The organism is Roseateles sp. 22389, from assembly GCF_052044995.1.
GTDB lineage: Bacteria > Pseudomonadota > Gammaproteobacteria > Burkholderiales > Burkholderiaceae_C > Roseateles.
In genome coordinates, this window is the sequence record NZ_JBQEOF010000030.1 from 1 (window position 1) to 49,968 (window position 49,968).

Sequence of the window (49,968 nt, forward strand, 5' to 3'; positions counted from 1 at the left end):
CAGCATGCCCAGCGCCATGATGACGATGTAGCTGTTCTGCAGGACCAGGTTGGTGAGGTTCAGCGGCTCCAGCAGCGTGCCGTCGGTCAGCACCTCGAAGAGCGCCATGATCGCCACCAGCGACAGCAACATGCCGTAGTCGCGCAGATGGCGCTTGAGGAAGTGGCCGAGGCCCGCGGACGCGGCGGCCGGCGGCGTCACGGACGCCGCGATCGGTTCAGACATGAGCGACTTCTCCGGCGCCGACGATGGCGCCCATGATCATTTCCTGGGTCGTGCCGGCGGCCGGGAACTCCGCCACCATGCGCCCCTCGTTCATCACATACAGCCGGTCGCACAGGCCCAGCAGCTCCGGCATCTCCGAGGAGATCAGCAGGATGCCGCAGCCGCGCGCCGCCAGGCCGGCGATCAGGCTGTAGATCTCGTACTTCGCGCCGACATCGATGCCGCGCGTCGGCTCATCCAGGATCAGCAGCCGCGGCCCGGCGAACAGCCACTTGGCCAGCACCACCTTCTGCTGGTTGCCGCCGGACAGGTGCACGACGCGCTGGTCCACGCCCGCGCAGCGGGTGCCGAGCTGGCGCCGGAAGTCCTGCGCGACCTGGTGCTCGCGCGCCCGGTCCATCACGCCGCCGCGCGACACGCCGCCCAGGTGCGCCAGCGAGGTGTTGACCGCGACCGACTCCTCCAGCAGCAGGCCCAGCGACTTGCGGTCCTCGGTCACGTAGGCCAGGCCCGCGTGGATGGCCTTGGGCACCGTCGACAGGTCGACCTCGCGCCCGTCCATGCGCGCCGTGCCGCTGATGCGCCGGCCGTAGCTGCGGCCGAACACGCTCATCGCGAGTTCGGTCCGGCCCGCGCCCATCAGCCCGGCGATGCCGACGATCTCGCCGCGGCGCACCGTCAGGTCGACGCCCTTGACCACCTCGCGCCCGGCCTGCACCGGGTGGAACGCGCGCCAGTCGCGCAGCTCGAAGAGCAGCTCGCCGATCGCCGGCGTGCGCGGTGGATAGCGCTCGGACAGGTCGCGGCCGACCATCGCCTGGATGATCCGCGCCTCGGAGATCGGATCGGTGGCGCAGTCCAGGCTGAGGATGGAGCGCCCGTCGCGCAGCACCGTCAGGCCATCGGCGACGCGCGTCACTTCCTTGAGCTTGTGCGAGATCAGGATGGACGCGATGCCCTGGCGCTTGAGCTCGAGCAGCAGGTCCAGGAGCGCGTCGCTGTCGGTGTCGTTGAGGCTGGCGGTGGGCTCGTCCAGGATGAGCAGCCGCACTTCCTTGGCCAGCGCCTTGGCGATCTCCACCAGCTGCTGCTGGCCGACGCCGAGCTCGCCGACCGGCGTCTGTGGCGAGGCCCGCAGGCCCACCCGCGCCAGCAGCTCGACCGCGCGCTGGTGCATCGCCATGCGGTCGATGACACCCAGCCGCGCCGGCTCATGACCGAGGAACAGGTTCTCCGCGATCGAGAGCTGCGGCACCAGCGCCAGCTCCTGGTGAATGATGATGATGCCCAGCCGCTCGCTGTCGGCGATGCCGGCGAAGCGGCGCACCTCGCCGTCGAAGCAGAGCTCGCCGCCGTAGTCGCCGCCGTGGTCGGGGTGCGGGTAGACGCCCGACACCACCTTCATCAGCGTCGACTTGCCGGCGCCGTTCTCGCCGCAGAGCGCATGGATCTCGCCGGCGCGCACGGACAACCGCACGTCCTCCAGCGCCGCGACGCCGGGGAACCGCTTGGTGATGCCGCGCAGCGCCAGCAGCGGGGCCGGGGCCGCGCTGTCGTGGGTTGTCGCGTTCATGGACCGATGACCGCGCCTCAGCGCAGTTGCGTGTCCTTGTAGTAGCCGCTGTCGACCAGCACCGGCTTCACGTTGGCCGCGTCGACCGAGACCGGCTTGAGCAGCACGCTGGGCACGACTTTCACGCCGTTGTTGTAGGTCTTGGTGTCGTTGACCGCGGCGGGCGTCTTGCCGGCCAGCATCTCGTCGCTGACGGTAGCCGCCGCCTGCGCCAGCTGGCGTGTGTCCTTGAACACGGTGCTGGCCTGCTCGTGCTTGAGGATGGACTTGACCGACGGCAGCTCCGCGTCCTGGCCCGAAACGACCGGGCACGGCTGCTTGGCAGTGCAGTAGCCGGCGCCCTTCAGCGAGGACAGGATGCCGATGCTGATGCCGTCGTACGGCGACAGCACCGCATGCAGCTTGTCCTTGCCATAGAAGGCCGACAGCAGGTTGTCCATGCGGGCCTGCGCGGTGGCGGCGTCCCAGCGCAGCGTGCCGACCTTGGCCATGCCCAGCTGCTTGCTGCGCACGACCAGCTTGCCGCTGTCGATATACGGCTTGAGCACCGACATCGCGCCGTCGTAGAAGAAGGCCGCGTTGTTGTCGTCCGGCGAGCCGCCGAAGAGCTCGATGTTGAACGGGCCCTTGCCCTGCGCCAGGCCGAGCTTGTCGACCAGGCTCTGGCCCTGCATCACGCCGACCTGGAAGTTGTCGAAGGTGACGTAGTAGTCGACGTTCTTCGTGCCCTTGATGAGCCGGTCGTAGGCGACGACCTTGATGCCGCGGTCGGCGGCCTTCTGCAGCACCGGCGACAGCGCCGAGCCGTCGATCGGCGCGATCACCAGCACCTTCACCTTGCGGGTGATGAGGTTCTCGATCTGCGCGAGCTGGTTGGGGATGTCGTCCTCGGCGTACTGCAGGTCGGTCTTGTAGCCCTTGGCCTGGAAGGCCTTGACCATGTTGTCGCCATCGGCGATCCAGCGGGCCGAGCTCTTGGTCGGCATCGCGATGCCGACCAGGCCCTTGTCCTCGGCACGAGCGCCGCCGGCCAGCAAGCCCAGCGTCGCACCGCCGACGATCAGCACCGCGCGAACGAGCGCGGCACGCCGGCTCCAACCTGTATGAAACATTTTTGTCTCCTGAATGTTTTATGAACGCCGGTTTTTACTGCCACGCGCCGGCTTTGTCGATCCCAGTTTGGATATCGAGCGAGGCGCGCCGGTTATCGGTCTCCCGCGATGGCGGCTTGTGTGCGGCAGCGCACAGCGGTCGCGCGTGCGCTTGGCCGAGAGTCATTTGCCGCGGCGTCCGCGAGCGGGCAACATCGTCGGATCGCCGGGAACGCCACCGGCATCCCTCGCTGAAAGGCTCCCATGGCACGTGCCCTTGTTCCGGGCCCGATTGGGCTGGACGTCCGCCAGATGCTGTCCGACCCCGGCACACGGTGCCTCGGCCCCTCGCCGCGCCCCGGGCCGATCGGCCTGGACGCCGGTATCGGCACGAGTCTCGACACTTCCTGGACGATGCTGGCCGGGGAGGTCATCCCTCCAGCACGGGCCGTCAATGTCCCGGCGCCGCTGCGGCCGTTGGCCACGCCAGAAGGCGGGGTCCGCCCTCTCACCAGCGGCGAGATCGCAATGGCGCGGCTGCTCTTCAAGGACGCGATCGACTACAGCCGGGTGAAGGTCCACAACGACGAGTACCTTCCCTTCGGCTTGCAGCCCGACGACACGGCGATGACGCCCAACGGGGAGATCTATTTCAACAAGAAGCACTTCAAGGAAGACTTCTCATCAACCGACGTCTACACCAAGCAGTGGTTCATCCACGAGATGGTGCATGTCTGGCAGTACCAACTCGGTTACCCGGTGCGGCTGCGTGGTGCCATCCGCATCGGGTTGGGCTACGACTACGAGCTCAAGGCTGGCGCCAAGCTGGGCGACTACAACATGGAGTCACAGGGCGACCTGCTGGCCGACTACTTCGCGCTCAAGCACCTGAACGCGCCGCAGGCGATGCGGCAGGCGCAGTTCGCGCAACAACTGGCCCTTTTCGAAGAGGTGCTGAATGCCTTCCTCACCAACCCGTCCGACACCGCGAACCTGCCTTGACGCGACGCTGGCGCTGGCCTTGTGCGCCGCGCTCGGCACGGCCTGCGCGACCTCGCGGGTAGGCGACGCCGAAGTGCGGCTCCAGGAGGGCCAGCCCTGCTTCACGATCAGCGCCAAGGAGGCTGCGCGCGGGCCCACGATCCGCTTGCAGGCGGTGATGGTCAGTGATGTGTCGGTCAGCCCGGTCGCCGAGGTCTGGTCGGTGCTGCTGGATGCGCAGCGCCTGGAGACGATGTCGTCGGCCAGCTGCTTCGCCTATGGCCAGGCACCGGACGGCGCAAGCGCGCGGCCCGCGACTGCACCGATGCTGCAGCCCGGCCGGGTCTACCAGGTCTACCTGAACATCCGCTCATCGGACCGGTCCGATCCCACCCGGGGTTACATGGCCAAGTTCTGCCTGGCGGCCGATCCAGCCGATCCCTCCGGGCCTCGCCGCCTGATGCCTGTGCTCTACGGCACGCGCGCCTGGGACGAGGGCTTCTGCCGCTGACCCGCCTCACGTTGGCCTCACCCCGACATCAAGTCGGCCTCACGCCGGAGCGTGGCAGACCATCTCGATGTTGTGCCCGTCCGGATCGATGACGAAGGCCGCGTAGTAGTTCGGGTGGTACGTCGGACGCAGTCCGGGCGGTCCGTTGTCGCGGCCACCGGCGGCCAGGGCGGCGCGATGGAAGGCATCGACCTGCTCGCGCCGCGGCGCCACGAATGCGATGTGCAGGTGGGCCGGCGTCTCGGTGGTCTCGAACAGGCACAGCGAGGACTCGCCCCCGGCGCTCAGTTCCGCGCCGTAGGAAGGCTCGCCCTCCCCGACCACCGACACGCCGATCGGCGCCAGCGCCTGCAGGTAGAAGGCCTTGCTGGCGGCGTAGTCGCGGACGCCGAACTTGACGTGGTCGAACATGAAAGCTCCTGTGCTTGGAATGACGCGACGCGGCGGGGAAGCGATGGCGCCGGCCCGGCGCTCAGCCCCAGTGCTCCGCGTCCGGCGGCGGCACGACCCAGGCGTGCATGCGGTCCTCGTAGACCGACACGGTGGGCGCGGGGAAGGTCGGATCGGCGAAGGCGCCGACGGGAATCGCGATGAAGTCCGGCAGCGCCTCGGGCTCGTAGAAGACCGTCGAGCCGCATTCCGGACAGAAATGGAAGCGCGCCCGCGTGCCCTCGTCGCCGACGCGCACGTATTCGGTCGAGCGGCCGGCCACCGTCACCTCCTCGCGGCGGAAGCGCGCCTGCTGGCCAAAGACGCTGCCGGTGCGGCGCTGGCAGGCCAGGCAGTGGCAGATGGACACCCGCACCGGATGGCCCACGACGCGCGCGCTGAGCTGGCCGCAACAGCAGGCCGCGAGGCGCTCGGGCCCGCGATCGGAAGGGGATGAGGTCATGGGGCTCGACGATAACGGCCTGCCGCCGCAATGCAAGACGCGCCGCGATCTCCCGACACGCGGCGCGTCCATTCAGGTCGACGTCGAGGCCGAAGGCCAGGCGCCAAGGCCCCGGCCTCCGGCTCGGTCCGGGCTCAGCGCGACAGCTCGACGCGCTGCGCGTTCAGGCCGTCCGACACGATGAACTCGAAGCGGCCGCCAGTCGGCAGCTCCTGCGTGTCCAGCGTCACCTCGCCGCCCTGCAGGTCCTGCGCCAGGTTCAGGCGGCGGGTGCCGTCGGTCCAGGTCACGCTCAGGAAGGGCGTCGCCTCGGCGTCCCAGCGCAGCGTGGCCTTGCCGCCGGCTTCCTTCACCTGCACCTGCGCGCGGCTGGTGCCGGCCGCCAGCGCCTTCTGGCGGGCGTTGGTCACGCGCGCCTGGGCCTGCGCCAGCGTCGCGCCATCGCGCAGCACGCTGATGCCGACGATGTTGTCGGCCTTGGGCACCAGCACGCTGAAGTGCAACTGGTCGCCATCATGGTCCAGCGACTGGGCCGAGAAGGCGTAGTCCTTCACCTCGCCGCCCGCGGTCTGCACGCGCAGCACGTACGGGCCGCCGGCCGCGTCCGGCTTGGCGACCAGCGTCTTGACCGGATTGATCTCGACCTGGCGGCCGCGGATGCTGCCGCTGACCAGCAGCACGTCCTGCGCCGCCGCCTTGCTGTCGCCGTCCGCGGAGGCTGCGGCGCTCTTGGCCGTCGCGCCGGCCGCCACCGCGTCCGACGGCGTCAGGAAGGTCTGCATGCGGCGGTAGTTGTAGTCCGAGAACACCGTGCCGCCGCAGTAGCTCATGATGTCGTGGCGGTCGGTCGGGCGCGGGTCGTAGAACGCGTTCACGTCCGACAGGTAGCTCCAGATGTAGCGGCCCGGCTTGCCCAGGTTGGCGTCCGGGTACGGATAGTTGGGGTCCGGCGAACCCGCGCCGCCGCAGGCCGCGTGCGGCAGCGAGAAGTTGTGGCCCAGCTCGTGCGCCACCACGTCGCGCACGGTGTCCGGCGCGCTCGGCATGTCGAAGCCGACGGCCGAGCTGCCGGGCATGTAGCCCAGGCCCGCCAGGCCCCAGGTGCGCTTGGGGATGAAGCCGAAGTAGTAGTCCTGGCGCGCGGCGCCTTCGATGCGGTGCAGGTCGTTGAGCTCGCCCAGGATCTTGCCGAAGGCATCGCTCCAGCCCGAGTCCGTGGTCGGCAGCGTCGTCACCTTGGACGACACGAAGGTCGGATGCGAACGCAGCGTCACCGACGACACCGGGAACAGCGCGCGCAGGTGCGCGGTCTGGTCGGCCGGCAGCTGGCCGGTGGTGCCGGCGATGCGCACCGGGATCGGGATGAAGCGCATCGGCGTGCCGCCGCCCACCCGCGGCGTGAAGCTCTGCGCCGCGGCGCCGGCGACGGTCACCGTGACCTTCAGGCCGCTCTTCACCAGCTCGGCCGGCACGGTGACGCTGTAGGCGTCGTCGAAGGACTGCGTCTCCGACACGGTCGTCGGCAGGCCGCGCCGCGGCGGCGCCAGCGGCAGGTCGCGGCTGGTGCCGTCGACGGTGTTGTCGACGCGCACGACGCCGGTCGGCGCGGCGGTGCCGGCCGGCGCGGTCACGTTGACCTTCAGCAGCGTGGGCTTGTTGGCGACCAGCACCAGCTGGCTGTCGCCGCTGGCGTAGAGCATCGACTGCGCGAACTGCACCGAGGCCAGGGTCACGTTGGACGGCGCCGCGGGCGGCGTGACGCGCATCGAGGACACCGCGTCGTTCAGGGCCACGCCCACCAGGTTGGCGTTGTCCGCCGTCAGGGTGACGGTGGCGCCGCGGAAGTTCTGGTCCGCGAAGAGCTCGACCTTGTAGCCGGCCGGCACGCGGATCGACGAGATGCGGTCGTTCCAGGTCGGGCCGATCCAGCTGGTGGTGGTGCTGCGGCACAGGCTGGCGCCGGCATAGTTCGCGTGCTCGTAGAAGCACACCTGCGCGGCCGTCGCCGTCGCGGTGGCGCCGGCCGAGGCGGCGCCGCCGGGCACGCTGGCCTCCTGGACCGCCGCCTCGTCGGAGGATCCACCGCCGCCGCAACCGGCGAGCACGCCGGCCAGCGCCAGCGACAGGGCCAGCGGATGCAGGCGGGGAGCGCCACCGGGGCGCGTCGAAGTGATCGTCATGGAATCCGTCCTCCGGGGATGTGGGGTGCCTCAAGGGCGGCGGATTATTCGGAGCGCCCCTCGCACGCCCTGCAACCGAAGGCGCCGATTCGTAAGCGGCCGCAAGCGGCGCCCAGGCCGCGCGCTTTACAGGACAGACACGAAGGGCCCCGCGCGCGCAACGCCCGGTTGCATCCGATACGACGCGCGCGTCGCCGATTCAGGGGAGCGGGGCAGCGTCAGAGCGGCTCGCCCGGCTCACCCATCCCACCGGGCTCACTCGGCGCTGAAACCCTTGCCGGTGGCGGCCCAGTAGATGCCGCCGAACAGGTGGTGCTGGAACCGCTCGTCGCCGTAGGTGGCGGGCAGGTGGCCGAGGGCGGTGTAGAAGCTGCGCCCACCGTCGACCCGCTGGTACCAGCTGATCGGGTGGCTGGCGCCCATGGGCGCGACCGGCTTGCCGCCCCATTCGGTGGCGGGCTGGTAGGTCCGCTCGTCCACCGTCAGCAGCACCTTCAGGCCCTCCGACCGGGGCGGCCCGAACTGATACCACTCCTCGGTGAAGAGGAAGCGCCGCGGGAAGCGGTCCATGCCGGGGAAGTTGCCGTCCTGCACCACCAGCGTCGCCGTCTGGTTGGCCGGATGCGCCTGGAACATCCGCCCCACCAGGCGCCCGTACCAGGGCCAGCCGTGTTCCGTGTCCGCGGCGCTGTGCACGCCCACGAAGCCGCCGCCGGCGCGGATGTAGCGCTCGAAGGCCGCCTGCTGCGCCGCGTCCAGGACGTCGCCGGTCGTGAGGAGGAAGACGACGGCCTGGTACTTCGCCAGTTCCTGGTCGTTCATCACGCGGTTCGCGTCCTCGGTCCAGAACACGCCGAAGTCGTGCAGCTGCCCGAGCCGCTGGATCGCCGCCACGCCGGCCGGGATGGACTCGTGATGCCAGCCCGCGGTCTTGCTGAAGACCAGCACCTTGAACTGCTCGGCCAGTGCCAGCGGCGTCACGGCCAGCAGGCCCAGCGCCATTGCGAAGAAGCGGAGACGCTGGCCCATGGAACTTCCTGGTCGAGAGGACGAAGGCGCGATGATGCCAGGACCGCGTGCCGGTGACCGCCGCGGGCGGCGCAGAATCCGCCGCATGAGCACCGACACCGCCCGCCCCCTCACCCTCATCACCGGCGCCAGCCGCGGCATCGGAGCCGCCACCGCCCGGCTGCTGGCCCGCCAGGGGCACGACCTGGCGCTCAACTACCGGCACGACGCCGCCGCGGCGGAGGCGGTCGCGCAGGACGTCCGCCGCCTGGGCCGGCGCGCGCTGACCGTGCAGGCGGACGTCGCCGATCCGGCGCAGGTCGAGGCGATGTTCCGGCAGGTCGACGAGGCGCTCGGCCGCGTCACCGGGCTGGTCAACAACGCCGGCATCGTGGCGCCCGCCACCTCGCTGGACGGCATCACGCCCGAGCGGCTGCGTCGCATGTTCGAGGTCAACGTCTTCAGCGTCGTCTTCTGCACGCAGCAGGCGGCGCTGCGCATGAGCACCGCCCGCGGCGGCGCCGGCGGCGCGATCGTCAACCTGTCGTCGCGCGCGGCGCAGCGGGGCTCGGCGGATCTCTACAGCGACTACGCCGCCAGCAAGGGGGCGGTCGACACGTTGACGCTGAGCCTGGGCCAGGAGCTGATCGGCCAGGGCATCCGGGTGAACGGCGTGCGGCCCGGGATCATCGAGACCGAGATCCATGCCGACAGCCGGCCCGCCGCCGAGTTGCCGGCGTTGCTCGCGGCGGCCGCCGCCACCGTCCCGATCGGGCGGCTGGGCCGGGCGGAGGAGATCGCGGAGGCGATCGCCTGGCTGCTGTCCCCGGCGGCGAGCTACACGGTGGGCGCGACCCTGGACGTGGCGGGCGGCCGCTGACGCGGTCTTCCTGGAGCGCCAGCGCTGCTTCGACGGAACCGATGGGCGCCGGCTGCCGACGGTCTGTCCGGCGCCGATGCAGTTCGCGCCGTCGCGATGCGGCTTCGTCGCCCGCCGCTCGAAAGGCGCGTCGGCGATGACGACACTGACTCCATCGACACCGCACACCGCTTCAGGAGATCGACATGAGCACCACCCGCCGCCTCGCCCTCGCTTCCGCCACTCACACCACGGTCAAGGCCGTCGCCTTCGGCGCCGTCGCCGCCCTGACGCTGGCGCTGGGCATGGCCCACGCCCAGGGCCAGCGCGAGTTGCGCGCCTCGATCATCACGCTCGATCCGGTGGTGATCTCGGTCAAGCGCGAGCAACTGCCCACCGTCGTCATCACCGGCCGGCGCGACGCGTCCGCCGACACGCAGGTCGCCTCGATCCAGTGAGCCCGCGGGCCGCTGTGTCGGCGGCGCGATCCGCGCCCGGACGCCGTCGGATCGCTCCATGCAGAACGCCCGGCATGCCGGGCGTTCTGTCGTTCCGGGCGGGCGATTTCCGGTCGTCCGCTCGTCCGCGGATTTGCGCGTTCGATCAGGCGATCACGCCGGGCCGGATGGCAGCGGGCAAGGTCCGGGGTCGGACACCCCGCTCGCGGGCGTCCATCCGATGACGCCCTGGGCATTGCGGACCTTCACGGCGGTCGAGGAGCATGAGCTTCGCCCCAGCACGACCAGGTCGGCGCTGCGTTCCAACGCGAGCGGCACCGGCCCGAACCGGCCCGCCACGACGTCGAGGGCGTCCGCTTCCGTCCGATAGATCGAGACGGCCTGCGTGGTCCAGGACGGATCGTCCGATGGCGCGGGCGACTGGCAGGCCGTGAGGCCGAGGGTGGCCAGGCCGGCCGCCGCGATCCGAAAACGCTGCATGTCGAGGTCTTTCATGTCCAGGCACCAGAGGTCGCGGGCAGCCGCCGTGGACAGCGCCGCCCGAGCGACGCGCATTCTCCCCTGCCGGCGTCGGGCCCTCACCGTGACCGACGGCCGGCCTCCCTGCCTTGCGGCATCATCGCGGGCCATCGGTCCAACCCTCTTCCGGAAGCCAGCATGAGCACAGCGCGCTTTTATCCCATCGGCACTCCCGGCGTCCCCTGGGGCGACGCGGAACGGATCGCCTGGCGCGAGCGCCAGGTCCGGCATCGCCGCCACGACCAGGACGTGGTCCCGCGCGTCGAGGCGCTCGCCGACGATTTCGAGATCGTCCGCTATGGCGAGCTCGCCTACGGCGACGACCGCTACTCCCTGCTGGCGCTCAAGAGCCGCGACTGGCGGCCGGAGCTGCCCGTCGCGCTGGTCACCGGCGGCGTCCATGGCTACGAGACCAGCGGCGTGCTGGGCGCGCTGGGTTTCGCCGAGGACCACGCGGCGCGCTACGCCGGCCGCGTCAACCTGCTGGTCGTGCCCTGCGTCAGCCCCTGGGCCTATGAGCGGATCTGCCGCTGGAACTACCACGCGGTCGATCCCAACCGCAACTTCGGCGCGCGCCGCGAGGCCGCGGAGTCGAGCGCGCTGATCGCGCTGGTCGAGCCGCTGGCGGGCCGGTTCCTGCTGCACATCGACCTGCACGAAACCACCGACACCGACGCCACCGAATTTCAGCCGGCGCTGGCGGCCCGCGACGGCAAGGAGCCCGACCGCGACGGCGTGCCGGACGGCTTCTATCTGGTCGGCGACAGCGAGACCACGCGGTTCGATTTCCAGCAGGCCGTGATCGAGGCGGTGCGGCGCGTGACCCACATCGCGCCGCCCGACGCGCAGGGCCGGATCATCGGCTTCCCGGTGATCGCGGACGGCGTGATCGAGTTCCCGGTGCGCCAGTCCGGCCTGTGCGCGAGCCTCACCGGCGCGCCCTTCACCACCACCACCGAGGTCTATCCCGACAGCCCGCGCACCACGCCGGACGAATGCGTCGCGGCGCAGGTGACGGCCGTGTGCGCGGCGCTGGATTTCGCGCTCGCGCACGCGCATTGAAGCGGGGCTCGCCCCCGCTCAGTTCACAACACCGGCCGCCGGCGCGAACAGCCGACATTGGCGGGCGAGTGTGCCGGATTCGACGCGGCCTTCACTGGCCGAAGAACACGCGCCGCACGAAGCGTGTCGCGTCCTCGCGCGAGGCCTGGAAGGCGGCCTCGTTGCGGCCGACGTGCGCGCCGCGCGTCATGCACGCGTTGATGAACGCCGTCAGCTGGTCCGACGGGATCACCTGCCCGGTGCGCTCGGAGGTCACCACCCAGGTCGGGATGTCGGTGCGGATGACGCCGCAGGCGTAGCCGCTGGTCGCATCGGCCCGGTAGCGCACCGGCAGCAGGCTGTCCCACGCATGATGCGCATCGGCGTAGCGATGCGTCTCCACCGGCGTGCCCAGCGTGGCGTACTCGAGGCCCAGCGCCTCGCAAGGCTCCGGATGCGTGTAGTCGTCGGCGGCGCCCACCAGGTTGAGCAGCGGCGCGCGCGTGACGTTCGGCGAGGTATAGATCTGCGAGCAGCCGGCATAGGTCGCGATGTGCAGCGCGAAGGCCTGGCCGGTCTTCACCACGGCCCGCAGAAACGGCAACTGGGCCGTCTGCAGCGCCACGGTGCCGCCGCGCGAGAAACCCATGATGCCGATGCGCCTGGCGTCGATGCGGGGGTCGGCCGACAGCAACCGCAGCGCCTGGAAGGCGTCCATCACGTTGGCCGCGGCCGGCACGCTGGTCTGGTCCGCCGCGGTCGACGACACGCCTCGCGGCGCGAAGCTGTCGACAATGAAGGTCGCCACGCCGATGCCGTTGAAGGCCTGGACCCACTGCTGCAGACCCGGCCCCACGCCATCGCTGCCGTGCGCGAGCACGATCGCGGGCACCGGTCCGGCAACACCGGCCGGCAGGCTCAGATCGCCCCATACCGGCGTCGGCACCCATTGCGCGCGGCGCTCGCGTGCGAGGTCGAAGAGCGACTTGGGCGTGAAGCTGTCGAACGCGATGCGGGTGCTGTCGTCGGCGCGCGCGGCCGTGACGGACAGGCCGAGCACGCACACGGAGACCAGGACTCGGAACAGTCGATGCATGAAGCCCTCGGGCAGTGAAGGAACGCGGCGGGGCGCCCGGCCGGCGCTCCTCGTGAGCGAGGCCGCCACACGGGACGTGAGCGGCCGCCGGAGGTTAACCGCGTGCCGCCGCGCGGCCGGCTCGTCGGTTGTCCCACCCTTCGGGCACACGAGATCCCGCCACGGCGCTGCCGCCCTTCGAAGCAGCCGCTCTCCCTGCCCTCCCGCTCCTCGCGGGGCGAGGGCGTTCATGCCGATACAGACATTCCCCGCCGAAGGCACCGACACTCGCCTCCCATGAACAAGTTGAACCGGCTCCTGCACGATGTCCTGCCCGCCTGGGCCGCCGAGTGGCTCGACCTCCTGGTCCCGCTGATCGAGGTCATCCTGATCGGTCTGGGCGCCTGGCTCGTGATGCGCATCGCGCGTCACCTCACCCGCAAGCTCACCAGCGCCTACGCCTTGCCCGTGACCGTCGCCACGGTCTTCCTGCGCTCGGTCGCGGTGCTGATCTATGGCGGCGCCGTGCTCTGGTCGCTGGAGCGGCTGGGCGTCTCCGGCGCCGTCCTCTGGACCGCCTTCACCGGCTTCGCGACCGTGGGCGCGGTCGCGTTCTTCGCCGCGTGGAGCGTGCTGTCCAACCTCTTCTGCGCGCTGCTGATCTACGTCACCCGCGCCTTCCGCGTCGGCGACGTCGTGGAACTGCTGGAATCCGGCGACAAGCCCGGCGTGAAGGGCCGCGTGGTCGACATCAACCTGGTCTACACGACGCTGCTCGAAAGCGGCGACCCGGCCAGTGGCACCAGCCTGCAACTGCCCAACAGCCTGTTCTTCCAGCGCGCGCTGCGGCGCTGGCACGGCTCCGCGGCCGACGGGGCGATCCTGCCGGCGCAACAGATCAGGCTTGAATGACTTTCGGGTGTGAGCCCGGACATGGCTGCAAGTTCAGGGTTTCTTCAGGAACGACTGCGTAACCTGCCGCTCGTCGCGTCGCACTGGCGGCCCGGCCTGTCCGCTTGCCCGTCCAGTCCCCAAGGAGCCGCCATGGATCCCGACCCCAGTTGTCAACGCCACGCGGCACCCGCCGCTGCCCCTCGCCGATTCCCTTCGCCGCGAGCGACGACCGTCCGGATCCCTCCAGCCCACGCTTGAGGGGCGTTCTGCGGCCGTCGCCCGCAGGAGCCCCTCATGCTGCCTCTCCGCTTCTTCCGCATTGCCGACCGCGGCACGCCACGGTCGTTCACGACCCCGGCCTGCCTGCTCCTGCTCGCCAGCGCGCCGCTCTGGCTCGCCGGCTGTGACGACTCCCCGGCCCACGCCGCCTCCGCCCCGCCCGCCGCGACCGCCGCGACGGCGTCCCCGCACCGCGAGGGCGCGGACATCGTGGTGCCGGCGGACTCGCCGCTGCGCGAGCGCCTCGTGGTCGCCGCGGTGCGGAGCCAGGCCGTCGAGCAGCCCATCGCCGCGCCCGGCACGATCGAGGCGCTGCCCGACCACCTCGCCCGCATCGCGCCGCCGGTCACGGGTCGCGTGGTGGGACTGCACCGCGCGCTGGGCGATCCGGTGCGCGCCGGCGACGTGCTCTTCACGCTGGACTCGTCCGACCTGAGCGCGGCCCGCGGCGATGCGGCCAGGGCGCGCGACGCGGCCGCCCAGGCAGGCCGCGACCTCGACCGCCAGCAACTCCTCTTCGACGCCGACATCGCCGCGCGCAAGGACCTGGAGGCCGCGCAGCTCGCCCGCGCGCAGGCGGCCAACGACCTGCGTACCGCGCAGGCCCGGCTCGCACAGCTGGGCGCGAGCGCGGACGACAACGCCGGGCGTCGCCTGTCGGTCCGCGCGCCGCTGGCCGGCCGCGTCATCGAGATGAACGCCGCGCCGGGCGGCTACTGGAACGACGTCAATGCGCCGCTGATGACGATCGCGGACCTGAGCCGGGTCTCGGTGACCGCCGCCGTGCCGGAGAAGGACCTGGCCAGGATCTTCGTCGGGCAGTCGGCCCAGGTCGTGCTGAACGCCTATCCCGACGATCCGCGCGCCGGCACGGTGCGCTACATCGGCGAGGTGCTGGATCCCGACACCCGCACCGTCAAGGTCCGCCTGATCCTGGACAACGCCGACGGCCGCCTGCGGCCCGGCATGTTCGTGAAGCTGCGCTTCGCCGGTCCCTCGCACCCCGCGCCGGTGGTGCCCGCCTCGGCGCTGCTGCAGGAGGGCCTGTTCACCCGCGTCTTCGTCGAACGCGCGCCGGGTCGGTATGTCGCCCGCGAGGTGAGCGTCGGCGCCGCGCTGGGCGACCAGGTGGAGATCGTCTCGGGCCTGCGGCCCGGCGAGCGCGTGGTCGTGCGCGACGGAGTGCTCCTCCATGATTGAGCGCCTCGTCACCCTGTGCTTCGACCGCCGCGGCATCGTCTGGCTGGTCTTCGCCTTCGCCGCGCTCTACGGCGTCCACAGCTTCCGGCAGTTGCCCATCGAGGCCTATCCGGACATCGCCGACGTGACCTCGCAGATCGTCACGCAGGTCAACGGCCTGGCCGCCGAGGAGGTCGAGCAGCAGATCACGATCCCGATCGAGCGCGCCCTACTCGGCACGCCCGGCATGCAGGTGCTGCGCACGCGCAGCCTGTTCGGCCTGTCGCTGGTGACCGTGGTGTTCCAGGACGGCGTCGAGGGCTACTGGTCGCGCGAGCGGCTGCAGGAGCGCCTGGCCGAGCTCTCGCTGCCCTATGGCGCGCGGCCGGGGCTGGATCCCTACACCTCGCCCACCGGCGAGATCTACCGCTACACGTTGGAGAGCCCCACGCGCAGCCTGCGCGAACTCTCCGAGCTGCAGGCCTGGACCGTCATCCCGCGGCTGAAGAAGGTGGCGGGCGTCGTGGACGTCACCAACTTCGGCGGGCTGACCACGCAGTTCATGCTCTCGCTCGATCCCGCGCGGCTGACGCAGTACGGCCTGACGCTGAGCCAGGTCGTGGACGCGCTGAACGCCAACAACAGCAGCGGCGGCGGCAGCGTGATCGACCGCGGCGAGCAGTCCTATGTCGTGCGTGGCGTCGGCCTGCTGCGCTCGCTGCAGGACATGGGCAACGTGGTGGTGAAGACGGCCGCCGGCGTGCCGGTGCTGGTCCAGGACCTGGGCGAGCTGCGCCTGGGCGAGGTCGAACGCCGCGGCATCCTGGGCAAGGACACCGACGGCGACACGATCGAGGGCATCGTGCTGCTGCTCAAGGACACCAACCCGTCGCGCACGCTCGATGGCCTGCACGCGGCCGTCGACGAGCTCAACACGGCGCTGCTGCCCGGCGACGTCAAGGTGGTGCCCTACCTCGACCGCGCCACGCTGATCGAGGCGACGTCGCACACCGTCGGCCACACCCTGGTGGAAGGCATGGTCGTCGTCACGCTGGTGCTGCTGCTCTTCCTCGGCAGTCCACGCGCGGCGCTGGTCGTGGCCGTCACCATCCCGCTGGCGCTGCTGGCGGCCTTCATCTTCATGCACCACGCCCATGTGCCGGCCAACCTGCTGTCGCTGGGTGCGATCGACTTCGGCATCCTCGTGGACGGCGCCGTCGTGGTCGTCGAGCACCTGCTGCGCCGGCGCGAGCAGGCGGCCGACCGGCCGCTGACCCCGCGCGACGCGATCGTCGCGACGCTGCAGGTGGCGCGGCCGATCTTCTTCGGCATGGCGGTGATCGCCGCGGCCTACCTGCCGCTGTTCGCGTTCGAGCGCATCGAGTACAAGCTCTTCAGCCCAATGGCCTACGCGGTCGGCGCGGCGCTGGTGGGCGCGCTGCTGGTGGCGCTGACGCTCACGCCGGCGCTGGCCTGGCTGGCCTTCCGGCGGCCGCGCCCGCCCTTCCGCAACCGGCCGCTGGAGGCGCTGCAGGCGCGGTATGCCGACTTCCTCGCGCGCGCCGTCGGACGCGGCCGCTGGCTGGCGGCGGCGCTGATCGCGTCGGCGCTGGCCCTGGCCGCGCTGGCCGGCACGATCGGGCGGGACTTCCTGCCCTACCTCGACGAGGGCTCGATCTGGCTGCAGGTCCAGATGCCGCCCGGCATCACGCTGGAGAAGGCCGCCGGCATGGCCGATGCGCTGCGCCGCGCGACGCTGGAGTTCCCCGAGGTCGCCCACGTGGTCACGCAGACCGGTCGCAACGACGACGGTACCGACTACTGGACGCCCTCCCACATCGAGGCCAGCATCAGCCTCACGCCCTACGAGCGCTGGACCGCGCCGGGCGGCAAGCAGGGACTGATCCGGCGCCTGGCCGAGCGTTATGCCCGCATGCCGGGCTACAGCGTGTCGTTCATGCAGCCGATGATCGACGGCGTGCAGGACAAGCTGTCGGGCGCGCACAGCGACCTGGTGGTCAAGGTCTTCGGCGACGACCTCGACGAAGGACGCCGCATCGCGGCCCGGGTGGCCGAGGTGCTGCGGACGGTGCCGGGCGCCGCCGACGTGGCGGTGGACGTCGAGCCGCCGCTGCCCAACCTGCGTATCGACCTGGACCGCGCCGCCGCGGCGCGGCTGGGCATCAACGCCGCCGACGTCGCCACGCTGGTGTCCACCGGCATCGGCGGCGCGGCCATCGGGCAGGTCTACGTCGGCGAGAAGAGCTACGACATGACGGTCCGCTTCACGCCCGAGTCGCGCGCCAGCCCGCAGGCGATCGGTGATCTGCGCCTGACGGGGGCCAATGGCGCGCAGGTGCCGCTGTCGGACGTCGCGCGCATCCGCACGACGGTGGGCGAGAGCGTCATCGTGCGCGAGATGGGCCAGCGCCATCTCATCGTGCGGCTCAACACGCGGGGCCGCGACCTGTCGAGCTTCCTCGCCGAGGCCCAGCCCGCGCTCGAGCGGCAGGTCCGTTTCGACCGCCAGCGCTGGCGCCTCGAGTGGGGCGGGCAGTTCGAGAACCTGCAGCGCGCGCAGCAGCGCCTGGCGGTGATCCTGCCGCTGACGCTGGGGGTGATGCTGCTGTTGCTCTTCGCCGAGTTCCGCAACCTGCGCCAGCCGCTGCTGGTGCTGGGGGTGGTGCCGCTGGCGATGATCGGCGGCTTCGCGGCGCTGCACCTGCGCGGCATGACGCTGAATGTCTCCAGCGCCGTGGGCTTCATCGCGCTGTTCGGCGTGGCCGTGCTCGGCGGCGTGCTGATGGTGGCGCAGATCAACCGGCTGCGGCGCGACGACGGCCGGCCGCTGCGCGAGGCGGTGCTCGAAGGCGCCGCCGGCCGCATGCGCCCGGTGCTGATGACGGCGGCGGTCGCGGCCTTCGGCTTGACGCCCGCGATGCTGGCCACGGGCCTGGGCAGCGACGTCCAAAGACCGCTGGCCACGGTCGTCGTCGGCGGGCTGGTGACGGCGACGCTGCTCACGCTGCTGCTCCTCCCGGCCCTCTACCACGCGATCGAAGCGCGCGTGGAGCGCGCCGCCGCCCGGCGTGCCGCGCAGGCGACGCTCGATCACGACCACGACCACGACCACGACCACGACCCAGCATCGGAACCCCTGGCATGAAGCGCCTCTTCTTCCTCACCCCTCGCCGCGAAGGCGCCGGCATCACCGCTGAGACCACGGGTCAGCGCCGGCGTCCGACCAGCCGCCGTGACGCCCTGGTCCTGGCAGTCGCGCTTATGACCGGTTACCCGATGACATATGCGTCGACGCCGGACGCCAATACCGACGCCGCCGGCGTTCCCTTCGCCGCCTACCTGGACGCGGTGGAGCGCTTCAGCAATGCGATCGCCGCGCAGCGCGAGGCGGTGGCGGCCGCACGCGCGGGCGTGCCGATGGCGGGACTGCGGCCCGATCCGTCGCTGTCGCTCGGTGTCGGGCCGGCGGAGCTCAGCCGGGAGGTGCGCCCCAAGCCGCGTCTGGCGCAGAGCATCGGGCTGAGCTACACGATCGAGACCGGCGACAAGCGCGAGCGCCGCGTCGCGGCCGCGCGCAGCCAGGTGAGCGCCGGCGAAGCCGCGTTGGCCGGCGCCGGTCGCCAGGCCGCCGCGGACGCGGCCGCCGCCTTCATCGAGGCCTGCCGCACGCGCGAGGCGCTGCAGCGGCAGGAGGCCTCGCTGGCCGCGCTGGGCGACATCGTCCGGATGAACGAGCGACGCCATGGCGCCGGCGATCTCGGCGGCCTGGAGCTGCTGCAATCGCGCAACGAGCGCGATCAGTTCCTCGCCACCGTCGTGCGCGCGAGGGCCGACGCCCGGACCGCCATGGAAGCGCTGGCCGCGCCGCTGGGTCGCCGCTGGCGCGAGGCCTTCGGCGACGCGTCGCCGCTGTGCACCTTCCGCGACGGACTGGCGCCCGAGGGACTCGACGGCATCGAGGGCATCGAGGCCATCGGCGGCTCGGGCGGCATCGAGGGGAGCCACGAGGGCGAGGCGCTCGATGCCCTCGTGGCGCGAGCGCTCGATCAGCGCGACGACGTGCGCATCGCCCGCGCGGCGGTGGACAGCGCCCGTGCCGCCGCGGACCTGGTCCGCGCCAACCGCTGGGTCGATCCGAGCGTCAGCCTCAACTACGGCTACACGCCGCAGGGACACCGCGGCGTGGCGGCGGACGGCTCGGCGGTCGCCCCCTCGCCGCGGTCCAACACCGTGTCGGTCTCGGTCTCGGTGCCGATCCCGCTGTCGCGGTTGGACCGCGGCGACCTGGTGCAGGCCGAGTCGGCCGTCACCCAGGCCCTGCTCGCGCTGCGCCAGACCGAGCTCCAGGCGCAGGCCGACGTCCGCGCGACCCACGCCCAGTACCGCGCCGCGCTCGAGAACCTGACCCGCTACCGCGACGCGACCCTGGGCGACGCGCGGCGCGTGGTGGAAGGCCTGCGCCTCTCGTACCGGCAGGGCGCCGCCTCGCTGCTGGAGCTGCTGTCGGCCCAGCGCGCGGCGGACGACACCGAGCTCGCCTACCTGCAGGCACGCAGCGAGCTCGCCGCCGCCACCGTGCGGCTGCAGCTCAGCCTCGGCCGCGCGCCGGCGCCTTGAGCCAGCGGGGAAGCCGACGGGGAATCGCGCCGGCATGCGAGACTGCCGCCCATTCGGAGAGAGGCGATGAGGATTCTTCTGGTCGAGGATGACCGCAAGGCCGCGGGGCTGCTGGTGCGCGGGCTGCGCGAGGAAGGCTTCGTGGTGGACCACGCGGCCAGCCTGGCCGAGGCCGACGAGGCGGCCTTCGTGACCACCCACGACCTGATCGTGCTGGACGGCATGCTGCCCGACGGCGACGGCGTCACCCTGTGCCGCACGCTGCGCGCGCGCGGCCAGCAGGTGCCGGTGCTGATGCTCACCGCCCGCGACGCGCTGTCCGATCGCGTCGACGGCCTGAACGCCGGCGCCGACGACTACCTGACCAAGCCCTTCGAATTCGAGGAACTGCTGGCGCGGCTGCGCGCGCTGCTGCGGCGCTCGGACATGACGCGGCCGCCGGTGCTGGTCGCGGACGACCTGCGCCTGGACCCGGCCTCGCTGCAGGTCACCCGCGCGGGGCGGCCCATCGAGCTGACGCCCAAGGAATTCGCCCTGCTGCAGGCGCTGATGCGGCAGCCCGGCGCCGTGGTCCCGCGCCAGCGCCTGGCCGAGCAGATCTGGCACGGCGACCCGCTGGCGATCGACAACCTGATCGACGCCCACATGAGCAAGCTGCGCCGCAAGATCGACGCGGCCGGCGCCCGGCCGCTGATCGAGACGGTGCGCGGTCGCGGCTTCCGGCTGCGGGGACCGGACGATGCTTAGCTTCCGCCGCCGGCTGGCGCTGCTGCACGTGGTCGTGGTCACCACGGTGCTGGCGGTGGCGGCGACGCTCACCTACCTGAGCCTGGTCACCGCCCTGCGCGCCCAGCTGGACGGCGCGCTGCTGGCCCTGGCGGAGCAGGAAGCCAGCATCCTCGCCGCCAGCCCCGGCCTGCCGGTCGCCGTGCACGAGCCCGGCACCACCGCCGCGCCACCGCCCTACGCGCGGCTGGACCGGCTGGTGCAGATCATCGGCCCGCGCGGCGAGGTGCTCGCGCGCAGCGCCAACCTCGGCGCCGCGTCGCTGCCGAACGAGGCCGCGCTGCTGGCGCGCCTGGCCCGCGGCGAGACCGTCTTCGAGCACCTGGCCTTCGGCGACGAGCCGACACGCCGCGTGTCGGTGCCGGTGCATGGCGGCCGCGCGCTGGCGGTGCAGGTGGCCGGCTCGCTCGACGACGTCGACCACGCCGTCGCCTCGGCGGGCTGGGTGTTCCTCGTCATGAGCCTGGTGCTCGTGGTGGTGCTCACCACCGCGGGCGCGCAGCTGACCGGGCGCGTCTTCGGCGCGGTCGACGACATCGTCCGGCAGGCCCGCCGCATCGGCGGCCGCACCCTCGCCGAGCGGCTGCCGCATCCCGGCACGCGCGACGAGATCGGCCGGCTGATCGACACGCTCAACGACATGCTGGACCGGCTCGAGCACGCCTTCGAGGCGCAGCGCCGCTTCACCGCCGACGCCTCGCATGAGCTGCGCTCGCCGCTCTCCCGGCTGCGCACGGAGCTCGAGATCACCCTGCGCCGGCCGCGCGGCGCCGACGAGTATGTCCAGGCGCTGCGCTCCGGGCTGGAGGACGTCGCGCGGCTGACGGCGCTGGTGGAGGAACTGCTGACGCTGGCGCGGCTGGATGCCGGGCAGGACTCGGCGCCGGTCGCGCCGGTGGCCATCGGCCCGATCCTCGAGGCGGTCGTGCGGCGCGCCCGGCCCGCGGCCCAGGCACGCGGCATGACGCTGAGCCTGGCGGGTGCGGACGCCCCCGGTGCGGATGCGCTGGAGACAAACGCGCCGGTCGCGGCGTCTGATGCGGCGCTTGATGCGGACGCGCCTGGGGCGGACAAGCTCGGCGACGACGGGCCCCGCGCGGCGGCCCGGGTGCCGCGGGAGCTGCTAATGCTGGTCGCGACCAACCTGGTGGAGAACGCGGTCAAGTACGGTGCCGCCGGTGGCTCGGTGCTGGTCTCGGTGGTCGCGCGGCCGGACGGGACGGCACTGGTCGTCGAGGACGATGGCCCGGGCCTTCCCGCCGAGGAACGCGAGCGCGTGTTCGAGCGCTTCTACCGGGGCGCCGCCGCGCGCGCGGCGGACATCGAAGGCACCGGCCTGGGGCTGGCGCTGTGTGACCTGATCGTGCGCGCCGCCGGCGGTCGCATCGAGGTGGGCGTCTCGCGCTGGGGCGGCGCGCGGTTCTCGGTGCATCTGCCGGCCGGCGACGCCTGAGCGCCGCCGCGCCGGCGCCCGCTCACTCGTTCACATGTCGCGCCCGTTGAAGTGCGTCACCGGAATGCTGTCGAGCTCCATGCCCTCCAGGCAGCGGACGTTGATCGCCGCCATCGCGTTGCCCTTCGGGTCGGTGCCCTCGGCATAGGGATGGATGCCGCACACCGCGCAGAAGCGGTGCTTGATCGCGTGCTTGTTGAACTCGTAGGTGCTGGCCGCGGCCTCGTCGGTCTTCAACCGGAATTGCCCGCGCGGCACGAACCACAGCAGCGAGCCCTTGCGCTGGCAGATCGAGCAGTTGCAGGCCATCGCCCCATCGATCTCGCCGTCCACCTCATAGGCCACCCGGCCGCAATGGCAGCTTCCCTGGTACGTCGTCATGTCGTCTCCGCTCGGTCTTGTTGAAGCGGCCGACCTTACCTCAGCCGGGCGCGAGCCGCGTCACTTGAGCATCAGCTCGACGTCCTGTCCCGGATCCCCGCAGCCATCCAGGCGCAGCCGCAGGAAGTCCAGGTCCATGTGCAGGTGCTCCACCAGCTCCGGCACCGCGAGCTCCAGCGCGGCGATGCGGTCGGACTGCTGGTCGCAGGCATCGGCCAGCACCTCCGCCAGGTGCAGGATCGCCGCCAGCATCGAGAACGGCCGGATCTCCAGCGGCGCGTTGGCGTCCTTGAAGGCCTCGACCAGGTCGGCCGGGAAGTGCCAGTGCGCCGCCAGCGCCGCCGTCACGTCGGCATGTGTGCAGCCGAAGCGATGCATCTCCAGCGAGAACCGGCTGCCCGGCTCGGCCGCGTGGGCCTCGACGTCGGCGACCTGGTCCGGCTCGCTCATCGCCATCATGAGCTGCCCGGTGCGCAGCATCAGCCCGGCGAGGTAGGCGGTGTCGGCATCGCCCTGCAGCAGCTTGGCCAGCAGCCGCGCATAGCCGGCGGTGCGTACGCTGTGGCGCCAGAAGCGCTGGCGATCCAGGCCCTTCACCTCGGGGAAGGTGGCGGAGATGCTGGCCGCCATCGCGAGGTTGCGCAGCGTCTCCAGGCCCAGCGCCATCGCGGCGTCCTGCAGCGTGCCGATCGTGTGGGAGGGGCTGTAGCGCGCGGAGTTGGCCAGCCGCAGCACCTTGGCCGCCAGCGTGGAATCCTTGCCGATCAGCTCGGCGATCTGGCCGAGCGAGACGCCGTCGTCGTCCAGGCTGCGCAAGAGCTTGCGCCCGACTTCAGGCATCACCGGGAGGCTGGCGTGCCCCCCGAGGAAACGCTCCGCGCTGGCGGAAACGGGAGTCGTGGGGGTCATGCTGGCAATCGTCACGGCGGCCTCCTCTGGACGCGACGGCAGGTGGAGGCGAGTCTATGCCGCCCGGCCGCAGCGCGCCAGCGCCAGCAGCGCCACCGGGTCCAGCAGGCCGATGCGGTAGCCCTGCACCGCCAGGATGCCCCGGTCGGCGAGCTGCCGCAGCGCGCGCGACAGCGTCTCCGGCGAGATCGACAGCCGCGCCGCCACGTCGCGCTTGCGCTCGGCCAGCCGCACCTCGGCCGACCCGCCGGCCTGCGCCAGCAGCCAGGCGGCGATGCGGGCGGTCGCGTCCTTCGTGGTCAGCCCGCGCAGCGCGTCCTGCGCCTCACGCAGTTGCGCCGCGCTGGCGCGCAGCAGCGCGGCCAGCACCGGCGGCTGCGAGCGCAGCCACAGGGTCGCCGCCGCCATCGGCCACTCCATCACCAGCGCGGTGGCCGAGACGATCCGCGCGTCTTCCTCGTAGCGCCCGTCCAGCCAGGCGGTGTGCAGGTCCAGCCAGCACGGGCCGGCCAGCGGGCCGCCCGCCACGACCCGCCCTTCGCAGAGCGCCACCATCGCCACCGCCGCGTCCCCGCGGCGGACCGCCAAGTCGCCGGCCCGGCAGCGGCGCACCCGCGCCATGCTGGCCAGCGCGGACCAGTCGTCGGCCTCCAGCAGCACATCGCCGAGCAGTGCGCGCCACGGCACCGGATGGGCGGGACCCGGCATCAAGGCGGCGTTGTGGGCCGCATCGCCTTCCGCGGCGGCGGGCGACGAGACGCCGCGAGCAACGGGCGCGGCGGGATCGGACAGGAAGTCGGCGGTCACGGGGCATTCTCGGAAACCGGGGATGCCGGACTGTCGCGGGACTGGCCGGAAATTGCCATGAGGGAGGTCAACATCCGAGCGATCGGACGCCTCCCGGATCAGCGGATCAGCAGCGCGCGGAAGTCGTTGACGTTGGTCTGCGTCGGACCGGTGATCAGCAGGTCGCCGAGCGCCTCGAAGAGCGCGTAGCCGTTGTTGGCGGCCAGCAGCTCGGCCGGCTTCAGGCCCAGCGCGCGGGCGCGCTGCAGCGTGCTCGGGCTGAGGAAAGCGCCGGCGTTGTCCTCGACGCCATCGATGCCGTCGGTGTCCGCGGCCAGGCCCCAGACGCCCTCCTGCCCGTCGAGCGCGATCGCGCAGCCGAGCACGAACTCGCCGGCACGACCGCCGCGCCCGGGCTGCGGCACCAGCGTCACCGTGGTCTCGCCGCCGGAGAGGATCAGGCAGGGCCTGGCGAAGGGCTCGCCATGCCGCGCCACCGAGCGCGCCAGCGCCGCATGCACGCGGCCGACCTCGCGCGACTCGCCCTCGATCTCGTCCGAGAGCACGTGCGCGGTCAGGCCGAGCGCGCGCGCCGCCTCGGCCGCGGCCAGCAGGCTCTGACGCGGCGCGGCGATGATGCGCTGCTCATGACCGTCGAAGCAGGTGTCGCCCGGCTTGGGCGTCTCCCAGTCGCCGCGCTCCAGCGCCTCGACTGCCTGCGGCGGCAGCGCGATGCGATAGCGACGGCAGATGGCCAGCGCGTCGGCGCAGGTCGTGGCGTCGGGCACGGTCGGGCCGGAGGCGATCACCTGCGGGTCGTCGCCGGGCACGTCGGAAATCATCAGCGTGAGCACCTTGGCCGGCGCGCAGGCGGCGGCCAGCCGGCCGCCCTTGATCGCGCTGAGGTGCTTGCGCACGCAGTTCATCTCGGCGATGTTGGCGCCGCTGGCCAGCAGCGCGCGGTTCACCGCCTGCTTGTCGGCCAGCGTCAGCCCGGGCGCCGGCAAGGGCATCAGCGCCGAGCCGCCCCCGGAGATCAGGCAGATCACCTGGTCGTCGGCGGTCGGCCGGAAGTCGCGCACCAGCTGCATCATCCGCGCCGCGGTCCGCTCGCCGGCGGCGTCGGGGACCGGGTGCGCGGCCTCCACCATCTCGATGCGCCGCGGCTGGTAGTCCGGCGGAATGTGGCCGTAGCGCGTGATGACCAGCCCGCTCATCGGCGCGGACGCGGGCCAGGCCGCCTCCATCGCCTGCGCCATCGAGCCACCGCCCTTGCCCGCGCCGATCACCAGCGTGCGGCCCTTGGACGGCGGCGGGAGATGGCCGGCGAGGATCTTGCCCGGCAGCGCGCGGTCGACCGCGACGCGGTAGAGGTGCTTGAGCAGCGCGCGCGGGTCGTCGAGCAGCGCCCGGGTCCGTGCGTCCGCGGCGTCCATGGCATTCGATGACGCGTCGCCGGACGCGGGGAAAACAGCAGGGCCGGCAGCGCCGGAGGCGGCGGCCCGCGCCGCGTCGGAGGTGGAGCTCATGGGCGCCGATTGTGGGCAGCGGCCGCTCAGCCGGCGTCCGTAGTGCTACCGACCTCGTGGTTGCCCATGACCTCGAGCGCCCGCACCAGCGCCGAGTGGTCCAGCTGGTCCCAGCCCTGCGCCGCGGCAGCCTGCATCAGCTGCGCGGTGCCGGCGGTGTTGGGCAGCGCCAGGTTCATCGCCTTGGCGCTCTGCAGCGCCAGGTTCAGGTCCTTCTGGTGCAGCGCGATGCGGAAGCCCGGGTTGAAGGTGCGCTTGATCATGCGCTCGCCATGGACTTCCAGGATGCGGCTGGAGGCGAAGCCGCCCATCAGCGCCTCGCGCACCTTGGCCGGATCGGCGCCGGCCTTGGAGGCGAAGACCAGCGCCTCGCCGACGGCGGCGATGTTCAGCGCCACGATGATCTGGTTGGCGACCTTGGTCGTCTGGCCGGCGCCCGCGCCGCCCACCCGCGTGATGTTCTTGCCCATCAGCTCGAACAGCGGCTTGATGCGGGCGAAGGTGGCCTCCTCGCCGCCGACCATGATGGACAGCGTGCCGGCCTTGGCGCCGACCTCGCCGCCGGAGACCGGCGCGTCCAGCCATTCGGCGCCCAGCGCCTCGATGCGCCGCGCGAAGTCCTTGGTCGCCATGGGCGAGATGGAGCTCATGTCCACGACGGTCTTGCCGGCGCTCAGGCCCGCGGCCACGCCGCCCTCGCCGAACAGCACGCGCTCGACGTCCGGCGTGTCCGGCACCATCGTGAAGATGACGTCGGCGCGCTGCGCGACCTCGGTGGCGCTGGCGCAGACGGTGGCGCCGGCGGCGGTCACTTCCTCGCAGACCTGGCTGCGGGTGTGGACGAACAGCGCGTGCCCGCCCTGCGCGAGGCGCACCGCCATGGGCGCGCCCATGATGCCCAGGCCGATGAAGCCGATCTTGATGCTCATGAGGGTCTCTCTCTTTCAGTCCTTGAACTTGTCTCGCAGGGCCTGCGTCGCGGCGCGGAACAGGCCCAGGTCGCTGCCGACGGCCACGAAGGTCGCGCCCTGCTCGAGGTAGCGGCGCGCGTCGGCCTCGACCGGCGCGAGGATGCCCACCGGCTTGCCGGCGGCGCGGCAGGCGGCATGGATGCTCGCCATCGCGGCCTGCACCTCCGGATGCTGCGGATGGCCCAGGTGCCCGTAGCCGGCCGCGAGGTCCGAGGGGCCGATGAAGACGGCGTCGACGCCCTCGACCGCGGCGATCTGCGCGGCGGCGGCCACGCCGGCCGGGCTTTCGATCTGCACGATCAAGGCGATCTGCTCGTTGATGCCCTGGAAGTAGCCGGGCACGGTGCCGTAACGGTTGTTGCGCTGCGAGACCGACACGCCGCGGATACCCTGCGGCGGGTAGCGCGTGGCGGCGACCGCGGCGGCGGCCTGCTCGGCGGTCTCGACGAAGGGGATCAGCAGGTTGGAGAAGCCCGCGTCGAGCAGCCGCTTGATCTCGACGGCGTTGTTGCTGCTCGGCCGCACGACCGGCGCGCTGACGCTGTCCTTGAGCGCCATCAGCTGCGGCACGAAGCTGCTGACCTCGTTGGGCGAATGCTCGCCATCGAGCAGCAGCCAGTCGAAGCCGGCCACGCCCAGCACCTCGGTGCTGATCGGGTTGGCCAGCGAGCACCAGCAGCCGATCAGGCGCTCGCCGGCGCGCAGGCGCTGGCGCAGCGTGTTGGGGAAGCTCGAATAGGGCGTGGTCGGCGTCGGCATGACTGGACTCCTCGGTGCGTCATCAATCGAGCTTGAGCCCGCTCTTGGCCACGACGCCCGCCCACTTCTTGCGCTCGGCGTTGAAGAAGGTGTCCATCTCGGCCGCGTTCATCGTGTTGACCTCGGCGCCCTGGGCGGCCAGCCGCGCGCGCACGTCGGGCGAGCGGATGATGCTGATCAGCGCGGCGGACAGCTTGTCGACATGGGCCTTGGGCATGCCGGCCGGGGCCAGGATGCCCTGCCAGGTGCCGGACTCGAAGCCGGTGGCGCCCTGCTCCGCCAGCGTGGGCACGTTGGGCAGCAGCGGCACGCGGGTGGCCTTGCTCACGCCGATGACCTTGAGCTTGTTCTGCTGCACGAAGGGCAGCGTCGCCAGCATGCCGTTCATCAGCACCTGCGTCTGGCCGGCGATCGTGTCGGTGACGGCCTGCGAGCCGCCCTTGTACGGGATGTATTCCCACTTCGCGCCGGTCAGGCTGGCGACCTGGTAGCCGGCCAGGTGCGGCGCGCTGCCCATGGCGGTGACGGCGAAGTCGATCTTGGACTTCTTCGACAGCTCGACCAGTTCCTTCAGGTTGCCGGCCGGCACCGAGGGATGCACCACCAGCATGTGCGGCGAGTAGGCCAGCATCGCCACGCCGCGCAGGTCCTTGGACGGATCGAAGGGCAGCTTGGTGTAGAGCGAGGGGCTGATGGCCAGGGCGCTGACGTCGCACAGCATGACGGTGTAGCCGTCGTTCGCCTTGGCGGTCTGGTCCGCGCCCATGTTGCCGCTGGCGCCGGGCTTGTTCTCGACGATGACGGTCTGCTTGAGCTGCTCGGACAGCAGCGGCGACAGGATGCGCGCGATGATGTCCGACGAGCCGCCCGGCGTGTACGGGACGATGATCCGCAGCGGCTTGGCGGGCCAGTTGGCCTGCGCGAAGGCGCTGGGCGCGAGGCCGGCGATCGCGCCGGCGGCGGCCGCGGCGAGGACCGCGCGGCGCGCGACGCGGGCCTGCCCGGTCGTCGTGGTCTTCCTGGTGTTCGTGTTCTTGGCGGTCTTCTGATCGTGCATGTCTCTCTCCATGTGGGAAGCCGCAGCCGCGCCCCGCGGGGGAACGGTGAGGCTCCGGGGGTGGTCCTCAGCGGACCATGCAAGGTTTCTTCGGATCGAACTTCCAGCCGGGAATCAGGTGCTGCATCGCGACCGCGTCGTCGCGCGCGCCCAGCCCGTGCTTCAGGTAGAGCTGGTGGGCGGCCTCGACGGCCTGCATGTCGAGCTGCACGCCCAGGCCCGGCGCGGTCGGCACCGCGACCTCGCCGTCGACGATCTTCAGCGGCCGCTGCGTGAGGTGCTGGCCGTCCTGCCAGATCCAGTGGGTGTCGATGGCGGTGAGGCGTCCCGGCGCGGCGGCGGCGGCATGCGTGAACATCGCCAGCGAGACGTCGAAGTGGTTGTTGGAATGCGAGCCCCAGGTGAGGCCGAAGTCGCGGCAGGTCTGCGCCACGCGGACCGCGCCGGACATCGTCCAGAAGTGCGGGTCGGCCAGCGGGATGTCCACCGACTGCAGGCTCAGCGCGTGCGTGAACTGGCGCCAGTCGGTGGCGACCATGTTGGTCGCGGTGGGCAGTCCGGTGGCGCGGCGGAACTCGGCCATCACCTCGCGGCCGGAGAAGCCGTCCTCGGCGCCGCAGGGGTCCTCGGCATAGGCAAGCACGCCGCCCAGGTCGCGCAGCAGGCGCACCGCGTCCTTGAGCAGCCAGCCGCCGTTCGGGTCGAGCGTGACGCGCGCCTCGGGGAAGCGCGCCTTCAGCGCGCGGATCGCCTCGACCTCTTCCTCGCCGCGCAGCACGCCGCCCTTGAGCTTGAAGTCCTTGAAGCCGTAGCGCGCCTGCGCGGCGACGGCCTGCTCGACGATGGCCTCGGGCGTCATCGCGACCTGGTGGCGCACCCGCAGCCAGGCGTCGCCGGGGGCGTAGCTGACCGGCTCGTCGTCGGGCGTCTTGTAGGCCATGCCGGTCCTGGCGCGGTCGCCGACGAAGAACAGGTAGCCCAGCATGGCGACGCTGTCGCGCTGCCGGCCCTCGCCCAGCAGCTCGCACACCGGCACGCCCAGGTGCTGGCCCAGCAGGTCCAGCAGCGCGCATTCGACGGCGGTCAGCACGTGGATGGTGGTCCGCAGGTCGAAGGTCTGCAGGCCGCGGCCGCCGCTGTCCAGGCCCTGGAACCGCTCGCGGACCTGCGCCAGCAGCGCGTTCCACTTCGCCACCGGCTGGCCGACGAGCAGCTCCCCGGCCTGTTCCAGCGTCTTGCGAATCGGCTCGCCGCCGGGGATCTCGGCGATGCCGACGTGGCCGGCGTTGTCCTCGAGGACCAGCAGGTTGCGGGTGAAGAACGGCGCGTGCGCGCCGCTCAGGTTCATGAGCATGCCGTCGTGGCCCGCGACGGGGATCGCGCGGGCGGACGTGACGAGGGGACTGCTTGCGCTCACAGGGGGCTCCTGATCGGGATCGCGGGAACGGGGATCAATCGGCGGTGATCTTGCGGGTCTCGATGACCTGCTTCCAGCGGGCGAATTCGGCCTTCTGGAAGCTCTGCGCCTGGTCCGGCGTGTTGGCGACGATCTCGATGCCGATGTCGGTGAACTTCTGCTTCACCGCGGGCTCGTGCAGCGCCGCGACCAGGTCCTTCTGCAGCTGCGCGCGCACCGCCGGCGGCAGGCCGCGCGGGGCGGCCACGCCCTGCCAGGAGTAGACGTCGGCGCCCTTGATGCCGGACTCGGCCAGCGTCGGCACGTTGGGCAGCACGGCCGAGCGCTTGTCGCCGGTGACGGCCAGCGCGCGCAGCTTGCCGCCGACGATGTGCGGCAGCACGGCGTTGACATTCTGGAAGGAGGCGTCGACCTGCGCGCCGAGCAGGTCGGTGATGGCCGGCGAGCCGCCCTTGTAGGGCACGTGCAGGCCGTTGGTGCCGGTCTGCAGCCAGAAGAGCTCGGCGGTGAGGTGGTCGGAGGAGCCGTTGCCCGAGGACGCGAAGGTCATCTTGCCCGGGTCCTTCTTCAGCGCGTCGATGACGTCCTTGACGCTCTTGAGCGGCGAGGCCGCCGGCACGACCAGCACGTTGGGCGCCTGCATGGCGACGGTGAGCAGGTCGATGTCCTTGAGCGCGTCGTACTGGACCGCCTTGAGCAGGTGGGGCGCGATCACGAACGGACCGAGCGAGGACACCAGCAGCGTGTAGCCGTCGGCCGGCGCGCGCTTGACCTGCGAGGTGCCGAGCGTGCCGGTGGCGCCGGGGCGGTTGTCGACGATGACGGTCTGGCCCCACTTCTTCTGCAGCTCGGCGCCCAGGGCGCGGGCGAGCATGTCGGTCGAGCCGCCGGCCGGGAAAGGCACGACGAGGGTGACGGGGTGGTCGGGGAAGCCGTTGGCATGGGCCAGGGTGGCGGTGCACAGGGACAGGACGGCGGCGCCGAGGGCGGCGCCGGCCTTGACGGCCAGGCGGCGGGTCAGGACGGTCATGGTTTGTCTCCGGGAAGGAACCGTGGAAGCCGCTCTTGATGCGCCCCGGTACTCAGTCCGAAGCGGCGGTGGCGGCCTTGTTGTCAGTCATCATACAAGTTGAGTTCCGACGGTGACAAGGCACCGCGCTGCACTTGGAGATCGGGGAAAACACGCAGAACTACCGATTGCGGGAAGTCGCCCACCCATAAAAACTATGGGGTTTGCGCCACACCGGTGGTCCCGCCCCAGCCAGGACGCCTCTAGGATCAATCCCATAAAAATTATGGGCATCCGAGACACGGAGGCGCGACTGAAGTGACATTCAAGAAGTTTTCGATGCCGCAGCTGGAGCGACATATCCGCCGCATCGTGGAGCAGCCCGCACGGATCCTGTGGACCCGTCATGCGAAGCAACGCATGCGCCAGCGCCGCATCAGCCTGGAAGACGCGCTGGAATGCCTGCGCAGGGGGCGTATCGATCTGCCGCCGGAGGTGGACCTTCCCTCGGCGCGCCTGATGTGTCGCCTGCGGTGGTACGGGGCCGAGCGCGATGTCCAGGTGTGCGTGGGTCTCGACGACAAGGACCCGGAACTCATCGTCGTGACGGTGATTGCTTAGGAGAGAACATGACGCTGTATCACTTCACCGAATGCGGACTGGACAACGTCTGGCTGAAGAACGGATTCACCATCAAGGAGACACCATTCGGTCCCGCCGTGTCGTTCGCCGCCCTCGAACAACTGCTCGATGAGATCGCCGCGCACCTGGTCCGAAAACCCGGCCGCCTCACCGGCAAGGAGTTCCGGTACCTGCGGTCGAAGATGCACCTGTCCCAGGCAGCCATGGCCACGCTGCAAGGCGTCAGCGAGCAGAACATCAGCCTCTGGGAACGTCGAGGTCGCGTGCCGAAGTCCAACGACACCCTGCAGCGATTGCTCTATCTGAAGCACGCGGCGGGAGACGAGACCTTGAAGTCCGCGTTCGACCGGATCATGACCGTCGAACGCCTCGTGCATCAGAAGATCGTCGCCACTTCCGGCCGCAAGGGCTGGAAGTTCACGGTGGAGGAAACCCGGCCCAGCGACGAAGCGCCAGCCGTCGCCGACTGAAGCCCGCCGCGGCCGCTGCGTTCAGCGCTGTTCCTGCAACGCCAGCGCCGCGCGGCGGCGGCGTTCACGGCTGTTGGCCAGGTGGGTGCGCATCGCCGCGCGCGCGGCCTCGGCGTCGCGCGCGGCGATCGCGTCGAGGATGCTTTCATGCTCCGCGTTCACGCGCAGCAGATAGTCGCGCTGCGCGATCGGGTCCTCGTCGCCGGCGGCCTGCAGGCTGGCCAGGCGCGCGCGCGGGATGCTCGGCGCGCCCAGCGTCGCCATCAGCTGCTCGAAATGCGGATTGCCCGTCGCGCGGGCGATCTCCAGGTGGAACTGGAAGTCCGCCGCCACCGCGTCGCGGCCCGCCAGCGCCGCCTCCGCGAAAGCGCCCACCGCCGCGCGCATCGCGTCCAGGTGCGCGTCTCCGCGCCGCTGGGCCGCCAGCGCCGCGGCTTCGGTCTCGACACCGATGCGCAACTCCAGCACCGCGACGACATCGTGCAGCGTCGCCATCTGCTCGGCCCCGATGCGGAAGGGCCCGCCCTCCCCCAGCCCCAGCACGAAGGTCCCGATGCCATGCCGCGTCTCGACCAGCCCGGCCGCCTGCAGCTTGGAGATCGCTTCCCGGACCACCGTCCGGCTGACCTCGAACTCGGCCATGATCGCCGCCTCGGTCGGCAGCTTGTCGCCGCTGGCCAGCGCGCCCGCGCGGATGCGGTCCTCCAGCGCCCGGACAAGTCCGAGGGCCAGCGATTTCGGGCGGGTACGGGTCAGCGGCACAGTCATCAGGGGCTCAGTTGTACGACAACATCGGTCCACGCGACAACCGCGTTATCGCGGTGTCGCGCCGATGCAGCGCGAAAAGGGATTGGGACGGGAACGAAGAAGGCCGCGATTGTCCCGTGCCTGAGCCGCCCGGGCTCAGGTGTCGAGCGGGAACTTCGCGCAGCCCAGCCGCGCCGAGATGTCGCGGCTGGCCGCCTGCAGCATCGCCACCACCTCGGGCGCCTTGGCCTCGTCGTAGCGGAAGGTGGGGAAGCTCACGCTCATGCCGGCGATGGGCTGGCCCAGCCGGTCGAAGATCGGCACGCCCAGGCAGCGGATGTGGTCGTCGAATTCCTCGCGGTCCTCGCCGAAGCCCTGCGCCTTCACCCGCTCCAGCTCGGCCTGGAAGGCGGCCGGCTCGGTGATCGTCTTGTCGCGGAAGCGCTGGAACTCCGCGCCGGCCAGCACGCGCGCGCGGCGCTCCGGATGCTCCCAGGCCATCAGCACCTTGCCGATCGCGGTGCAGTGCAGCGGCGCGCGGCGACCGATGCGCGAGTACATGCCCAGCATGTGCCGGGAGTCGACCTTGTGGACGTAGATGATCTCGCTGTCGATCAGCGTGCCCAGGTGGACCGTCTCGCCGGTGGCGTCGGCCAGCATCTGCATGTGGTGCTTGGACAGGTCGACCAGGTCCGGATACTGCAGCGCCTTGGCGCCGATCTCGAAGACCTTCATCGCCAGGCCGTAGCGCTCGCTGTCGGACTCCTGGTGCACGTAGCCCAGGGTCTTCATCGTCTGCAGGAAGCGGTAGACCGTCGCCTTGGGCATGGCCAGCCGCACCGAGAGCTCCGAGATGCCGGTGTCGCTGCGTTCCGACAGGGCCTGCAGGATGGCAAAGACCTTGAGCACCGCGGCCACCGACTCGGGCTGCTGCTTGCCATCGTTCAGATCGTCATCCATGCGCAACGTGTTCCTGGAAAGGGAAGATTTCACCACAGCCGGCCGGTGCCCGCGCCCGCGCGAACCCGGGCCGGCACCTCGGTCGCGGCCTCGATGGACAGGCGGTACGGTGGCGTCCAGCCGGCCTCGCCGGCGACCGACCGGTCCGGATTCGCGGCACGGAGCATGCCCACCAGGTCGACCGGCTCGCCGTTGAAGCGCGAGCCGCGGTCCTCGATCCGGTCGCCCTTGAGCAGCCGCGCCACCCGCCCCGGCGCGATGCCGGCCGCCGCCTCCCAGGCGTTGGCCTCGCTCAGCACCTGCGATTCGAGGCCCACGCCGATCGAGTAGGCGTAGGGATAGTCCCCCGCCGGCGCCGCCAGGTAGAGGTTGTTGGCGACATGCACCTGGCCGTAGCGCACCCGCGGCGCGCGCTCCTTCACCTGCTCCCACAGGTTGTGATGCAGCGTGACGCGCAGGTGCCCGCGGTCGTCGCGATGGCCGTCGCCGCCGCCGATCAGCATGGTCTTGTCGTGGCGGCGGAAGACGTTCCAGGACACGGTCACGAAGTCGGAGCGCCGCGTGATGTCCAGCAAGCCGTCATGGCGCTGCATCCGCTGGCCGAGCACCACCGGCTCGCGCGGATCGGGCCGGGCGCCGTCGTCGAAGACGCAGTGGTCGATCCACACCTGCGTCGCCTCGCGCAGCGAGACGGTGTCGTACTCGGAGTTCCATTCGCCATGCCCGTTGTCGTTCGGGTCCCAGGCGGGGAAGAAGTCGTAGGCATCGGAGAAACGCAGGTTGCGCAGGATCACCTGCGAGACCTTCTCCAGCATCAGCGAGCCGTTGTCGAAGCCCGCATCGGGTGTGAGGCCGACGATCGTCGTGTTGGACGGCACCTTGACGACGACCTGCGCCGCCTGGCGCCGCGCGGACCGCTTGCGCGCCTCCTCGAGCGGCCCTTCGGGCGGGCGACGGCCCCAGGTCGCCGGGTCGTACTGGCGCGCGAAGGCGTCGAGATCGAAAGCCGGATCGCGGAAATCCTCGATGCCCAGCGGGCGGCCGGACGCGTCCGCCGCCAGGTCGATGCGCGCCGCCAGCGCGATCAGCTTGGGCGTGTCGCCGAGCGCCAGCGCGGCATCGAGCTCGGCCCGCGTGCGCACGACGCGGATGGCCTCGACCTTCGCCTTCGCGCCGCCTGCCGTGCCGCCGTTCATCGAGGCCCAGCCATCGCCGGGCGCGATCGCGTCGAAGGCCGCGGCGGGCACCGCGTCGCGGGACGCGGCTGGCGACGCGGCGGTCGACGCGACATTGCGGTACTCGGTCATGCGGTTGGCCGCTTCGCCGGTCGCGGCGAAAGGGCGGCGCGAGGTCGAGGCCGCCCAGGCCGTCAGATGAGGACCGAGCTGGCTGTCCCGGATCACCGCCTGGCCGTTGGGCGTCGACGGCGACCGGCGCCATTCGCCGGCCTTCACGCCGCGGTCCCAGGCCCGGCCCAGGCGCACGCTGCCCGGCGCCACGCCGGGCTCCGCCACCCAGCGCGAACCTTGGACCAGGAAGCCGCGCGGCACGCCATCGGGCGTGCTGGGCGCGAGCACGACGCCGCCCTGCCCCGGCGAGCGCCGCCCGGCGCGGCTCACGATGACGCTGTCGTCGATCACCAGCGTCGCGCCGCCGAAGATGAAATCGACGTCGCCGCGAATCTCGCCGGCATGCACGAACACGCGCGACTCGCTCGCGAGGTCCTCACTGGCGCGCTCGGCATAGAAGGTGTCCTGGTGTCCGAGCAGCCGCACCTGCTCGAGCTGGATCCGGTCGCCGCGCGTCATCAGCGCGACGGCCTGCGCGCCGCCGCTCTCGCCGACGCCGGGCGGGTAGCCCTTTCCGTCGGCCACGTGGTCCATCGCATCGTTGGCGATGGTCAGCCGCGCGAGCTGCACGTCGTCGCTGAACAGCATCACGCTGGCGCTGCCCGGTGTCCCGAAGGTCTCCGCATCGAGCAGCGGCATGCAGCGGTGCGCGACGGCGCCGCGCGCCTTCGGCAGCGCGTTGTAGCGGCCTTCGACGATCACGACCTCGGCGGCATCGCCACGGCCGTACAGCGTGAACGGCGCCTTGTCCTGGATGCAGAGCGGCTCGCGATAAGTGCCCGGCTTGACGAGCACGTAGGCGCGCGCCGGGGCCGCCGATCCGCCCTGCCCCTTGGCCGGCAAGGCATCGATCGCGGCCTGCAGCGTGCGGTGCGTGCCGCTCCCGTCGGCGGCGACGACGAAGGTCGGCGTCCAGCGCGAGGGATCGAGCGTCTGCGGCCGCCAATCGCCGAGGTAGCGCGCGGCCGTGGCCTGGGCGGCCGCGTCGTCGCCGAGTTGCGGCCGGTCCTGCGCCCACGCGGCCTGCAGCGCCGCCACGCACAGCCCCGCCATCACCGCGCCGCGCCAGCCCCGCATCACAGGTCCGCCAGGTACAGCGCCGGCTCGCCCTCGGCATCGGCGCTGAACAGCACCTGCCGCTCGTCGGGCGTGAACGACGGATGCGGATGCGTGACCTGCCGATTGCCCTTGTAGACGCGCCACGAGCTGTCATGCCGCGCCACGCGCCGCTCGGTGCCGGCCTTCAGGTCGAACAGGTGCAGGAAGGGATCGGTCGCGATCTGGTGGCTACCGGTGTCGGCGACATCGGCCGGCGAGTCGCAGCCATCGCCGATCAGCAGCGTGCCGTCGTGGTTGCTCATCAGGTGCGAGCAGGGTGGCATCTTCGTGAGGCGCCGGGATTGAAGCGTCATGGGATCGAGCGCGCAGATCCATCGATCGCGCTGCCCCTTCAGGTAGGAGACGTAGATCATCGCGGAACCGTCCGGCACCCAGAACTCATGCGTGCAGCTTTCGCCCTTGTCTTGACGCCGCCCGCACCGGACGTTGCGGCCGTCCTCGTCGACGAACCACATGCGCGCATCCACCAGATCATGCGGCCCTTCATGGCAGTACGCGACCGTGTGGTCGTCCCCTGGCCGGTACTGCGGATGGCCCAGCCAGCCCTGCTGCTCGAGGATCACCTCGCGCGCGCCGGTGGCCAGGTCGATGCGGATCAGGCGGCAGCGCGGCTTCGCATGGAACATCTGGTGGAACTTCTGCCAGTCGCTGAGCGGGAACCAGTCGCTCGCGGCGATCTCGATGCCGACCATCTTCGTGCAGGCGCTGTTCGAGACCCAGGTGCCGTAACCCACCCAGCCCTCGGGCACGGTGTAGACGACCTCCTCGCTCAGGTCGCGCAGCGACAGGCGGATCAGGCGCCGCTCCGCGCGGACGAAGTACAGGTGCTGGTCGTCGGGGCTCAGGAAGCCGCCGAAGGTGTTCTCGCCCGCCTGGTCGGTGAGCTGCGTCGCGACCTGCGAGCCGAGGTCCAGCAGGTGGTAGTTCCAGCTCGAGCCGGGCCCGAACTCGGCGCCGAAGATCAGCCGCTGGCCATCGTTGGTGAAGCACTTCTGATAGAAGTAGTTGCGGTGACAGGTCACGTCGGTGGGCGTGAGCCGGGTGACGCGCGCGCCGGTATCGGGGTCCTCGCGGGTGACGAAGCGCAGCTGGCGTTCGGTGGCTTTCATGGTCGCTTTGATCCTCGGGGAGACGGGTTCACTTGATCCGTTGCAGGAGGGCCTGGCCTTCGGCGACCAGGCGGCGCGCGGCATCGACCTCGGTGGTCTTGCCATAGGCGACGGTCTCGAAGACCTCGCGCATGAACTTGTGCAGCCGCGCATGCTCGAACAGCGGCGCCGGGCGCTTGAGCCGGCCCGACTCGCGCTGGACCTTGATCTGCTCATGCGCCGCGACCTCCAGCGGCGGCAGGGTGCCGGCCGCCTTCAGCTGCTCGAAGGGGCCGCGCGCCGACGGCAGGCCGCGCGTGCGGCCCAGCAGCGTCGCGGCCTCGGGGTCGGTCAGCAGGAAGTTGACGAGCCGCGCGGCCAGTTCGGCCCGGCCGTTCTTCTCCGCATGGCGGCTCACCGCGTACATCACCGTGGGCCGGCCGAACATGCCGCTGTCCAGCGCGCCGGGCAGCGTCGGGAAGTCGCCGAGCACCAGCTTCTGCTGCTTGTCCAGCGTCGACGCGCGCAACCCGATCACCGAGTCCCAGGTGTAGTTCCCCGCCCAGCGGCCGACCACCCAGTCGGGTTGCTGCTCGGTCGGCTTCTCGGCGCCGCCCAGGCTCGCGCGCAGCGGCAGCGGCGTGGCGACGTGCTCGGTGACGAGCCGCTTGTAGATGCGGACCCAGTCCAGCGCGGCCGCCTCGTTCATCGCCACGCGCGGCGACGCGGGATCGACATAGGGCGTGCCGTGGCGCTGCTGCACCCAGGCCTGGGAGAGCAGCATCATGTCGTACAGCTCGCCGTCCAGCGGGTAGGCGTCCTGGCCCAGGAGGCGGCGGAAGGCCGGTCCGGCGGCGAAGAGCTCGTCCCAGCTGCGCGGCAGCGCCAGGCCCGCGCGATCGAAGGCCGCCTGGTTCCACAGCATCACCCGCGCGCTGAAGGACACCGGCAGTGCGTTGAGCTTGCCCGCGACCTCGCCATACGCGAGGTCTTCCCGGTCGAACTGGGCCAGGTCCAGCAGCGCCGCATGCCGGTGCAGGTCGGCGAAGCCGTTGCCGCGCTTGCTGAACATCGCCAGCCAGGCCCAGTTGATCTGCATGACTTCGGGCTCGGAGCCACCGGCGATCTGCGTCGTCAGGCGCTCCAGGTAGCCGTTGAAGCCCATGTATTCGGCCTTCACCCGCACGCCGTGGCGGCGCTCGAAAAGCGCCAGCGCCTTGAGCGTCGCTTCATGCCGGCCCGCGCCGCCCCACCAGGCGAAGCGCAGCACGGTGGCCTTGTCCTGCGCGCGCAGCACCGCCGGCGCCGTCAGCGCGGCGGCGACCGCGGCGCCGCCCGCCGCCAAGCCCAGCACCTGTCGTCTCGGCAGGCTCATGCGCGCGTCCCCAGCGCGGCGGACATCAGGTTCACGCCACTGCCCGCGTCGAAGAGGTGGCAGGCCGACAGCTGCAGGTGCAGCGTCAGCGCGTCGCCGCGCGCCAGGCCCTGCAGCGCGATCGCCTGCTCGGCCGGGATGCGCGCCGTGATCGGCAGCGCGCCCAGCTCCGCATGCAGGTAGACCTCCGAGCCCATGTGCTCGGTGAAGCGCAGCCGCGCCGTGACGCCGACGCTGTCGCCCTGCACGCGCGGCGCCAGGCCGATGTGCTCCGGCCGCAGGCCGAAGGTCACCGCCGCATCCGCCAGGCGCGGCAGCGCCGCGATGCCCGCTGCCTTGTCCGCGGGCAGCGGCAGCCGCGCTCCGCCCACCTCGACGGCCAGCCCGGTGTCGGTGGCTTGCAGGCGCGCCTCGAGCAGGTTCATCTCCGGCGAGCCGATGAAGCCGGCGACGAAGGCGTTGGCCGGCCGGTCGTAGAGCGCCGTCGGCGTGTCGACCTGCTGGATCACGCCCTCCTTGAGGACGCAGATGCGCTCGCCCATCGTCATCGCCTCGACCTGGTCGTGGGTGACGTAGATCGTGGTGGCGGGCTGCTGGCTGTCGCGCAGCGTGCGGTGCAGCTCGGTCAGCCGCACCCGCATCGCGGCGCGCAGCTTGGCGTCGAGGTTGGACAGCGGCTCGTCGAAGAGGAAGACGTCCGGCTTCTTCACGATCGCCCGGCCCACCGCGACGCGCTGCGCCTGGCCGCCGGAGAGCTGCTTCGGATAACGGTCCAGCAGGTGCTCCATCTCCAGCAGCTTCGCGGCATGGCGCACGCGCTGGTCGAGCTCGGCCTTGGGCGTGCCCGCCAGCTTCAGGCCGAAGGCCAGGTTGTCGTAGACCTTCATGTGGGGATACAGCGCGTAGTTCTGGAACACCATCGCGATGCCGCGCTGCTTGGGCGGCAGCGCGTTGACGGCGCGCTCGCCGATGCGCAGCTCGCCGCCGGTGATGCTCTCCAGCCCCGCGATCATCCGCAGCAGCGTCGACTTCGCGCAGCCCGAGGGGCCGACGAAGACCATGAACTCGCCGTCGCGCACCTCCAGGTCCACGCCGTGCACGGCCTTGAATCCGTTGGGGTACACCTTCTCGACCTTGTTGAGGCTCAGTCTTGCCATGCCGATGTCCTTGTCAGCCCTTGTCAGCCTTTGACGCCCGAGGACGTCGCGCCCTCGATGAAATGCTTCTGCGCCGCGAAGAACACGGCGATCGACGGGATCAGCGCCACCACCGAGATCGCGATCACGTTGGCCCACTCGACCTCCTCGGTCGCGCCGATGCTCATCTTCAGCGCCAGCGAGACCGGGTACTTCTCCACCGAGGCCAGGTAGATCAGCGGGCCCATGAAGTCGTTCATCGTCCAGATGAACTGGAAGACGATCACCGAGATGATGGCGGGCTTGAGCAGCGGCACGATGATGTGCCACAGCAGCTGCAGCGCATTGCAGCCGTCGATCTGGGCGGCCTCCTCCATGTCGCGCGGGATGCCGCGCAGGAACTGCACCAGCATGAAGACGAAGAAGGTGTCCGTGGCGAAGGCCGAGGGCACGATCAGCGGCAGGTAGGAGTCCAGCCAGCCGATCTCGCGGAAGACCAGGTACTGCGGGAGGCGCAGCACGATCAGGGGCAGCATCATCGTGGCGATCATGATGCTGAACAGCAGCTTGCGGCCCCAGAACTCGAAGCGCGCGAAGGCGTAGGCCACCAGCACGCAGGAGATCACCGTCACGACGATGCGCGGGATCGTGATCAGGAAGCTGTTCAGGAAGTAGGTCGCGAAGGTGTACTCGGTGCTGGTCTTCCAGCCCTTGGCGTAGGCGCCGAAGTCGAAGCGGTCGGGCCAGAAGCCGGCGGAGCTGAAGATCTCGGCGTTGCTCTTGAAGGAGGCGCCGACCAGCCACAGCAGCGGGTAGAGCATCACGATGGCGACCGCGGCCAGCGCCAGGTAGCGCAGCGGGCGGTTGCCGCGATCGCGGCCCAGGGTCAGGGTGGGCGAGTGGCCACGGCCGCGGCCCTCACCCCCGCCCTCTCCCGCAAGCGGGAGAGGGGGTTGGAGGGGCGTACTGCGGCGCTGGGGGGTGGGAAGGCGGCTCATCGCTTGGACTCCTTCTCGCCCGAATAGAAGACCCAGTACTTCGAGCTCCAGAAGGACAGCGCCGCCAGTCCGCCGACGAGCGCGAACAGCACCCACGACAGCGCCGCGCCGTAGCCCAGGTTGAAGAAGCGGAAGCTCTGGTCGTAGATGTAGAGCGCCAGCACGTAGGTCGAGTGCAGCGGGCCACCCTCGGTGATCATGTAGGGGCCGTTGAATTCCTGGAACGCGTGGACCATCTGCATGATCACGTTGAAGAAGATCACCGGCGTGATCAGCGGCACGGTGATCTTCCAGAACTGCTGGGCCTTGCTGGCGCCGTCGCACTCGGCCGCCTCGTACAGCGAGATCGACACGTTCTGCAGCGCCGCCAGGAAGATCACCATCGCCGAGCCGAACTGCCACGTGAACAGCAGCACGATGGTCCACATCGAGTAATGCTCGTCGGCGAGCCACGGGATCGGCTCGAGGCCGAGCTTCACCAGCACCAGGTTCACCAGCCCGTTGCGCGCGAAGACGAAGCGCCACAGCACCGCCACCGCGATCGAGCCGCCGAGGATGGACGGGATGTAGAACGCCGCCCGGAAGAAGTTGATGCCGCGCAGCTTGAAATTGAGCACGTGCGCGATGAACAGCGCGAAGCCCACGCGCAGCGGCACGGCGAGCAGCGCGAAGAGCAGCGTCACGCCCAGCGACTTTCGGAACAGCGGGTCCGCGGTGGCGAGTTCCTCGTAGTTGCGCAGCCCCACGAACTGGGGCGGATCGATCAGGTCGTACTGCGTGAAGCTGAGCGCGAAGCTCATCACGAAGGGGAAGAGCTTGAACAGCAGCACGCCCAGCACGAAAGGCAGGACGAACAGGAAGCCCAGTCGCTTGTTCTCATACATGTGCCGTGTCTCCGTCGGCGGGCGCGCGGGGCCTCTGCGGACCCCGTCGCGCCGAACATGGCGTCAGCGGGCGAGCCACCCGCCGTCGACCGCGACGGTATACCCGTTCACGTAGTCGGAGGCCTTGGAGGCGAGGAACACCACCGGTCCGGCCAGGTCGTCCGGCACGCCCCAGCGGCCCGCGGGAATGCGGTCCAGGATCGCGGCGTTGCGGCTCTCGTCCTGGCGCAGCGCGGCGGTGTTGTTGGTGGCCATGTAGCCGGGCGCGATCGCGTTGACGTTGATGCCGTGCGCCGCCCATTCATTGGCCATCAGCCGGGTGATGCCCATCACGCCGCTCTTGCTGGCGGTGTACGAGGGCACGCGCACGCCGCCCTGGAAGGACAGCATCGACGCCACGTTGATGATCTTGCCGCCGCCGCCCTGCGCGAGGTATTGCCTGGCCACGGCCTGCGAGAAGAAGAACACCGTCTTGAGGTTGAGGTCGACGACGTCGTCCCAGTCCTTCTCGCTGAAGCGGATCGCATCCTCGCGCCGGATGATGCCGGCGTTGTTGACCAGGATGTCGACGCGGCCGGTCAGCGACTTGGCCTCGGCCACCAGGCCCTCGATGCAGCTGATGTCGCCGAGGTTGGCGCGCAGGTCCAGAAAGCGCCGGCCCAGGCGCTCGACCTCGGTCCGGGTCTCGACCGGGTCGGACACGTTGACGCCGACGATGTGTGCGCCAGCCTGCGCCAGCGCCACCGCCATGCCCTGCCCCAGCCCGGTGTTGCAGCCGGAGACGATGGCCACGCGGCCATCGAGTTGGAAGTTGTCCAGGATCATCTCGTTCATTCCCTTGGTCGGGTGGGGTCGCGAGCCGCGGCGCTTCAGCGCAGCGTCGTCATCGGCACGTGGTCCATGTCCTTGAAGACCTGGTTCTCGCCGACCATGCCCCAGATGAAGGTGTAGGCCTGGGTGCCGACGCCGGAATGGATGGACCAGCTCGGGCTGATCACCGCCTGCTCGTTGCGCACGACCAGGTGGCGGGTCTGCGTCGGCTCGCCCAGCATGTGGAAGACCACCGCGTCGGCCTTCATGTCGAAGTAGAAATAGACCTCCATGCGGCGGTCGTGCTGGTGGCAGGGCATGGTGTTCCACAGGCTGCCCGGCTCCATCTGCGTCATGCCCATCAGCAGCTGGCAGGTGGGCAGCACGTCGGGCACGAGGAACTTGTAGATGGTGCGGCGGTTGCTCGTCTCGGGCGCGCCCAGCGTCTCGGGCGAGGCCTCGGCCAGCGTGACCTTGCGCGTCGGATAGGACGTGTGGGCCGGCGCGCAGTTGAAGTAGAGCTTCGCCGGGTTGGCGCCGTCGACGCTCTTGAACTCGACGATCTTCGCGCCCTGGCCGATGTAGAGCGCCTCGCGCGGGCCGACTTCGTACTGCGTGTCGTCGACGAAGACGCGGGCCGCGCCGCCGATGTTGATCAGCCCCAGTTCGCGGCGCTGCAGGAAGTAGTCGGTGCCGGTGTGCTTGCCCAGGTCCGCCGAGAAGGTCACCGGCTGGGTCACCGGCATGATGCCGCCGACGATGATCCGGTCGATCTGGCTGTAGGTCAGCGTCGCGCGGTCGGGCTGGAACAGGTCCTCGACCAGGAACTGGCGGCGCAGGCCTTCGGTGTCCAGCGTGCGGGCATGCTCGCTGTGGATGGGTTGGCGGATGTCCATGTCTACCTCGGTGCGGTGGGGGTGTCCGTGCCACGCGGCATCGTGCGGCGGCGGAAGGAAACACCCGGCATCGGGGTGCTTCCGGCGACTGATGGGAGCGAAGCGTACGGGTCTGCGGACTTTCCCGGAACTATGGTTTCTATGTAGTGAACCGCTGTTTCAATTTTTCGCGACCTCGCTATAGTTGCTCGCAACGACGGCCGGGACCCTCCCGGCGCCAGCCGCACCGGCGCTTGCCGGGATCGCGAGGAGACCGCCCCGATGAATCCGTATTTCCTGAACGACGACGCGCCCTGGACCGAGCTCGGCGACGGCATCCGCCGCAAGATCGTCGGCCACACGCCGGAGCTGATGTCGGTGCTGGTGCAGTTCGACGAAGGCGCCATCGGGACGCCGCACGCGCACGACGCGCATGACCAGATCGCGTTCGTCCTGAGCGGCTCCTTCGCCTGCGAGGTCGGCGGCGTGAAACGCACGCTCAAGCCGGGCGACGCCTTCGTCGCGCCGCGGCTGACGATGCATGGCGTCGTCGCGCTGGAGCCCGGCAGCACGCTGCTGGACCAGTTCTCGCCACGGCGCGAGGACTACCTCTGACCCCGACCTGACCCCAGGGTCCGCGCGCGGCGCGGATCGCAGACATCCGCAGTACCGAGGCGGCGATCGCACTGCAGCGACGGCCGCTCCCGACCTGCCGGCGCCCTGCGTGCGCCCGCGACCGACCGATGCCGCGAGAGCGAGGGCCACGATCCCGAGCCCGCGGCCGCAGAAGCACCTTGGAGACAACGTCATGCCCCACCGTCATGGGACTCGCCTCGGGACGACCTCGTCCGATCGTCAGCGCCGCGCGCATCGCGCCGCGTCGCCCACGCCCCGCCTGACCCGCCTCGCCGCCTGCCTGCTGGGCACGGCGACGCTCACGCTGCCCGCCTGGAGCCAGGACCAGGCCGCCCCGGCAGCGGCCGCGCCGGCGGCCTCCGCCGCCGCCAGCGACAAGGCGCTCGAGACGGTGGTCGTCACCGGCATCCGGGCGTCGCTGGAAAGCGCGCTGAACGCCAAGCGCCAGGACCGCGGCATCGTCGACGTCATCAAGGCCGAGGACATCGCCAAGTTCCCCGACACCAACCTGGCCGAATCGCTGCAGCGCGTTCCCGGCGTCGTGATCGACCGCGACGCCGGCGAGGGCCGCAACATCACGGTGCGCGGCCTGGGCGCCGACTTCACCCGGGTGCGCATCAACGGCATCGAGGCGCTCGCCACCACCGGCGGCACCGACAGCTCCGGCGGCGCCAACCGCTCGCGCGGCTTCGACTTCAACGTCTTCGCCTCCGAGCTCTTCAACACCATCACCGTGCGCAAGAGCAGCTCGGCGGAAGTGGACGAAGGCTCGCTCGGCGCGACGGTGGACCTGCAGGCGGCGCGGCCCTTCGACTTCAACAAGCGCGTGATCACCGCCTCGGTGAAGGCGCGCTACAACGACCTGGCGCGCGAGACCGACCCTCGCGCCGCCTTCCTGATCAGCGACGTCTTCCTCGACAAGCGGCTGGGCGTGCTGGTGTCCGGCGCGTACTCGAAGCGCCGCCTGTTCGAGGAAGGTTTCTCCACGGTGCGCTGGGACAACGGCCCGTCCTCGGGCGGCTGGTGCTCGCCGCAGGGCACGACGCCCGCGAATCCCGCCACCACCGCGGCCAACTGCGGCCCGGCCGCGCAGGGCGTGCCGCGCCTGCCGGCGTCCGCCGGCGCGAGCTCGGCCTACAGCCTGGCCAGCAGCGCCGACAACTTCCACCCGCGCCTGCCGCGCTACGGCCGGCTCACCCACGACCAGGACCGGCTGGGCCTGACCGGCTCGGTGCAGTTCAAGCCGACCGATCGCACGCTGCTCACCTTCGACATGCTGTATTCGAAGCTGGATGCGACGCGGCGCGAGGACTTCCTCGAGGCGATCTCCTTCAGCCGCACCGCGAGCCAGGGCGGCAAGCCGCAGACCAGCGTCGTCGAGGCGCAGTACGCGCCCAACGGCGCGCTCCAGTACGGCGTCTTCAACGGCGTCGACATCCGCGCCGAGTCGCGCTACGACGAGCTCACCACCACCTTCCGCCAGCCCAGCCTGACGCTGGAGCAGGAGCTCACCGACCACCTCAAGCTCAACGCCAAGGTGGGCCGAGCGGACTCCAAGTTCCGCAACCCGGTGCAGACCACGGTCACGCTGGATGCGCTCAACGTCAACGGCTACACGCTGGACTTCCGCAACGACGACCGCCTGCCGGTCATCAAGTACCCCTTCGACCCGACGGTGCCGAACGGCGCGCTGCAGATCGTCGGCGTGCCGCAGGTCACCACCGGCACGCAGCCCACCACGGTCGCCAACACGACCACCAGCGAGGTCCGCATCCGGCCGCAGGGCGCCAACAACCGCAACGACATCGCCCACCTGGACCTGGCGTGGGAGGTGCTGCCCGACACGCTGACCCTCAAGGCGGGCTACGACTACAAGAAGTACAGCTTCGACACCTACGAATTCCGCCGCATCAACCAGAACGACACCATCTTCTCGCCGGCGGCCGGATCGGGCGTGCTGACGACGATGCTGACCAACTTCGGTCGCGGCCTGAGCCTGCCGGCGGGCACGCCCACGTCCTGGGTCATTCCCGACCTCAACGCCATCGCCGCCGCCTACGACATCTACTGCAACTGCCTCAAGAGCGGGCCTGCGGGCGGACCGGGCGACTTCACCCTGTCCTCCATCACGAACGGCAATGCGCGCGGCAACAACCGCGCGGTGGTCGAGCGCGACCGGGGCGGCTTCGTGCAGGCGGACTTCGAGGGCCGCGTGCTGGGCCTGCGGATGCAGGGCAACGTCGGCGTGCGCTACGTCGTCACCGAGCAGGAGGCCACTGGCTACCTGGCCACCGGCGGCGGCACCGAGGTCGTCATCGGCCAGAAGTACAAGGACTGGCTGCCGGCGCTGAACGTCTCGGCCAACCTCACCAAGGACCTCATCGCGCGCTTCGCCGCGGCCAAGGTCATGGCGCGTCCGCAGCTGGGCAACCTCAACCCGGGCGGCACCATCAGCACCACGGGCACCTTGTCGATCACCACCGGCAACCCGTATCTGAAGCCCTTCCGCGCCAAGACCTTCGACGGCAGCCTGGAGTGGTACTTCGGCCGCAATGCCTTCATCGGCGTGGGCGTGTTCCAGAAGAACATCGACACCTACATCCAGAGCCTGCGCACCAACGCGCCGTACAACCAGACCGGCCTGCCGCTGTCGCTGCTGCCCTCCAACTTCACCGGCGAGGAGGTCTTCCAGCTCACCACGCCGATCAACACCCCGGGGGGCAAGCTGCGCGGCATCGAGCTGAACTACCAGCAGCCGTTCACCTTCCTGCCGTCGTGGGGGCGCAATTTCGGCACGGTCCTCAACTACACCTACGTCAAGTCGAAGATCACCTACCTGGTTTCGCCGACCAGCAACGCCACCATCACCGACGACCTGCTCAACATGTCGCCGAAGTCGTGGAACGCCACGCTGTACTACGACGACGACACCTTCAGCGCCCGGGTTTCGGCCTCCAAGCGCTCGTCCTTCCTGACGCGGGTGCCGGGGCAGAACAACAACGACGTCGAAGGGAAGAACGCCACGCTCAACGTGGACGCGTCGATCTCCTACAAGATCAACGACCGGCTCACGGTCACGCTGGAGGGCGTCAACCTGACCAACGAGGCGAACGACCAGTTCATCTCCCGGGCCCGCAACAGCCCGGTGGTCTATCACGTCACCGGCCGTGAGTTCCTGCTGGGCGCGAGCTATAAGTTCTAATGCGCGCATGAAGCAGTCATGGTTGCTCGCGCTGGCGCTCCTGGCCGGCGCGGTTCAAGCGCAGGAGACGCCGCCGACGTCGCTCCGCGTGATCCTCGTCGGCGATTCGACGATGGCCACGAAGAGCGGCTACGGCGACGCGTTGTGCGCGCGCTTCCAGCCCGGGGTGAGTTGCCTCAACCTCGCCAAGGGCGGGCGCAGCACGAAGAGCTTCCGTGCCGAAGGTCTGTGGGACCAGGTGATGGCGCTGCTGCGCGCCCGGCCGGCCGGGCAAACCGATGTGGTGCTCATGCAGTTCGGCCATAACGACCAGCCCGGCAAGCCGGGCCGCTCGACCGACCTCCAGACCGAGTTCCCCGCCAATCTCGCCCGCTACATCGACGACGTCGCGCCAACCGGCGCTCGCCTGGTGATGCTGACGCCGCTGACGCGACGCAGCTTCGACGCACAGGGACGGCTCGACAACGCGCTGCGTCCCTGGGCCGAGGCGACGATCCGCGTCGCCACCGAGCACCGCGTGCCGGTGATCGACCTGAACGCGATCAGCCACGCCGCGGTGCAGGCGATGGGAGAAGCGGAGGCCGACACGCTCGCGATGGCGCCCAAGCCGATCGATGCGCCCGCACAGGGTGCCTCCTCGCCCGAACGCGCCGGCGCGGCCAATCCGGTGTTCGATCGCACCCACCTGGGCGCGAAGGGCGCGCAGGTGTTCTCGGCGATGGTCGCCGGGCAGTTGCCCGTCGCGATGCCGGAACTTCAGCGCTGGCTGCGCTGAACGGATCAGCCATGGATGGGAGGTCTCCGATGACTCGACGCGTCGCCGTGATCGGCGAATGCATGCTGGAACTCAAGGGTCAGGCCTTCGGTCCCATGACCCAGGGCTATGGCGGCGACACCTTCAACACCGCCGTGTACCTCAAGCGCTGCGGCGATGCGGCCGGCGTTCAGGTGGCCTATGCGACCGCCCTCGGCGACGACGGCCTGAGCACCGGCCTGCTGGAGCGCTGGCGCGACCAGGGCATCGACACCCGGCTGGTGCGGCGGATCCCCGGACGCATGCCCGGGCTGTACCTGATCGAGGTCGATCCCGCCGGCGAGCGCAGCTTCCACTACTGGCGCGACACCGCCGCGGCGAAGGCCTATTTCGATGAGGCCGTCAGCCCGCTCGAGCGCCATGCCGAGGACTTCGACGCGCTCTACCTCAGCGGCATCACGCTGGCCGTGCTGCCGCCCGCGGGGCGGGAGCGGCTCTTCGCGCTGATGGAGCGCCTGCGCGCACGCGGCGCTCAGGTGGTGTTCGACAACAACTTCCGACCGCGTCTGTGGCCCGACCGCGCCGCGGCACGCGTGGCCTTCGAGCGCGCGTTCTCGCTGGCCACGATCGCGCTGGTGACCGCGGACGACCATCAGGCGCTGACGGGCCTCGACTCTTTGGAGGCTGCGATCGCGCAGGCACAATCGCTGCCGACGCCGGAGGTGCTGATCAAACGCGGTGCATCGCCCACGCTGGTGCACAGCGCGCAGACGCCCGGGCACTGGGCCGAGGCGCCGACGGAGGAGGTGGCGCGCGTCGTCGACACGACCGCCGCGGGCGATGCCTTCGCGGGCGGCTACCTGGCGCGGCGCCTGGCCGGCGCGGATGCGGTGAGCGCGGCGGTCTTCGGCAATCGCGTCGCGGCGCGGGTGATCCAGCATCCCGGCGCGATCATTCCGATCGAGGTCATGGCCGATCTGGTCTGAGCGAGTGGCTCCGGCCCGGGGCGTGCGACGGCGTCAGCGTTCCTTGAACCAGCGTCCGAGCGTCGCCCGCTCCTCGTCGGTGATGCCGGTCGCGTTGTTGAGCGGCATGCTCTTCTGCACGACCACCTGCTGGTAGATCTCGGCCGCGTGCTGCTCGATCAGCTGCGGCTCGTGGAACTGGATGCGCTTGGGCGCCAGCGCCGCGTTGTGGCAGGCCAGGCAGCGCGCATCGACGATGGCCTTCACCGTCTCGAAGGGCACCTTGCCGTCGGCGGCGGTCGCGGTTGCCCCCGTCGAGGCGGCGCCAGGCGTGGCCGGGGCGCTCAGCGCGGGGGCCGCGGTCACGGGCACCATCGCCGGTTGCGGCGCGAGCCACGCGATCAGTCCCGCCAGCAGCATGACCACGGCCACCAGCAGCGGCCAGGCATCGACACCCTTGTGGCGTTTCACGAACCAGGTCCGCACCAGCGCGCCCACCAGCATCAGCAGCACCAGCACCAGCCAGTTCTGCGGATGGCTGTAGAGCATGCCGTAGTGGTTGGACAGCATCGCGATCAGCACTGGCAGGGTGAAGTAGGTGTTGTGCACGCTGCGCTGCTTGCCGCGCTGGCCGTGGACCGGGTCCACCGGCCGACCGGCCCGCATGTCGGCGATCACCTGCTTCTGGCCGGGAATGATCCAGAAGAAGACGTTCGCGCTCATCATCGTGGCGATCATCGCGCCGGTGATCAGGAAGGCCGCACGCCCGGCGAAGAGCTGGCTCGCGCCCCAGGCCGCGGCGACTATGGCCACGGCGACCAGCCCGAGCACCACGCCGTCGTTGCCGATCGAACCGTCGGCCTTGCGACCGAAGCGCCGGCAGATCTGGTCGTAGACGATCCAGCCGCCGGCCAGGAAGCCCAGCGCCGCAGCCACCGCCGCGCCGGCGCTCCAGTCATGGACGCGCTTGTCGATCAGGTAGGTGTCGGCGTTGAACAGGTAGAGCAGCGCGAACAGCGCGAAGCCGCTCATCCAGGTCCAGTAGCTTTCCCAGTAGAACCAGTGCAGCTCCCGCGGCAGGTTGGCGGGCGCCACCATGTACTTCTGCGGGTTGTAGAAGCCACCGCCGTGCACCGCCCAGAGCTCGCCGTCCACGCCCTTGGCCTTCAGGTCCTCGGCCTGCGGCTTGAGCAGGTGGTTGTCCAGCCAGACGAAATAGAACGAAGCGCCGATCCAGGCGATGGCCACGATCACGTGCAGCCAGCGCAGCAGCAGATTGGCCCAGTCAAGCAGGTAGCTGTCCATCAACGAACGTTGAGCAAGTTCCGGACCACCACTGCGGGCGCTGTGAACCGGCAAGCGTCGCGCTGAGAAAAACTGGGCGCCGCGGCGACGTTGAGGAGGGGAGTGTATACAGTTTGGTGCGCTGCGAGCGGCTGCTGGCCCTCACCCCTGCCCTTGTATCTTTCGTTTTGAGAGTACACACAGGTTTGTTTTG

The 49,968-nt window shown here is 70.6% G+C and carries 45 protein-coding genes and 1 pseudogene; 17 read left to right on the forward strand and 29 right to left on the reverse strand.

Annotated features, from left to right (window positions below; translation table 11 throughout):
• From ACTJKJ_RS25955 to chvE, 3 genes and pseudogenes are all read right to left on the reverse strand, one after another.
• A pseudogene (locus tag ACTJKJ_RS25955) lies at window positions 1–225 on the reverse strand (sugar ABC transporter permease); the annotation flags it as partial.
• Entirely contained in the window at window positions 218–1,798 is a 1,581-nt protein-coding gene (locus ACTJKJ_RS25960) for an ATP-binding cassette domain-containing protein (RefSeq protein WP_297384725.1), read from the reverse strand. The gene ACTJKJ_RS25960 and the pseudogene ACTJKJ_RS25955, both read right to left, overlap by 8 nt.
• A 17-nt stretch (window positions 1,799–1,815) precedes the next feature.
• A complete protein-coding gene (gene chvE / locus ACTJKJ_RS25965; RefSeq protein ID WP_440823011.1) occupies window positions 1,816–2,910 on the reverse strand; it encodes a multiple monosaccharide ABC transporter substrate-binding protein in 1,095 nt (364 codons plus the stop codon).
• A 243-nt stretch (window positions 2,911–3,153) separates the two neighbouring features.
• Here chvE and ACTJKJ_RS25970 point away from each other — a divergent pair, with 243 nt between their 5' ends.
• On the forward strand, window positions 3,154–3,891 hold the full coding sequence (locus tag ACTJKJ_RS25970; RefSeq protein ID WP_440823013.1) for a hypothetical protein: 738 nt from the start codon (window positions 3,154–3,156) through the stop codon (window positions 3,889–3,891).
• Complete coding sequence (locus ACTJKJ_RS25975; protein ID WP_141225212.1) at window positions 3,848–4,381, forward strand: hypothetical protein; 534 nt, start codon at window positions 3,848–3,850, stop codon at window positions 4,379–4,381. Before ACTJKJ_RS25970 ends, ACTJKJ_RS25975 begins: the two co-directional genes overlap by 44 nt.
• Window positions 4,382–4,420: 39 nt before the next feature.
• On the opposite strand, the gene ACTJKJ_RS25980 is transcribed toward ACTJKJ_RS25975, so the two are convergent.
• The 4 genes from ACTJKJ_RS25980 to ACTJKJ_RS25995 all read right to left on the reverse strand — a co-directional run bounded on the left by ACTJKJ_RS25980 (window position 4,421) and on the right by ACTJKJ_RS25995 (window position 8,482).
• Complete coding sequence (locus tag ACTJKJ_RS25980) at window positions 4,421–4,792, reverse strand: VOC family protein (protein WP_440823015.1); 372 nt, start codon at window positions 4,790–4,792, stop codon at window positions 4,421–4,423.
• A gap of 61 nt (window positions 4,793–4,853) precedes the next feature.
• The gene (locus ACTJKJ_RS25985) at window positions 4,854–5,273 is read right to left on the reverse strand and encodes a GFA family protein (RefSeq protein ID WP_440823017.1); all 420 of its coding nucleotides are present in this window, start codon (window positions 5,271–5,273) and stop codon (window positions 4,854–4,856) included.
• A 134-nt stretch (window positions 5,274–5,407) separates the two neighbouring features.
• The gene (locus tag ACTJKJ_RS25990) at window positions 5,408–7,453 is read right to left on the reverse strand and encodes a peptidase inhibitor family I36 protein (RefSeq protein ID WP_440823019.1); all 2,046 of its coding nucleotides are present in this window, start codon (window positions 7,451–7,453) and stop codon (window positions 5,408–5,410) included.
• Between the two features lie 255 nt (window positions 7,454–7,708).
• Window positions 7,709–8,482, reverse strand: a complete 774-nt coding sequence (locus tag ACTJKJ_RS25995) for a ThuA domain-containing protein (RefSeq protein WP_440823021.1) — start codon at window positions 8,480–8,482, stop codon at window positions 7,709–7,711.
• Between the two features lie 85 nt (window positions 8,483–8,567).
• Here ACTJKJ_RS25995 and ACTJKJ_RS26000 point away from each other — a divergent pair, with 85 nt between their 5' ends.
• Complete coding sequence (locus ACTJKJ_RS26000; RefSeq protein WP_440823023.1) at window positions 8,568–9,341, forward strand: SDR family oxidoreductase; 774 nt, start codon at window positions 8,568–8,570, stop codon at window positions 9,339–9,341.
• A gap of 185 nt (window positions 9,342–9,526) precedes the next feature.
• Window positions 9,527–9,778: a hypothetical protein gene (locus tag ACTJKJ_RS26005; protein WP_440823025.1), complete on the forward strand. Its 252-nt coding sequence runs from the start codon at window positions 9,527–9,529 to the stop codon at window positions 9,776–9,778.
• Window positions 9,779–9,931: 153 nt separating this feature from the next.
• Here the strand turns inward: ACTJKJ_RS26005 and ACTJKJ_RS26010 are convergent, their stop codons facing one another.
• Window positions 9,932–10,273 (reverse strand): hypothetical protein, encoded by a 342-nt coding sequence (locus ACTJKJ_RS26010; RefSeq protein WP_440823027.1) that lies wholly within the window; start codon window positions 10,271–10,273, stop codon window positions 9,932–9,934.
• Window positions 10,274–10,435: 162 nt separating this feature from the next.
• Between ACTJKJ_RS26010 and ACTJKJ_RS26015 the strand changes: the two genes are divergently transcribed.
• Window positions 10,436–11,359 carry a M14 family metallopeptidase gene (locus ACTJKJ_RS26015; protein ID WP_440823029.1) on the forward strand — a complete coding sequence of 308 codons (924 nt, stop codon included), beginning with the start codon at window positions 10,436–10,438 and terminating at the stop codon, window positions 11,357–11,359.
• A 91-nt stretch (window positions 11,360–11,450) separates the two neighbouring features.
• On the opposite strand, the gene ACTJKJ_RS26020 is transcribed toward ACTJKJ_RS26015, so the two are convergent.
• Entirely contained in the window at window positions 11,451–12,434 is a 984-nt protein-coding gene (locus ACTJKJ_RS26020; RefSeq protein ID WP_440823031.1) for a dienelactone hydrolase family protein, read from the reverse strand.
• A 276-nt stretch (window positions 12,435–12,710) separates the two neighbouring features.
• Between ACTJKJ_RS26020 and ACTJKJ_RS26025 the strand changes: the two genes are divergently transcribed.
• The 6 genes from ACTJKJ_RS26025 to ACTJKJ_RS26050 all read left to right on the forward strand — a co-directional run bounded on the left by ACTJKJ_RS26025 (window position 12,711) and on the right by ACTJKJ_RS26050 (window position 21,642).
• Complete coding sequence (locus tag ACTJKJ_RS26025; protein ID WP_091721971.1) at window positions 12,711–13,325, forward strand: mechanosensitive ion channel family protein; 615 nt, start codon at window positions 12,711–12,713, stop codon at window positions 13,323–13,325.
• Window positions 13,326–13,601: 276 nt separating this feature from the next.
• On the forward strand, window positions 13,602–14,786 hold the full coding sequence (locus ACTJKJ_RS26030) for an efflux RND transporter periplasmic adaptor subunit (protein ID WP_440823033.1): 1,185 nt from the start codon (window positions 13,602–13,604) through the stop codon (window positions 14,784–14,786).
• On the forward strand, window positions 14,779–17,931 hold the full coding sequence (locus tag ACTJKJ_RS26035; RefSeq protein WP_440823035.1) for an efflux RND transporter permease subunit: 3,153 nt from the start codon (window positions 14,779–14,781) through the stop codon (window positions 17,929–17,931). Before ACTJKJ_RS26030 ends, ACTJKJ_RS26035 begins: the two co-directional genes overlap by 8 nt.
• Entirely contained in the window at window positions 17,928–19,403 is a 1,476-nt protein-coding gene (locus ACTJKJ_RS26040; protein WP_440823037.1) for a TolC family protein, read from the forward strand. The genes ACTJKJ_RS26035 and ACTJKJ_RS26040 overlap by 4 nt, the downstream gene beginning before the upstream one ends.
• Before the next feature lie 66 nt (window positions 19,404–19,469).
• Window positions 19,470–20,150, forward strand: coding sequence for a response regulator transcription factor (locus ACTJKJ_RS26045; protein ID WP_183485566.1), 681 nt, complete (start codon window positions 19,470–19,472; stop codon window positions 20,148–20,150).
• Complete coding sequence (locus ACTJKJ_RS26050; RefSeq protein WP_440823040.1) at window positions 20,143–21,642, forward strand: sensor histidine kinase; 1,500 nt, start codon at window positions 20,143–20,145, stop codon at window positions 21,640–21,642. The genes ACTJKJ_RS26045 and ACTJKJ_RS26050 overlap by 8 nt, the downstream gene beginning before the upstream one ends.
• Window positions 21,643–21,672: 30 nt before the next feature.
• Here ACTJKJ_RS26050 and ACTJKJ_RS26055 read toward each other — a convergent pair whose 3' ends face one another.
• The 9 genes from ACTJKJ_RS26055 to ACTJKJ_RS26095 all read right to left on the reverse strand — a co-directional run bounded on the left by ACTJKJ_RS26055 (window position 21,673) and on the right by ACTJKJ_RS26095 (window position 30,481).
• Complete coding sequence (locus tag ACTJKJ_RS26055; protein ID WP_440823042.1) at window positions 21,673–22,023, reverse strand: GFA family protein; 351 nt, start codon at window positions 22,021–22,023, stop codon at window positions 21,673–21,675.
• 60 nt (window positions 22,024–22,083) lie between these two features.
• Window positions 22,084–22,932, reverse strand: coding sequence for an HDOD domain-containing protein (locus tag ACTJKJ_RS26060; protein WP_091721954.1), 849 nt, complete (start codon window positions 22,930–22,932; stop codon window positions 22,084–22,086).
• A 54-nt stretch (window positions 22,933–22,986) separates the two neighbouring features.
• The gene (locus ACTJKJ_RS26065; RefSeq protein WP_091721949.1) at window positions 22,987–23,739 is read right to left on the reverse strand and encodes a Crp/Fnr family transcriptional regulator; all 753 of its coding nucleotides are present in this window, start codon (window positions 23,737–23,739) and stop codon (window positions 22,987–22,989) included.
• A gap of 98 nt (window positions 23,740–23,837) precedes the next feature.
• Window positions 23,838–25,154, reverse strand: coding sequence for a glycerate kinase type-2 family protein (locus ACTJKJ_RS26070; RefSeq protein ID WP_440823070.1), 1,317 nt, complete (start codon window positions 25,152–25,154; stop codon window positions 23,838–23,840).
• A gap of 119 nt (window positions 25,155–25,273) precedes the next feature.
• Window positions 25,274–26,176: a 2-hydroxy-3-oxopropionate reductase gene (glxR, locus tag ACTJKJ_RS26075; RefSeq protein ID WP_440823044.1), complete on the reverse strand. Its 903-nt coding sequence runs from the start codon at window positions 26,174–26,176 to the stop codon at window positions 25,274–25,276.
• A 15-nt stretch (window positions 26,177–26,191) separates the two neighbouring features.
• Window positions 26,192–26,977 carry a 2-dehydro-3-deoxyglucarate aldolase gene (gene garL / locus ACTJKJ_RS26080; protein WP_440823046.1) on the reverse strand — a complete coding sequence of 262 codons (786 nt, stop codon included), beginning with the start codon at window positions 26,975–26,977 and terminating at the stop codon, window positions 26,192–26,194.
• Window positions 26,978–26,999: 22 nt separating this feature from the next.
• Entirely contained in the window at window positions 27,000–28,034 is a 1,035-nt protein-coding gene (locus ACTJKJ_RS26085) for a Bug family tripartite tricarboxylate transporter substrate binding protein (RefSeq protein ID WP_440823048.1), read from the reverse strand.
• Between the two features lie 67 nt (window positions 28,035–28,101).
• A complete protein-coding gene (locus ACTJKJ_RS26090; RefSeq protein ID WP_440823072.1) occupies window positions 28,102–29,388 on the reverse strand; it encodes an enolase C-terminal domain-like protein in 1,287 nt (428 codons plus the stop codon).
• A 97-nt stretch (window positions 29,389–29,485) separates the two neighbouring features.
• Entirely contained in the window at window positions 29,486–30,481 is a 996-nt protein-coding gene (locus ACTJKJ_RS26095; RefSeq protein WP_091721929.1) for a Bug family tripartite tricarboxylate transporter substrate binding protein, read from the reverse strand.
• Between the two features lie 318 nt (window positions 30,482–30,799).
• Between ACTJKJ_RS26095 and ACTJKJ_RS26100 the strand changes: the two genes are divergently transcribed.
• Window positions 30,800–31,081, forward strand: a complete 282-nt coding sequence (locus tag ACTJKJ_RS26100; protein WP_297384683.1) for a DUF4258 domain-containing protein — start codon at window positions 30,800–30,802, stop codon at window positions 31,079–31,081.
• A gap of 8 nt (window positions 31,082–31,089) precedes the next feature.
• On the forward strand, window positions 31,090–31,572 hold the full coding sequence (locus ACTJKJ_RS26105) for a hypothetical protein (RefSeq protein ID WP_297384681.1): 483 nt from the start codon (window positions 31,090–31,092) through the stop codon (window positions 31,570–31,572).
• A 21-nt stretch (window positions 31,573–31,593) separates the two neighbouring features.
• Here ACTJKJ_RS26105 and ACTJKJ_RS26110 read toward each other — a convergent pair whose 3' ends face one another.
• From ACTJKJ_RS26110 to kduI, 10 genes are all read right to left on the reverse strand, one after another.
• Entirely contained in the window at window positions 31,594–32,340 is a 747-nt protein-coding gene (locus tag ACTJKJ_RS26110) for a FadR/GntR family transcriptional regulator (RefSeq protein ID WP_091721926.1), read from the reverse strand.
• A 135-nt stretch (window positions 32,341–32,475) separates the two neighbouring features.
• Window positions 32,476–33,279, reverse strand: a complete 804-nt coding sequence (kdgR, locus tag ACTJKJ_RS26115; protein WP_091721923.1) for a DNA-binding transcriptional regulator KdgR — start codon at window positions 33,277–33,279, stop codon at window positions 32,476–32,478.
• 29 nt (window positions 33,280–33,308) lie between these two features.
• The gene (locus ACTJKJ_RS26120) at window positions 33,309–35,705 is read right to left on the reverse strand and encodes a pectinesterase family protein (RefSeq protein ID WP_440823051.1); all 2,397 of its coding nucleotides are present in this window, start codon (window positions 35,703–35,705) and stop codon (window positions 33,309–33,311) included.
• On the reverse strand, window positions 35,705–36,856 hold the full coding sequence (locus ACTJKJ_RS26125) for an oligogalacturonate lyase family protein (RefSeq protein WP_440823053.1): 1,152 nt from the start codon (window positions 36,854–36,856) through the stop codon (window positions 35,705–35,707). Before ACTJKJ_RS26125 ends, ACTJKJ_RS26120 begins: the two co-directional genes overlap by 1 nt.
• A 28-nt stretch (window positions 36,857–36,884) precedes the next feature.
• Window positions 36,885–38,210 carry an ABC transporter substrate-binding protein gene (locus tag ACTJKJ_RS26130; RefSeq protein WP_440823055.1) on the reverse strand — a complete coding sequence of 442 codons (1,326 nt, stop codon included), beginning with the start codon at window positions 38,208–38,210 and terminating at the stop codon, window positions 36,885–36,887.
• The gene (locus ACTJKJ_RS26135; RefSeq protein ID WP_440823057.1) at window positions 38,207–39,367 is read right to left on the reverse strand and encodes an ABC transporter ATP-binding protein; all 1,161 of its coding nucleotides are present in this window, start codon (window positions 39,365–39,367) and stop codon (window positions 38,207–38,209) included. Before ACTJKJ_RS26135 ends, ACTJKJ_RS26130 begins: the two co-directional genes overlap by 4 nt.
• A 23-nt stretch (window positions 39,368–39,390) precedes the next feature.
• On the reverse strand, window positions 39,391–40,344 hold the full coding sequence (locus ACTJKJ_RS26140) for a carbohydrate ABC transporter permease (RefSeq protein ID WP_440823059.1): 954 nt from the start codon (window positions 40,342–40,344) through the stop codon (window positions 39,391–39,393).
• Window positions 40,341–41,228: a carbohydrate ABC transporter permease gene (locus ACTJKJ_RS26145; RefSeq protein WP_091721903.1), complete on the reverse strand. Its 888-nt coding sequence runs from the start codon at window positions 41,226–41,228 to the stop codon at window positions 40,341–40,343. The genes ACTJKJ_RS26140 and ACTJKJ_RS26145 overlap by 4 nt, the downstream gene beginning before the upstream one ends.
• Window positions 41,229–41,291: 63 nt before the next feature.
• Entirely contained in the window at window positions 41,292–42,062 is a 771-nt protein-coding gene (gene kduD / locus ACTJKJ_RS26150; RefSeq protein WP_254783191.1) for a 2-dehydro-3-deoxy-D-gluconate 5-dehydrogenase KduD, read from the reverse strand.
• A gap of 35 nt (window positions 42,063–42,097) precedes the next feature.
• Window positions 42,098–42,934, reverse strand: a complete 837-nt coding sequence (gene kduI / locus ACTJKJ_RS26155; RefSeq protein ID WP_440823061.1) for a 5-dehydro-4-deoxy-D-glucuronate isomerase — start codon at window positions 42,932–42,934, stop codon at window positions 42,098–42,100.
• A gap of 261 nt (window positions 42,935–43,195) precedes the next feature.
• On the opposite strand from kduI, the gene ACTJKJ_RS26160 reads away from it, so the two are divergent.
• The 4 genes from ACTJKJ_RS26160 (at window position 43,196) to ACTJKJ_RS26175 (ending at window position 48,491) form a co-directional block, all read left to right on the forward strand.
• Window positions 43,196–43,528, forward strand: coding sequence for a cupin domain-containing protein (locus ACTJKJ_RS26160; protein WP_297384659.1), 333 nt, complete (start codon window positions 43,196–43,198; stop codon window positions 43,526–43,528).
• A 193-nt stretch (window positions 43,529–43,721) separates the two neighbouring features.
• Complete coding sequence (locus ACTJKJ_RS26165) at window positions 43,722–46,751, forward strand: TonB-dependent receptor (protein WP_440823064.1); 3,030 nt, start codon at window positions 43,722–43,724, stop codon at window positions 46,749–46,751.
• A 7-nt stretch (window positions 46,752–46,758) separates the two neighbouring features.
• Window positions 46,759–47,526, forward strand: coding sequence for a rhamnogalacturonan acetylesterase (locus ACTJKJ_RS26170; protein WP_440823066.1), 768 nt, complete (start codon window positions 46,759–46,761; stop codon window positions 47,524–47,526).
• A 29-nt stretch (window positions 47,527–47,555) separates the two neighbouring features.
• The gene (locus ACTJKJ_RS26175) at window positions 47,556–48,491 is read left to right on the forward strand and encodes a sugar kinase (protein ID WP_440823068.1); all 936 of its coding nucleotides are present in this window, start codon (window positions 47,556–47,558) and stop codon (window positions 48,489–48,491) included.
• Between the two features lie 33 nt (window positions 48,492–48,524).
• Here the strand turns inward: ACTJKJ_RS26175 and ACTJKJ_RS26180 are convergent, their stop codons facing one another.
• Window positions 48,525–49,775 carry a urate hydroxylase PuuD gene (locus tag ACTJKJ_RS26180; RefSeq protein ID WP_297384653.1) on the reverse strand — a complete coding sequence of 417 codons (1,251 nt, stop codon included), beginning with the start codon at window positions 49,773–49,775 and terminating at the stop codon, window positions 48,525–48,527.
• Window positions 49,776–49,968: the final 193 nt, after the last annotated feature.

What these genes read in the sequence shown, in the direction of transcription:
- ACTJKJ_RS25960 (WP_297384725.1), bottom strand. Translation starts at nt 1,798, where the DNA reads ATGAACGCGACAACCCACGACAGCGCGGCCCCGGCCCCGCTGCTGGCG.
- chvE (WP_440823011.1), bottom strand. Translation starts at nt 2,910, where the DNA reads ATGTTTCATACAGGTTGGAGCCGGCGTGCCGCGCTCGTTCGCGCGGTG.
- ACTJKJ_RS25970 (WP_440823013.1), top strand. Translation starts at nt 3,154, where the DNA reads ATGGCACGTGCCCTTGTTCCGGGCCCGATTGGGCTGGACGTCCGCCAG.
- ACTJKJ_RS25975 (WP_141225212.1), top strand. Translation starts at nt 3,848, where the DNA reads ATGCCTTCCTCACCAACCCGTCCGACACCGCGAACCTGCCTTGACGCG.
- ACTJKJ_RS25980 (WP_440823015.1), bottom strand. Translation starts at nt 4,792, where the DNA reads ATGTTCGACCACGTCAAGTTCGGCGTCCGCGACTACGCCGCCAGCAAG.
- ACTJKJ_RS25985 (WP_440823017.1), bottom strand. Translation starts at nt 5,273, where the DNA reads ATGACCTCATCCCCTTCCGATCGCGGGCCCGAGCGCCTCGCGGCCTGC.
- ACTJKJ_RS25990 (WP_440823019.1), bottom strand. Translation starts at nt 7,453, where the DNA reads ATGACGATCACTTCGACGCGCCCCGGTGGCGCTCCCCGCCTGCATCCG.
- ACTJKJ_RS25995 (WP_440823021.1), bottom strand. Translation starts at nt 8,482, where the DNA reads ATGGGCCAGCGTCTCCGCTTCTTCGCAATGGCGCTGGGCCTGCTGGCC.
- ACTJKJ_RS26000 (WP_440823023.1), top strand. Translation starts at nt 8,568, where the DNA reads ATGAGCACCGACACCGCCCGCCCCCTCACCCTCATCACCGGCGCCAGC.
- ACTJKJ_RS26005 (WP_440823025.1), top strand. Translation starts at nt 9,527, where the DNA reads ATGAGCACCACCCGCCGCCTCGCCCTCGCTTCCGCCACTCACACCACG.
- ACTJKJ_RS26010 (WP_440823027.1), bottom strand. Translation starts at nt 10,273, where the DNA reads ATGAAAGACCTCGACATGCAGCGTTTTCGGATCGCGGCGGCCGGCCTG.
- ACTJKJ_RS26015 (WP_440823029.1), top strand. Translation starts at nt 10,436, where the DNA reads ATGAGCACAGCGCGCTTTTATCCCATCGGCACTCCCGGCGTCCCCTGG.
- ACTJKJ_RS26020 (WP_440823031.1), bottom strand. Translation starts at nt 12,434, where the DNA reads ATGCATCGACTGTTCCGAGTCCTGGTCTCCGTGTGCGTGCTCGGCCTG.
- ACTJKJ_RS26025 (WP_091721971.1), top strand. Translation starts at nt 12,711, where the DNA reads ATGAACAAGTTGAACCGGCTCCTGCACGATGTCCTGCCCGCCTGGGCC.
- ACTJKJ_RS26030 (WP_440823033.1), top strand. Translation starts at nt 13,602, where the DNA reads ATGCTGCCTCTCCGCTTCTTCCGCATTGCCGACCGCGGCACGCCACGG.
- ACTJKJ_RS26035 (WP_440823035.1), top strand. Translation starts at nt 14,779, where the DNA reads ATGATTGAGCGCCTCGTCACCCTGTGCTTCGACCGCCGCGGCATCGTC.
- ACTJKJ_RS26040 (WP_440823037.1), top strand. Translation starts at nt 17,928, where the DNA reads ATGAAGCGCCTCTTCTTCCTCACCCCTCGCCGCGAAGGCGCCGGCATC.
- ACTJKJ_RS26045 (WP_183485566.1), top strand. Translation starts at nt 19,470, where the DNA reads ATGAGGATTCTTCTGGTCGAGGATGACCGCAAGGCCGCGGGGCTGCTG.
- ACTJKJ_RS26050 (WP_440823040.1), top strand. Translation starts at nt 20,143, where the DNA reads ATGCTTAGCTTCCGCCGCCGGCTGGCGCTGCTGCACGTGGTCGTGGTC.
- ACTJKJ_RS26055 (WP_440823042.1), bottom strand. Translation starts at nt 22,023, where the DNA reads ATGACGACGTACCAGGGAAGCTGCCATTGCGGCCGGGTGGCCTATGAG.
- ACTJKJ_RS26060 (WP_091721954.1), bottom strand. Translation starts at nt 22,932, where the DNA reads ATGACCCCCACGACTCCCGTTTCCGCCAGCGCGGAGCGTTTCCTCGGG.
- ACTJKJ_RS26070 (WP_440823070.1), bottom strand. Translation starts at nt 25,154, where the DNA reads ATGGACGCCGCGGACGCACGGACCCGGGCGCTGCTCGACGACCCGCGC.
- glxR (WP_440823044.1), bottom strand. Translation starts at nt 26,176, where the DNA reads ATGAGCATCAAGATCGGCTTCATCGGCCTGGGCATCATGGGCGCGCCC.
- garL (WP_440823046.1), bottom strand. Translation starts at nt 26,977, where the DNA reads ATGCCGACGCCGACCACGCCCTATTCGAGCTTCCCCAACACGCTGCGC.
- ACTJKJ_RS26085 (WP_440823048.1), bottom strand. Translation starts at nt 28,034, where the DNA reads ATGCACGATCAGAAGACCGCCAAGAACACGAACACCAGGAAGACCACG.
- ACTJKJ_RS26090 (WP_440823072.1), bottom strand. Translation starts at nt 29,388, where the DNA reads ATGCTCATGAACCTGAGCGGCGCGCACGCGCCGTTCTTCACCCGCAAC.
- ACTJKJ_RS26095 (WP_091721929.1), bottom strand. Translation starts at nt 30,481, where the DNA reads ATGACCGTCCTGACCCGCCGCCTGGCCGTCAAGGCCGGCGCCGCCCTC.
- ACTJKJ_RS26100 (WP_297384683.1), top strand. Translation starts at nt 30,800, where the DNA reads ATGCCGCAGCTGGAGCGACATATCCGCCGCATCGTGGAGCAGCCCGCA.
- ACTJKJ_RS26105 (WP_297384681.1), top strand. Translation starts at nt 31,090, where the DNA reads ATGACGCTGTATCACTTCACCGAATGCGGACTGGACAACGTCTGGCTG.
- ACTJKJ_RS26110 (WP_091721926.1), bottom strand. Translation starts at nt 32,340, where the DNA reads ATGACTGTGCCGCTGACCCGTACCCGCCCGAAATCGCTGGCCCTCGGA.
- kdgR (WP_091721923.1), bottom strand. Translation starts at nt 33,279, where the DNA reads ATGGATGACGATCTGAACGATGGCAAGCAGCAGCCCGAGTCGGTGGCC.
- ACTJKJ_RS26120 (WP_440823051.1), bottom strand. Translation starts at nt 35,705, where the DNA reads ATGCGGGGCTGGCGCGGCGCGGTGATGGCGGGGCTGTGCGTGGCGGCG.
- ACTJKJ_RS26125 (WP_440823053.1), bottom strand. Translation starts at nt 36,856, where the DNA reads ATGAAAGCCACCGAACGCCAGCTGCGCTTCGTCACCCGCGAGGACCCC.
- ACTJKJ_RS26130 (WP_440823055.1), bottom strand. Translation starts at nt 38,210, where the DNA reads ATGAGCCTGCCGAGACGACAGGTGCTGGGCTTGGCGGCGGGCGGCGCC.
- ACTJKJ_RS26135 (WP_440823057.1), bottom strand. Translation starts at nt 39,367, where the DNA reads ATGGCAAGACTGAGCCTCAACAAGGTCGAGAAGGTGTACCCCAACGGA.
- ACTJKJ_RS26140 (WP_440823059.1), bottom strand. Translation starts at nt 40,344, where the DNA reads ATGAGCCGCCTTCCCACCCCCCAGCGCCGCAGTACGCCCCTCCAACCC.
- ACTJKJ_RS26145 (WP_091721903.1), bottom strand. Translation starts at nt 41,228, where the DNA reads ATGTATGAGAACAAGCGACTGGGCTTCCTGTTCGTCCTGCCTTTCGTG.
- kduD (WP_254783191.1), bottom strand. Translation starts at nt 42,062, where the DNA reads ATGAACGAGATGATCCTGGACAACTTCCAACTCGATGGCCGCGTGGCC.
- kduI (WP_440823061.1), bottom strand. Translation starts at nt 42,934, where the DNA reads ATGGACATCCGCCAACCCATCCACAGCGAGCATGCCCGCACGCTGGAC.
- ACTJKJ_RS26160 (WP_297384659.1), top strand. Translation starts at nt 43,196, where the DNA reads ATGAATCCGTATTTCCTGAACGACGACGCGCCCTGGACCGAGCTCGGC.
- ACTJKJ_RS26165 (WP_440823064.1), top strand. Translation starts at nt 43,722, where the DNA reads ATGCCCCACCGTCATGGGACTCGCCTCGGGACGACCTCGTCCGATCGT.
- ACTJKJ_RS26170 (WP_440823066.1), top strand. Translation starts at nt 46,759, where the DNA reads ATGAAGCAGTCATGGTTGCTCGCGCTGGCGCTCCTGGCCGGCGCGGTT.
- ACTJKJ_RS26175 (WP_440823068.1), top strand. Translation starts at nt 47,556, where the DNA reads ATGACTCGACGCGTCGCCGTGATCGGCGAATGCATGCTGGAACTCAAG.
- ACTJKJ_RS26180 (WP_297384653.1), bottom strand. Translation starts at nt 49,775, where the DNA reads ATGGACAGCTACCTGCTTGACTGGGCCAATCTGCTGCTGCGCTGGCTG.